We start from the raw sequence: 57671 nt of genomic DNA, 5'->3' as shown, positions 1-57671 counted from the left end.
ATCGGTAAAATCGAAGGGGTTCAACCTGGATCAGTTATTGCGTTGCGTGCCGATATAGATGCGTTGCCAATTCATGAAACTACAGGCTTGCCATTTGCATCACAAAACGATGGTGTTATGCATGCTTGTGGTCATGATAGCCACATGGCAATCTTGCTTGGTGCAGCAGCGATTTTACAGTCTATTAAAGATCAATTGCACGGCACTGTAAAGCTTGTATTCCAGCCTTCCGAAGAGGAAGCGTTATTCCCAGGAGCACAAGGTATTGTAGATAGCGGTATCCTTGATGACGTAGATGAAATATATGGACTTCATGTATGGCCACAATTACCCGTTGGCACTGTAGGTCTAAAAAAAGGTAATTTGATGGCTGCATCAGACCACTTCCTTGTACATATTAAGGGCAAATCAACCCATGGTGCGGAGCCTCACAATGGGGTTGATGCTATTGTGGCCGCAGCGAACTGGATTGTAAATGTGGAGTCCATGGTCGCTCGTGAAACTAACCCGATGGAAAATCTTGTATGCACAATTGGAGTGATTAATGGTGGTGACCGATACAATGTGGGCTGTGGCGATGTGTATCTTGAAGGTACTTGTCGTACCTATGAACCAGAGAAACGTGATTATATTGAGCGACGATTAGGTGAAAGTTTACAGGCCCTCGATGTGTTGTTTAAAACGGAAAGTACTTTGGATTATAAAAGGGGACATGGTGCAACTATCAATAATCCAGAGGCCATTGATTATGCCACATCCATTGTAGAGAAATATCTTGGTAAAGATGCAGTGGTACATCCTGAATTCCCATCAATGGCGGCAGAGGACTTCTCCGCCTATCTAAGTAAAATTAAAGGCGCTTTCCTTTGGTTAGGCACTGGCTTTGAAGGCAATCCGGCTTTGCATAATGCAGCTTTCACCATCGATGAAAGCATCCTCGAACCTGGTATAACAATGATGGCAGCTATTGCCGCCGAATATTTACAAGAAAAGTAGTTAAACACATAGTTTGAAATAAGAGGTTATCATGAAAAGTTTACAACATACATCATTTAAAACAATGCTTCAATATACACCAGAGGAAATTAAATACTTTTTAGATTTAGCAGCTAAATTAAAAGCAGATAAAAAAGCTGGTAAGGAAATTAAAACATTAGAAGGTAAAAACTTTGTTCTAATTTTTGAAAAAGACTCAACACGGACCCGCTGTGCTTTTGAGGTAGGGGCAGCTGACCAAGGTGCTTTTACAACATATCTTGGTCCTACAGGTTCTCAAATGAATAAGAAAGAATCCTTAAAGGACACGGCTCGTGTTCTCGGTTCCATGTATGATGCCATCGAGTTTAGAGGCTTTGACCAAAAGGACGTAGATATATTGGAGGAATACTCTGGTGTGCCGGTTTGGAATGGGCTTACCGATATGGATCATCCTACACAAACATTAGCCAATTTCTTAACACTTCAAGAAAATATCGACAAACCGTTGAATGAAATTTCTTTTGCCTATGTAGGTCATGGTCAATCTAATATGTGCAATGCCTTGATGAGTGGTGCCGTTAAAATGGGGATGGATTTCAGACTTATTGGTCCTAAACAATACTGGCCAGCTGGTCCATTCTACGAAGAGTGCTTAAAAGTGGCTAAAGAAACAGGTGCTACTATTACTTGTACAGATGATGTAGCTGAAGGTGTTAAAGGCTTAGATGTCATTTACACTGGTGTGTGGGTAACGATGGGCGATACTTACGATATGTGGGAGGAACATATCAATACATTTAAACCATTCCAAGTAAATGCAGAAATGATGGCATTGACAGGCAATCCCAATACTAAGTTTTGTCACTGTTTACCTGCGTTCCACAACACAGAAACACAAGTAGGTAAAGATATTTATGAACGGTTTGGCATGAATGGCATTGAGGTAACCGAAGAGGTATTCGAAGGGCCAAACTCATTGGCGTTCCAAGAAGCAGAAAATCGTCTTCACACGATTAAAGCAGTTATGGTTGCTACCTTTGAAGATTATCCATTGAAATAAATTCATCTTCCTAAATGGTGATGTATGGTATAGTTTGTTTTCTATTTATATTGGATAAAGGGCTATATAAATAGGTGTGAGTCACCAATAGGTGAGAATTGAGGTTTATTATGACACCCCATAGAGTATTTATTGTCGGTCATGAAGGCACAACGGGTCTTAGAATTCATGAACGATTATCCGATCGAAAAGATATAGAACTCTTAGCGACTGCTGATGAGGATCGCAAAAATGTAGAGGCCATTAAAGTGGTTGCAAAAAAGGCAGACATCGTATTTCTTTGCTTACCTGATGCGGCATCTAAAGATATTATGGCGGTTATCGGTGACTTGCCGTGCAAGGTAATTGATACATCTACCGCTTTTAGAACTGATTCTGATTGGGCTTATGGTTTTCCAGAACTTGGTATTAATTATAAGACAGCTATTGCTACTAAAAAACATATTGCAAATCCTGGCTGTCATGCGAGTGGTATGATAGCTTGTATAGCGCCTCTTGTAAAAGCAGGGCTCGTGCCAGCGGATTATCCTTTCACTATTACATCCTTAACAGGCTATAGCGGTGGTGGTAAGAAGATGATTGGCCAATATGAAAGTAGTCCTAAGGACTATTTCCTTTGTGCTCCACGTCAATATGGGCTTGGTCAAGAACATAAACATTTATCCGAAGTACAACATGTATGCGGCCTTAGTGAAGCTCCAATTTTTATGCCAATTGTTGATGATTACTACTCTGGAATGGAGGTTACTGTAGGTATTCATAGTCGTTTATGTCATAAACCTGTTTGTATTGATAAGGTACAACAAACGTTAGAATACTTTTACAAAGATAGTACAATCGTTACGGTTGCACCATTTACTGAAAATAGCAATAGCGGTATGTTAAACGCTAATCAATTGAGCAATACGGACAGTATGAAAATCTATGTCACTGGTAACGATGAACGCATCATGGTTCACGCCATTTTCGATAATTTAGGTAAAGGTGCATCGGGTGCCGCCGTTCAATGTATGAATATTGCATTGGGGTTACCAGAGGATACTGGTTTAGTATTAGGTTAGAGAGGAATCTATGAAGAATGTAACAAATGCAATGCGGGCGCATATCTTAACGGCGGCCGTTCCATATATAAAACAATACACAGATCAGTACGTTGTCGTTAAATACGGTGGTAATGCCATGGTGGATAAAGAGTTAAAGAAATCTGTCATGAAGGATTTACTATTACTTCAATTAGTGGGGGTAAAAGTAGTCCTCGTTCATGGTGGTGGTCCAGCTATTAATAGCACCTTAGAGGCGATGCAGATTGAATCACATTTTGCTAATGGATTACGCGTTACCGATGAAGCAACGATGGATGTTGTACAAATGGTGCTAGCCGGCAAGGTGAATAAAGGGCTCGTGGCGGATTTAACAGATCTTGGTGGCAAAGCTGTTGGACTTTGTGGCGTAGATGGCAACATGATTCAAGTTCATAAACAAAACGAAGAACTTGGGTATGTAGGTTATATTGATACCATTGATACGAGTATTATCCATGACGTAATTAGCCGTGGCTATATTCCGGTTATTTCTTCTATCGGCATGGGAGCCGATGGCAAGACCTACAATATTAATGCGGATACGGTAGCCGCGAAAATTGCAGGTGCCCTCAAGGCGGAAACTATGGTGGCTATGACCAATATTGATGGTGTATTGCGAGATGTGCATGATCCAGATTCTTTAATTTCTAAAATTACGATGGCCGAGGCCGCTCAGTTAAAAGTGGATGGTGTCATTGCAGGCGGTATGATTCCAAAGGTAGATTGCTGCTTAGAGGCCATAGAAGCTGGGGCACAAAAGGTATTTATCATCAATGGTGAAATTCCACATGCCATTCTTATCGAGTTATTAACCGATGAAGGCCTTGGCACCATGTTTGTTGCTTAATATAGTAAACATAATACTGGTAATCATCTATTGGGTATCTTTTACATAGATAGACGACGGCATGACCGTACATTTGGAGGATATAATGAGTAATGCAATCGATTTTGAACAACAAGATAAAGAATATATAGCCAATACGTATGGTCGGTTCAACGTATGCTTTGAAAAAGGAAAAGGTTCTCTCTTGTGGGACGTAGATGGTAAAGAGTACATCGACCTTGGTTCTGGTATTGGCGTAACCGCTTTTGGCGTTGATGATGATGAGTGGACTGAGGCTGTTACTAAGCAGTCTCATGCATTGAATCATATTTCTAATTTATACTATTCCTTGCCACAAATTGAGCTAGCGAAACAGCTCTGTGCGAAAACGGGGATGAAAAAGGTATTTTTTTCTAACTCTGGTGCGGAGTCTAACGAATGTGCGATTAAGGCAGCGCGTAAATATAGCCATGACAAATATGGCGAAGGGCGTCATATAATTGTTACCTTAGTCAATAGTTTCCACGGTCGTACTATTACCACCTTGTCTGCGACAGGACAAGATGTATTCCATCAACATTTCTTCCCATTTACGGAAGGCTTTATTCATACCCCAGCCAATGATATTGATGCGGCTTTGAAAGCCCTTGCTAATCCAGCTATTTGTGCCATCATGATGGAACCTATTCAAGGTGAAGGTGGTGTTATGCCATTAGATAAGGAGTTTGTCCAAAGCGTAACAAAATATGCTCATGAACACGATCAACTGGTACTCATCGATGAGGTACAAACTGGTAATGGTCGGACTGGCAGCTTATATGCATACCAACAATTTGGTATCGAACCAGATGTGGTATCTACTGCAAAAGGTTTGGCTGGAGGGCTACCCATGGGTGCCACCTTATTTAATGAAAAGATGCAATATGTATTAAATGCTGGTGCTCATGCTACTACTTTTGGAGGTAATCCAATCTGCGCGGCTGCAGGTAATACCATTATTAGCCGGTTAACTCCTGAACTCCTTGACTCTGTAAAAGCAAAAGGGGAATATGTAAAGGATAACTTAACTGGTAAAACTGGCGTTCTTGGTGTTAGCGGTATGGGCCTCATGCTTGGCATTGAAACTACGGTTGATGCTAAAGCCGTTATAGTTAAATGTCTTGAAAAAGGCGTAGTATGCTTATCTGCTAAAAATAAAGTGCGTCTTTTACCAGCTCTTAATATTCCGCAAGAACAATTAGAAAAAGCTATTGCTATTTTAGCTGACGTGATTGAAGAATTAGCGGCACAGTAAGATTTTGTTTAACTTTCATAAATATTGTTTACTATAGTTATGTAACATTGAACTATGGAAATAAACCGATGATTATATAGACTTTACTCCGTATTCGTGTTACCCTAAAAGAAACAGTCTATATTGGAGGAGTAAATATGAATACAGAATCCTTACGTAATGAAGTATTGGTTCCAGCGGTAGCAAAAACGTTGGACATTGCAGCTAAAGCAAAACCTACAAAAGAAGAAATTATCACAACGGCGAAAATCACCGCTGCTGTGACAGTTGCAACAGCTGTTGTATCCTTAGCGGTACAAGCAGTATTGCGCAACCGATAAGAAACTGAGAAAACGACATGGCGCGCTGCCTGTCGTTTTCTTTTACTTTTACCATGTTATTCCCCTAAATAAGGGGTTTTTCTTGGCGCATGTAGGTTGTGTATTTATAAATTCGGAGACTGTTTAATCGTTATATATTAGCGATGCATATTGAGATGCAATTGATATATTGATATTAGAGGAGGCGATACGATGCATAGTCGCGATTTAATAGAGCAATATAAAGGCTACGTTCAAAATTGGCGTAGATATTTTCATAAACATCCTGAGCTCAGCAATGAAGAGTTTGAAACGACAAAGACACTCGCTAAAGAACTAGAATCAATGGGCGTAGAGGTTCATGTAGATACAGAACGTGGTATCGGTTTAATCGGCATTATCCATGGTTCTAAGCCGGGAAAGGCTATCGCGTTGCGCGCCGACATCGATGCACTGCCTGTTCATGAACATAATGCAGTGGACTATAAATCAGAAGTAGAAGGCAAAATGCACGCTTGCGGACATGATGGACATATGGCTATTTTATTAGGTGCGGCTAAGATGCTAATGTCTATGAAAGACCGTATTGAAGGCGATGTGTATTTAGCATTCCAACCTGCGGAAGAAACTGGAGCAGGGGCTCCGGATTTCATTAAATTTGGCGATTGGTATGATAAGGTAGATGCTATTTTTGGAGGACATGTGTGGATCGATTTGCCAGCGGGACTCATATCTGTCGAAGAGGGTCCTCGTATGGCTGCCAGTAGCCAGATTACTATTAATGTAAAAGGCAAACAAGGTCATGGTGCACAGCCTCATCAAGCGATTGATGCAATTGTGGTGGCTAGTGCCATCGTTATGAACTTACAAACAGTAGTTTCTCGCAATGTGAGTGCCCTTGATTCCGTCGTTGTTACGATTGGCAATATTCATTCTGGCTCAGAATGGAATGTCATCCCTGGGGAAGCTTCCCTAGGCGGTACAGTTCGTTTCTTTGATCCAAACCAAGAACAATATATTATCGATACTATTCGCCGCATTGTAGAACACACTGCAGAGGCCTATGGAGCGACTGCTACATTAGAATATGTAAAAAAAGTGCCCCCTACTATTAATGATCCTGAATCCAGTGAACTGGCAGAACGTGTTGTTATTGATACATTAGGTAAGGACAAGCTTTCTAAGATGCGTAAAGTCATGCCTGGAGAAGATTTTGCCTGGTATTTACAAGATAAACAGGGATGCTTTGCCTTTATTGGTATTCAAAACCCTGATGTAGAAGCTACATACGATCATCATAATAATAGATTTAATATGGATGATACTGTATTATCTGCCGCATCTGCGGTATATGCTGAATATGCAATTCAGTGGTTAAAAGAACATAACTAAAATTCTATGTAAGAGGTACTTATGAATATAGTTATATGTCTCATTATTATTGCTATAACAGGCATATTATTGATGAAGCGCTATCAACCTCAACCTATTTTGATTGGCTTGGGAATTCTCATGATGTTCATCGCTTATGAAGGAAAATGGATTGATGCCATATTAGTTGATGATCAATCTACAGGGGTTCTTATATTTGATGCCATGGATATCGTAAGAATAACGACATCTAATAATATAGTTAATCTGGGCCTTATGATTATGACTTGTGCAGGCTATGCAAAATATATGGAATATATTGGGGCAGGAACGCGACTGGCAGATACTTTTATCCGCCCTTTATATCGTCTTAATCGACCATATATTGTGTTAGCCCTTATGTTTTTACTTAATATGGGATTAGCTATTTGTGTTCCCAATCCTTTGAGTCTTGCTCTCCTCATGATGGTCACAATGTATCCTGTTTTAGTTCGATTAGGTGTAAGTCCTGTAGGGGCGGCTGCAGTTATTGCTACGGGACATCTTATGGATGTAGGACCTGGGGCGGTGTCTACTTTATTGATTGCAAAGGTATTAAATATTCCTGTGCCAAACTATTTTGTAGGCTATCAGTTGAGAATTTATTTCTTAGTTGCTATTGTGACTGCTATAGCGCACTTCTGGTGGCAGAGATATCGAGATCGAATTGATGGCCCTATGGATGTAAATGATCTTGAAAGCATTCCTAAAGCGCCTATTGGTCCCAAGCTATATATGATATTCCCATTATTACCCTTGTGTTTTATCTTAGGCTTTAGCCAGTATGGTTTTTCTGGTGTAAAGATGAATGTTACTCTTGCCATGATGCTTGCCTTTGGCATTGCTCTAATGGCAGAATTAATTCGTCATCGAAATTTGAGAACTGTACTTAAGAGCACCACAGTTTTCTTTGAAGGTATGGGGAATCAGTTCTCTTATGCAGTGACTCTTATTATAGGGGGGCAAATCTTTGCGCAAGGTTTGGTTAGCCTAGGCCTTATTGATTCGTTAGTTAGTGCACTTCAAACACTATCCTTAAACTCTATTGGACTTACCTCTGTTCTTGGAGGGGGGATGCTGGGACTTAGTATGGTTACAGGTAGTAACGTAGCACCATTATTTACGTTAGTTCCACTAGTACCTAATATTGTATCTAATCTTAGCCTAGATCCAATTACAACTATGTTGGGAATGCAAAATGGTGCAAGCTTAGGTTTATTCTTAAGTCCTATTAGTCCTGTAATGGTCGGTGTAGCAGGCGTGGCTCATATTAAATCGGTAGATTTACTTAGACGAACCTCGGTTCCTGTAATCGTAGCACTTATTACGAGCTGTTTAGGAATATGGATATTCTATTAATATCAATGAATAATATAATAAGGAATGTTATTTTGTAGGAATAACTTGTTGAATTAAAAATTTAATCTACTTGAATTAAAAAAGAAAACAGGCTCAATCTTAGTATTTCTAAGACCTAGCCTGTTTTCTTCATATTTATGAGAGGAAAATGGAATGGAAGCTATGTAATGTCATTTACGAGTGCAAGGCATTGAGATATTCTTTTACGGGGTTGATTCCATTTTTAGAACATTGTAAAAAGTGTGCTAAAATGTTTTCCAATGTGACCTCTGAATAGGACTGGAGCTCTCCTGTCATATAAGTTTCTACAGAGGTGTGGGTTTGGCTATTATTGATTGCTTCTATTGGCCTATGCTTTGTATCGAATCCTGGAATTTCCCGTTGTATATCTAATTCCCATTTCATATACAATGTCATAATCGCAGTAACTAATGAATGTTTTACTGTTGAAATGGGAGGTAGTTTATCTTGTATATTCAAGAATTCATCAGGATGTGTATAGGCCATCATATATCCATACTTAAAGGTGATGAGATTTTGACCTTTCATATGAGCTACTTCTAAGTCATGCAAGTAGGATTGCAAGACTGGAGAGGAGTACATAGACCAATAAGCATGGCGAGATATGATGAAGTTAGCCATTTGATCTTGGCATGCAGAACGTTGTCCTACATTTTGTGTCTTCGTAAATAGTGGCCATTCTTTTTGGATTATAGATATGATTAAATCATCTTTCATAATATATCTCCTATTTGACCCACGAGTCCTCTAATTTAAGGTCATCATCTTGAATTTGTTGCATAACTTCTTTAGCTTGATACGTTAAAAAGTCGATAGGACTAGTACTTAATGATTGACGTTGAAGTTCTTGAATAAGTGCATTACATAAAAGATCAATATGTCGTTTTGTATCGGTTAGAGGAGAATCTAAAAGGTCTGGTATTCCATATTTTACAGTATTTCCAAGTATAGGTAGAGCACAGGTATGTCGATAGAGCCATTTATAAAATGGAGCATATGACTTATTTAATAGATGAACTATCAACATATAGTGTTGGGTGAATTTAGTTCGAGCAAGATGAGCTGCTACCGTATCATTACGTTCTATCATACGTAGTAAATTGTATTGTCCTGATTGAGCAAGTTGATTGAGTTCATAAGCGATTTTTCTAATCCTAATATCCTCAGGATAATAAGAGAGCAATCGTTGACGTATAGTTGTAAACGTACCTAAATTATCTACAAATACTTCTCCATTAGTTGCTGTACACAATAGGTCTTGTGGTACACGACGATATTCACTTGGACTTTGTGGGCCTTCTGGATATAGTGTGTAGCGCTTATAAAAGTGTGAAATACTTTCTATTTGTATTTGTCCGTGGGCGTAGTTTGTAAAATAAGATAATAGATTGTCTTTGCTTGATTTATATATATCATCTGGTAAAAAGAGTTGGCACCGTTTTGTAAAATCATGATCTTCTGAAAGCATATCATCGTAGCCAAGACATTCCGATCCTGTTCCCACTAATGCTAAGCAGAGAAATGGACAGATATCTGGCATGTTTAACTCTAAATCTTGTGCCACATAATGGGCTAATTCGCGACCTAATTGGAGCCCAGTTTTACGAGTTGGTTTGGATTTCTGCTGTAATGTTTCAATTAAATCCTTTACATAGTCTAAATTTTGTTGTACCGATTGATAGGCTTGACTATCTATACCATAGTTGTGTTTTACAATCGGTAAAGCTTCACGATATAACTGAAGTGCTTTGTCGTAGTGGTGTTGATTTATTTCATAGTCTGCACGATTATTCAATACTGCTGCATACATAGGATGACTCGTACCTACTTCTCGCTGTAGTATATAAGCTGCTTTATCTAAATATATCTCTGGAGATAGTCCGTTATAGTCTTTGATATGTTTGCTAATTTCATATAAATTATTATAACTAATAGCAAGAGGTACTTGGTATTCTGTAGTTTCTAGCAGTTCTACCGCTTCTAATTGTAGTTTATGAGCAATGTCATAATTATTAGTGTTTTGGTATAGAAGTGCTAAGTTGTTTAGTAATCCAATATATGCGTAAGATGTATCCTCTAGAGATTGAAATATTTCTTTTGCTTTTAATAGATATGATTCTGCTTCGTAATATAATTTTTTTTCTCTATATGTATTACCAAGATTTATTAAAATTGTGGCATATGTTTGCTGGGAATAGGACTTATTTTTTTGGAGAATCTTAAGTGATTCCTCAATAGCAGTAATCGCTTCGTCATATCGGCCAACATTACGTAAAGAGCCACCATATTCATTTAAAATTTCAATAAGTTTTTTGTCATTCTTTTCTTGACGACACAAGTGAATTGCTTTTTCTAGATATTCAATCATACCTTGTTCATTACCTTGTCGCCATAAAGCATGAGCTTGTTGTAATAAGAATTGTATAGACTCCATAGAACCTCCTATAAGAGTGAAAGCAATTCTGGGGATGGATCTGAAATTGTTGCGTGACTCACAATATCTTTTGGATATAATTGAGGCAATTGGCTTTCAATTGTTTTTAAATCAGTATAGGATGCTGCAATGGAAATAATACTTTTACCACATAGTCCGATACCGATTTGTATATGTAATAAATCTACTTGATGATGCCAAGCTAAATAATTTGCTAAATGAAAAGCGGATACAGATGTAGTACATTCATAAATTCCCAAGTGAGTTACCTTGGGAATTATTTTTTTGTGTTGAAATACTGAAAGTACATCAGGATGAATGCCGGTGACAACCCGATATTGAATACAATCCTTGTGTTTTAATGTACATTCGATTTGTTTTACTATATCCGTATCTGCACCGAGTAAGAAAAATGCTTTACCAGGGCAAATACGATACTGTTTGACCAAAGAAATAGGATAATCTTTTAATAACTGATCTAACAGTGAATATCCTATAGCAATACGATTTGTTTCCCAAAGACAAAGATCTGTTTGCGATGCCATGGTAATCACCTCCTACCTATAATCATTTTCAGTATAAATAGAAAAAATAAATAGAACAATAGAGAAAAGCTTGAAGGTTCGATTATTACCTAAAATAGGTTTGTATATTACCACTCTGTAATATTTATTTATATACATTATATGTGTTACATGGAAAATAGTATTCTAGGAAAAAAGAGGTTTGAAATTTACAACAAAGATGACAAGAAAATCTTATGAGTATGCACGAATATTATGATAGGATTTTCTTAAGAAGTATGCTAGGTATTCTGAATTTGCATGAGGTGACACAGAAAACAGATGAATAGCATGATGGAGTATTTTACGTTGTTAGGAGGTTAGAAAATGCTAGAACGAGGATTTAGTAAACCCACAGAACGAATTGAGAAATTAAGACAAGTAATTATTGATGCAGTACCACAGGTAGAATCAGAACGTGCCGTTTTAATTACACAATCCTATAAGGAAACGGAAGGTCAACCTACTATTATTCGTCGTGCAAAGGCAGTTGAGAAAATCTTTAATGAGTTACCAATTACAATTCGAGATAATGAATTAGTAGTTGGGTCCATTACAGTTAATCCAAGATCTACTGAGATATGCCCAGAATTCTCTTATGATTGGGTAGAAAAAGAATTCCATACTATGCATAACCGTATGGCTGACCCATTTGAAATTTCTGAAAAGGTGCAACATGAATTACATGATGCATTTTTATACTGGGATGGAAAGACAACGAGTGCTTTAGCTGATTCCTATATGGAACCAGATACAAAAGCTTGTATTTCTAATGGAGTATTTACAGTTGGCAACTATTTCTACGGAGGCGTAGGTCACGTAAATGTAGATTATGGTAAAATCTTGAAAAAAGGTTTCCGTGGTATATTGGAAGAAACAATAACAGCTTTAAATGCGTTGGATGAAGATGATCCAAGTAGTATTAAGAAAAAACAATTCTATAATGCCGTTATTATTTCTTATAATGCAGCTATCCGGTTTGCACACCGTTATGCAGAAAAAGCTCGTGAATTAGCTTTAAAAACTTCTTGCCCAACTCGTAAAGCAGAATTAGAACAAATCGCAGCCAATTGTGATCGCGTTCCCGAATTTGGTGCTCGTAATTTCTGGGAAGCATGTCAATCTTTTTGGTTTATTCAAATTATGGTACAAATTGAATCAAATGGTCATTCAATTTCACCAGGCCGTTTTGACCAATATATGTATCCATACTTGAAAGACGATTCAATTGACCGTGTTAAAGCACAAGAACTGGTAGATTGTATTTGGGTTAAGTTAAATGATATTAATAAAACACGTGATGAAGTTTCCGCACAAGCATTTGCTGGCTACGCAGTATTCCAAAACCTTTGCGTAGGTGGTCAAGATGAAGAAGGTAAGGATGCTACAAATGAAGTATCCTACATGTGTATGGAAGCCGTAGCACATGTACGTTTGCCTGCACCATCGTTTTCAGTTCGTGTACATCAAAATTCTCCAATGGAATTTTTATATCGAGCATGTGAAGTTTCCCGTTTAGGATATGGTGTACCAGCATTCTATAATGACGAAGTTATTATTCTAGCATTAGTATCTCGTGGTGTAGCCTTAAAGGATGCGCGAGATTACTGCATTATCGGCTGCGTAGAACCGCAAGCGGGCCATCGTACAGAAGGTTGGCATGATGCTGCATTCTTCAATATTGCTAAAGTTCTTGAAATTACACTTAATAATGGTCGTTGTAAAGGAAAACAATTGGGACCAAAAACTGGTGAGCTAGAAGAGTTAGATAGCATGGAAAAAATTCTTGCAGCTTATCAAAAACAAATGGAATACTTTGTTCGCCATTTAGCTAAAGCTGATAATGCAGTTGACTATGCACATATGGAACGTGCTCCTTTACCATTTATGTCAGCTATGATTGATGATTGTATCAAACGCGGTAAATCTTGCCAAGAAGGCGGTGCAATCTATAACTTTACAGGACCTCAAGCATTTGGTATTGCTGATGCTGGTGACTCTTTATATGCTATTCAAAAGAATGTATTTGAAGATAAACGTATTACATTAAAAGATTTACGTGGTGCTTTGGAAGCTAACTTTGGGTATAGTGATGCAGCAGCACCTATTTGTACTCCATCTATTTCTGAAGCTACTTTAGATGAAGCTCAAATTTATGAAGCTGTCAAGAAAATCTTATCTTCTACAGGATCCATTGATATTGCTACATTAGAATCTCATTTAAAACAAGGGGCAGGCACAAGCTGTGGCTGTAAATCTCAATCTGATCCAAGTAAATATGCGACAATTCACAATATCTTAAAGAACACAGATTCCTTTGGTAATGATATTGAAGAAGTTGATGAACTTGCATATCGTTGCGGCAAAATCTACTGTAATGAAGTTGATAAGTATATGAACCCTCGTGGCGGTCAATTCCAAGCTGGTATTTACCCAGTATCTGCAAACGTTTTATTTGGTAAAGACGTAGCAGCCTTACCAGATGGTCGCTTAGCAACAGAACCATTGGCAGATGGTGTATCACCTCGACAAGGTAATGATGTTAATGGCCCAACAGCGGCATCTAACTCTGTTGCAAAATTAGACCATGCACAAGCATCGAATGGTACATTATATAATCAAAAATTCACTCCTGCAGCCGTTAGTGGCGAACAAGGCTTGAAAAACTTCGTATCCATTATTAAGAGTTTCTTTGATAAAAAAGGTAGTCATGTTCAATTTAACGTAGTTGATAAACAAACATTAATTAATGCACAGGAACATCCTGAAGATAACCAAGATTTGATTGTTCGTGTAGCAGGTTATAGTGCTCACTTCGTTACATTGGCAAAAGAAGTACAAGATGACATCATTAATCGTACAGAACATAATATGTAGGTGCATATATTAAAGGATAAGTTTGTATGGAATCAGTAGATTATAGTGTACAAGGCACTGTATTTGATATTCAACGCTTTTCCATTCATGATGGGCCGGGAATTAGGACAATCGTTTTTCTAAAAGGCTGTCCATTGCGGTGTAAATGGTGTTCTAACCCAGAATCGCAACAATATTATCCTGAGGTATTGTATCGAAAACAACTTTGTATTGGATGTAAGGCATGTCAAGCGGTATGTCCAAAACAGGCTATTGCTGATAGCAATCCTTATTGGGTCGATCGTACGCTCTGTGATAATTGTGCAGAGTGTACGATAGTCTGTCCTACAAGTGCACTTTCTATGAAAGGTAAGTTGATGACTGTAGAGGAAGTAGTGAAAGAGCTTCGTAAAGATGCGACACAATATTTTCGTTCTAATGGTGGTATCACCTTATCTGGTGGAGAGGCTTTAACACAACCTTTATTTGCTAAAGAAATCTTTAAAGCTTGTAAAGCACAAGGTTGGCATACGGCAATAGAAACAGAAGGATACTATGATACAAAGATTGTAGAAGAAATTATGCCGTATATTGATTTAGTTCTATTGGATATAAAAAGCGTCAATCCAGAACAACATAAAAAGTTTACTGGTGTTGATAATGCAAAAATAAGAGAATCGGCAAAGGTTATACAATCGATAGCGAATACAACAGTGCGTGTTCCTACTATACCTGGGTTTAATGCAAGTGAAGATGATATACGAGGTATTGCGGAGTTTGTAAAAGAGAGTATGCCAAACGTGCATGAAGTACATTTGTTGCCATATCATAATTATGGTCAAGGAAAGTATGAACTCTTAGGACGAGAATATGAATTAGAAAAAACACCCAAAATTCCAGAAGAAGAAATGGAAAGGTACAAAAAAATTGTAGAATCAAAAGGTTTAACCTGTATTATTGGTGGCTAGGAGGTACTATGGATACAGCATTATTAGAAAAAGTGATGGGGCAGGTATCGGAAGAACTTGGTATTAAAAATCCTAAAGAAACAACAAAAACGTCTATAGGAGTAACTGAATTTGTCGGTACTGCAATAGGAGATACAATCGGTCTTGTAATAGCAAGTGTAGATCCATTATTAACAGAAACAATGGGACTGGGTGAATTTAAGTCTATCGGAATTATCGGTGGACGTATTGGTGCCGGTCCTCAGATTATGGCTGTAGATGATGCAATTAAAGCAACAAATACAGAAATTATTACAGTAGAGTTACCTAGAGATACTAAAGGTGGGGCTGGTCACGGTTCTCTTATCTATATTGGTGCGCATGATGTATCTGATGCACGTCGTGCAGTGGAAATTGCTTTAGAATCATTACCAAAGTATTTCGGTGATGTATATAGCAATGATGCAGGTCACCTCGAGTTCCAATATACAGCACGTGCTAGTTATTGTTTAGAATCTGTATTTAATACACCATTAGGAAAGTCTTTTGGTATGGTATGTGCAGGGCCTGCTGCTATTGGTACGGTTCTCGCCGATACAGCAGTTAAATCTGCAAATGTAGAAGTAGTATCATATTCATCTCCTAAAGCAGGAACAAGTTACTCAAATGAAGTTATTCTAACCTTCTCAGGGGATTCTGGAGCTGTAAGACAAGCTGTTAGAGCAGCTCGTGAGGTGGGAATAAAATTACTTGGTACATTAGGTGATGAACCTAAATCAAGTACTACTCCATATATTTAATAAACAGTTAGTAGAACATAGGAGGATATTATGATTTCAGATGCATTAGGAATGGTAGAAACAAAAGGTTTAGTTGGTGCCATTGAAGCAGCGGATGCTATGGTAAAAGCAGCAAATGTAAATTTAGTTGGTTATGAAAAAATTGGTTCTGGATTGGTAACTGTTATGGTTCGTGGTGACGTTGGTGCAGTTAAAGCTGCAGTAGATGCTGGTGCAGTAGCAGCACGTGCAGTAGGAGAAGTTGTTTCCTTACATGTTATTCCACGTCCTCATACTGATACAGAACGTATTCTTCCAACTCTTAAGGCATAAATATAGTGTGGCATATGAGGCTATATCCTTATATGCCACTACTTTAGAGGAGGCACTATGGAAGATAAAGACCTAACTAGGATCTTAGAAGACATGGTGGCACGTATTTTAGCAGAACAAAATGCAACAAAAAAGTTGCGTAAACTATATGTTGCTTTTGATGATATATGGCATCATGAAAACTATTCGTTAGCTAGCCAATTAATATCATATAAAGAACGACCTGTTTATGCACTTGTTGCTAAGCCTTGTGATTCTGAAATGGAGCGTAGAGTTAAGGAAGTATATCCTTTCCTTATGCTACATTCTTATGATGCAGAGCCGAATTTTACAGAGAATGATTGCGTGGTATTACCGTATATCCCACGAAATGACGTCATTCATATTGCATTGGGGTATAGTCAATCATATTTGTCAGAAGTTGTTAAAAGGGCTTTTGCACAAGGTGCAAGCGTATATGTTCTGCCTACGTCGATAGAGCCTTTATCAGGAAAAGAGCCAATTTCCTATCAAGAGATGGTACGTTCCTACTATAAACGTATATTTGAGTTAGGGATACAATACATAGACCATATTCGTTATATAAATTGAGTTTTATGAGATAGGAGTCAGCATGTATTTAGCAAAAGTTATTGGTAATGTAGTCGCTACTAAAAAGAGTGATACCCTTCTAGGATATAAATTAATGATTATACAACCGGTAGATGCATCGCTTTCACCAGCTCATAGAGAACAAGTGGCAGCCGATTTTGTAGGAGCTGGTGTAGGCGAATATGTACTAGTCGGTACAGGGTCTTCAGTACGGGTAGAAGAAAATCGAAAAGGTGCAACTATTGACTTGGCAATTATAGGTATTGTAGATTCTGTTGATATTTAACAAGGAGGTAAATATGGAAACCCAATGGGGGGTATTTTCCTCGGTTACACAAGTTGTAAGTGCCGCTAAAGAAGCATTTCATATGTATAGAAAAGTGAGTTTACGAGAAAGAAAACAGCTGATTCAAGCTATTCGAGAAGGCTTACGTGATTATACCCGTGAGTTTGCTACTCTTGCATGTACAGAAACAGGTATGGGAAAAGCAGAAGATAAGATTATTAAAATTAAACTTGCACTAGAGGAAACCCCAGGGCCTGAAGATTTACAAACTAATACGACACAAGGTGAAGGTGGTATGGTTTTTACAGAGCCGTTTCCATATGGTGTTGTATGTGCCATTCATCCTAGTACAAATCCATGCGAAACGCTTATTAATAACACGATAAGTATTTTATCAGCGGGTAATGTGGCAATACACTGTCCCCATCCTAGAGCGATGGGTGTATCAAAATATATAACTAAAATTATCAATCAAATTATAATGGATAAATTTGGTATATGTAATCTTGTTACAACAGTGGATTCTTGCTCATTAGCCTATATTAAAGAAATTATGAACCATCCTGATGTTGAATTAATACTTTCAACAGGTGGCTCTGATGCAGCAAGAAGTGCATTATCATGTGGGAAAAAAATAATTTCTGCAGGCCCAGCAAACCCAACATTTATTGTAGATGAAACTGCTGATATTGAAAAAGCCGCATATTGTATACATAAAGGTGCATCTTTTGATTATAATATAACTTGTATATCAGAAAAAAATGTAGTTGTTGTTCAAGATATATTACCTAAATTTAAAGAGGCTTTAGAACGTCTTAATGTGTACTATGTGGATTCTATTGGTGAAATGTTAAAGCTATCAAAGATTTTGTTAAATGAAGATTTGGAAGTAAATCGGTTATATGGTGGGAAATCTGCAGATACTATTTTAAAGGACGCAGGAATTTTAACTGATTGTTCTTATGATTTAATTGCTGTTGAAACGGTACGCATTCATCCATTTGTTACAAAGGAACTACTTGCTCCATTGATTGCCATTGTAAAAGCTAGAGATTTTGAATGTGCATTACAAATTGCTATTGAGGCTGAGCAAGGTTGCCATCATACAGCAGGTATACATTCTAGTAATTCTGAACGTTTAAGACGTGCAGCTAAGGAGTTTGAAACGGCCATTTTTGTGAAGAATGGTTGTTCTCTAGATGGCATCGGTATTTGTGGTGTAGGGTCGACGTCATTTACAATTGCAAATATTACAGGTGAAGGCGCTGTGACGGCAAAAGATTTGGTTCGTAAACGAAGATGCGTGTGTGTTGAAACATTAAGCTCATATGCATAAGCTTATGAAAGTTGGTTATGATAAATAATATTTGCATGATTTTTATGATTATCGTCGAATACTATATGTAGAGATATTTTGCATATCGTATGAGAAAGGTAGTAAAAACCAATGCCACGAAATCAATTCGAAGAACGTCAACAAGAGCAGTCCTGTTTAGATATCATGACAGTAATTGGATATGATCTACTTGAAGAGATACAGCAATCGGTTGCAGATGTAACTGGAATTGCTTTTGTTACAGTAGATTATAAAGGTGATGTATTAACTAAGACTACACATTTTTGTAAGTATTGTAAGAAAGTACGGAATAATCCAACATCATTGTTATTGTGTAAATTGTCAGATGCATCTGGAGCTATTATTGCTGCTACTAATAAGGAGGTAAGCATTTATATTTGTCCTTGTGGTCTTCTAGAAATTGCCATTCCTATTATTGTAGATGGTCAGTATTTAGGCGGCTTTATTGGAGGTCAAATTTTATGTGATGATGCGCCAGATACAATTGTTCGGTTAAGTAAAAATATGGTCCCTGGAGGACAAGATTTAATTGAACATGATGTATTGAAATCTACCTCTGAAGAGTTGGAAGATATCAAACGATATAGTTACAGTGAGGTTCTTTCCATTGCAAAGCTAGTAGAATTTATTATTAATCAACTAACAAATCATGAAATCGTATCAAATCGTAATAAGCAAAAAAATTTAAAACGTATTGATATATTGGAGTTAAAATTACAAGAGACAGAGGATAAGCTATATAGTTTACAAACTGAGTTAATGCAATGTAAACGGTATATTGATATTGTACGTAACTGCAAATTATTGGACATAATAGATAGTTTATCGATTTTAGAAGATGCTACCACAACTGAAGCTGCTATTTTGGATTATACACATACATTAGCTCTTCAGAATGATAGTTGGGCTGAAGCTACTATCAAAGAAGAGTGTTCGCGAATAGAAACTATGATAAATTTGCTCAATTATCGTGAAGATTGTCATGTGTCCTGGAAGATTAATGTAGATGAATCGATGTGGCATTGTATGGTACCAGCCTATAGTATATGGCAATATGTGCAACATATTATAGAGGTGGTTCAACAAGATGGGCATAGTGAAATTTCTATTATGTTACACACCATGGTTCAAGAAAATCGAGCCTCTATTATTTTAGACGATGATAAGCTTGAACTTGAATCGAGTGATTTAAAGTTACTACAAGATTTGATTCAGGAAAAGGATTCTATATCTTATGAAGCTATGTTAGAACAAAACATAGCTTCCGTAGTTAAGTCTATTATTGAGTTACAGAGGATGTTTATAACAAAATATGGCATATCTGCAAACATAGATTGTCATTATAAATCTTGTGGTGGCATGCAAGTAATACTTTCATATCCGTTAGAGTGAATAAGGAGCTAAGTTATGATCAAGATTCTTTTGGTGGATACTGATCAATTGCATATGAAAGCCCTACGAAAAAGAATTGCTATGCATATGGATGCAGATGTGGTTTGTATAAGTACATATAAAGAAATATTGGAGTTAGGCAAACATACTGAGTTTACGGTCGCTTATGTTGCAATAGATATATATAACCAAAAAGCAAGTGATATCATTCGATATTTATATTATACATACCCAGAATGTCGTGTAGTGATAATGATTAATAAAAAGATTGAATCAATTGTTGCCATGACGATGAAATATGAGGGGATTGGATACCTTTATAAACCTTTTTCTTGGGAGGATTTTATTAAATGGATTCCAAAGGATAAAGGTATGATAAAGCATAATATATGTGAAGATAGTTCCGTATATTTGGACGAAGTGTATAATGCATTTCTTAAAAGTGATTTTCTTCTAACCTTAGAAAAGATGCATCAGCTATGTGAACATATATATAAAGGCTGTGATAAACATGCATTTATTAATATGCTGTATTCAATTGTTGATGAAATTCAAACGAATTTAGTGGATTATTCAAGCTCTGTTAAAACCGTATTTAATCTTCAACTACCCCATGCATATCTCACAACTAGCTATCCAGAAGGTCTAAATGTATGGATATTTAAAACTGTCGATTTTCTATTTATGGAAATGTATAAAGGAAAACAAGATATTTTATATACAATTCTTTGCTATATACATAATCATATTCAAGAGGATATATCATTAAAAGATATAGTGATTGCTTGTAATGTTAGTCAAGGGTATGTTAGTCGTATATTTAAAAATAAATTGAATATGACTATTATGCAATATATACATAAAAAGAAAATAAATTTGGCTAAAGAATATCTATTAGGTACAGAAAAAAGTGGAACTAATATAGCTAATATTCTAGGATATAGTGATATCAGTTATTTTTGTAAAATTTTTAAAAAATATGAACATAGAACGATCTCTCAATATAGAGAGCAGTTAGTTAATGGATAGATGAATACTTATGAAACAGTCTGAATATATACATCGAGTGACAGAACGAGTGATGACGAGATTAACAGAAATCAATCGCTGTAGTGTTCCGATTGGCGTCTCAAATCGTCATGTTCATGTGTCTAAAGAAGCATATCAAGTATTATTTGGACAGGATAATCTGACTAAAAAAGTAGATTTGAAACAACCTGGTCAATATGCTGCTAATGAAACAGTAACATTGATAGGACCGAAAGGAAGTATTGAAAAAGTACGGATTTTGGGACCATTTAGAGAAGAAACACAAGTGGAGATTTCTCTTACGGATTCATTTGTGTTGGGGGTGTCCGGAGTTATTCGTGAATCAGGAGATTTAAACGGTACGCCAGGCATTACTTTGATGGGTCCAAAAGGTGTGTTCACAATTTCTCAAGGCGTCATTGTTGCTCATAGACATATTCATATGCACCCAAGTGATGCGAGTCGAATGGGTGTATTTGATAAAGAACGAGTATCAGTAACTATTTATGGAGAACGAGAATTGATATTTTCTAATGTAATTGTTCGTGTATCCCCTAAGTTTGCTCTGGAAATGCATATAGATGTAGATGAAGCGAATGCAGGGTATATTAAGAACAATGATGTAGGACTTGTATCGAAAACATAGAGGAGATACACATGAAAGTAGACATGATTGAAAATATAGTAAAACAAGTTGTAAAGGATTTACAACAAGAAGGCATTACCTTAGATGCATCTGCTTATGAGTATGGTGTTTTTGATACTATGGAGGCGGCTATCAATGCTAGTGAAATAGCACAAAGGAAATTATTATCATATTCTTTACAAGAACGTAATGCTTTTGTAGATGCGATTCGCGATACAGTATTACAAAAAGATCATTTAGAAATGATTTCACTAATGGCTGTAGAAGAGACTGGTATTGGTAGATATAGTGATAAATTGATTAAGAATCGAGTGGCTGCAGTGAAAACACCTGGTAAGGAAGTGTTGGAAACAAGAGCCATGACGGGTCATGATGGATTAACGCTTGAAGAGTTTTGTCCATTTGGTGTTATAGGTGCTATTACACCTACTACTAATCCTACAGAAACGATTATTAATAACTCTATATCTATGCTTGTAGGAGGTAATACAGTAGTATTTAGTCCTCATCCAAGAGCTAAAAAAGTATCTACGATTTTGGTGCAAATGATAAATAAGGCTTTAGAAGCTGTAGGAGCACCAAATAATTTAGTGACTATGGTTAGAGAACCATCCATCGAAAATACACAAATTATGATGGAACATCCTAAAGTTCGATTGCTTGTGGCAACTGGTGGACCAGGTATTGTAAAACAAGTACTTTCATCTGGTAAAAAAGCAATTGGCGCAGGTGCTGGGAACCCTCCTGTTGTTGTAGATGAAACCGCACATATAGAACAGGCGGCAAAGGATATTATAAATGGTGCAAGTTTTGATAACAATGTTCCATGTATTGCAGAAAAAGAAGTGTTTGTTGTTGAAGAAGTAGCAGATCAACTAGTGTACTATATGAAGAAAAATGGTGCCTATGAAATAACTGATATGTCTACGCTTGATAGTTTAGTAAAAAAAGTGACTAAAGATGATGGCAAACCAAATCCAGACTACGTAGGTAAACCTGCAAAAGATTTACTTGCATTAGTGGGGATTGCTGTAGATGACAGTATTCATTTGATTATTGCGAGAACATCAGAACATCATCACTTAGTAACAGAGGAAATGATGATGCCAATTTTACCAATTGTATCTGTTCCAAATGTAGATATTGCTATTGAATGTGCACATCGAGCAGAGTTAGGTAATCGTCATACAGCAATCATGCACTCGCAAAACCTTGAAAAATTATCAAAAATGGCGCGTTTATTAGAAACTACAATTTTTGTTAAGAATGCACCATCTTATGCCGGTATTGGTGTAGGCGGTGAAGGACATACAACATTCACAATTGCAGGACCAACAGGTGAAGGAATTACCTGTGCACGCTCATTCTGTCGAATTAGACGCTGCGTATTAAGTGAAGTGTTTAGCTTAAGATAAGAGAGGTTTATATGAATGAATCATTAGGACTATTAGAAGTAAAAGGCTTATTAGGAGCTATTACAATGGCAGATGTGATGGTAAAAGCATCAAATGTACATGTAGTTAATATTGATAGAGCTAATGGTTTTGGTTGGTTTACCATCAAAATAATAGGAGATGTAGGTGCTGTACAATCAGCTATACAAGCTGGCAGTTCAATAGCTAAAGAAATGAATTGTTTTATTGGCTGTAAAGTAATACCACGGGTATCACAAAGTGTAGTTGATGTATTCCTGAAAGATAATCAGGTTAAAGAAACTATAGAACCGCATCAAAATGATGGTACAGTAAGTACTGAGGTTATTGACGTGGATGAAGCTGCTTCAATTTTAGTAGAATCAATCATTGATAAATCAAGCGAATCACTTGATTTAGGAAATACTTTACAAAATGAAGATATTGAGATTAATGAATCAAAAGATGATGCGTCATTAGTTGAAATTACTGAAAATGTAACAGAAGTACAACAACCTAGAAAATCAACTAAATCAGGAAAATCTAAAAAGAAAAGTAATTCTAAAAAATAAGGAGGTTTATTATGAATAATGCATTAGGAATGGTAGAAACAAAAGGATTGGTAGCCGCAATAGAAGCTGCAGATGCAATGGTAAAAGCATCGAATGTAGAATTAACTGGATATGAAAAAATTGGATCTGGATTGGTGACTGTTATGGTTCGTGGTGACGTTGGAGCCGTTAAGGCAGCTGTTGAAGCTGGTGCTGTAGCAGCTGGTAATGTAGGATTAGTTATTTCAACACATGTAATTCCACGTCCACACAATGATATAGAATCATTATTAGCAAAATAAACTAGCCCGTAACAAGGAGGCTAGACATGGATATTTATGATTCTGTCCAAAAAATTATAGAGACTATGGAGAGAACTTCTTTAACTATAAAAAGGGAAAATCGACTCTTTGGAAATCCAGAAATATCACAAAATCATAAACCTATTACTATTGAATCCGTTGTGGATCAAATTGTAAAAGCGTGTGAAACTGAAGCAAATCGTATTGGTGTACCTGTAGTAGTGGCTATTGTAGATGCTAGTGGCTGTTTAGTTTATCAAAGACGAATGGAACAATCTCTTGGCGTTAGTATAGACTTGGCACCCAATAAGGCTTATACGGCCATTGCATTTAGATGTAGTACGGCGAAACTTGGTGAGAGAATACAGCTAGGGAGTTCTCTTTATGGTATAGAAACTATGGTGCAAAGACCAATAGTTTTATTTGGTGGCGGTGAACCATTAATGTGCGGTGATTACTTAATAGGTGGTTTAGGCATTAGTGGTGGTACCGTGGATGAAGATATGCTCATAGTGAAAGCAGGACTACGAGCTTTTCAAGAATGTATAAAAGGAGCGTAATAATGGAATCATGGACCTTTAAAACGCAAATTTTTACAGAAAGTGTTAATCATTCTACAACAGATTCAAAATTAGATGCATTAGAAAGGCTTCGTCAATTAAATGGAGAGCGAATTTTTATCGTTTGTGATCCTTTTTTAGTAGGAACTCCAGCATTACAAACCGTGATTGATATAATAAGTACTGATAATACTTATATTGTATATTCTGATGTAGTTCCTGATCCGCCTATTGACTCTATTATAAAAGGGGTCTCGGTATTAAAAAAAGCGGAATCTACAATACTTATTGTAATTGGCGGTGGATCTGCTATAGATATGGCAAAGGGTATTAATTACTTTTGTAAAACCTTATACCATGTAGGGGTTAGAAAATTTATTGCTATACCAACCACTAGTGGTACTGGATCTGAAGTGACCTCATTTGCTGTTATAACAGATACTAAAACTGGTATTAAATATCCTTTAGTAGATGATAGTTTATTACCAGATGAAGCAATATTAACAACATTTTTTGTAAAATCTGCACCCGAAAAGGTGACTGCCTACAGTGGAATGGACGTATTAGTTCATGCACTCGAGGCTTTGGTAGCTAAGGATGCTAATAATTTCACTGATGCGCTAGCTGAAAAAGCAATAGAATTAGTAGTCAACAATTTGCCAATTTGTGTGACTGATGGAAAAAATGAGAGAGCACGAGCTGCGATGCATGAAGCTTCTTGTATGGCTGGCATTGCATTTAATCAAGCAGGATTAGGTATTACACATGCATTGTCTCATCAACTAGGAGGACAATTTCATGTGCCACATGGGTTAGCTAATGCGATGCTATTACCTTATGTAATTATGTATAATGCAGTAAATTCAAAAATTGCTAAATCAAAATATATTTTAATCGCTCAGAAATTATCTTTAACAGATGTAAATGATGATGAAAGTTCGCAATTATCGGCATTAGTGAAATGTGCACAATCATTAGCGCGTCAAGTGGGGTGTGTCATGACTATGAAAGAATTTGGCATCAATGAAATAGACTATAAAAACGCATTTCCTGTATTAGTTCAACAAGCAATGTCTGATCGTACTTATGCAGGTAATCCATACGAAGCAACAAAAGAAGATTTAACACGTATATTGACATGTATTATATGAGGTAACACATATGGATGCTACACAAGTGTATGTTAGTGAATTTATTGGAACGGCTGTCTTAATGGCATTTGGTAGTAGTTGTAATGCAGGGCTATTATTGAAAAATACGCTTACCAGTGCACTTAAGTCAAATTGGATTGGATTGATGTTTGGTTGGGGTTTTGCAGTCACGTTTGCTGTATATACTGCTGTTGGTTTAGGTGGTGTTGGTCATTTGAATCCAGCTATTACCATAGCGTTTGCAGCGGGCGGATTATTTCCTCCTGAATTAGTAGTGGGGACAGTTATAGCACAACTTTTGGGTGGATTTTTAGGTGCGGTTATTACTATGTTACAGTATTATCCACATTTTAAAATAACAAGTCCAGAAGAGGGAAATAGTGTGTGTATTTTTGCCACTGGCCCAGCTATTGATCATCGTGGATGGAATTTACTATCAGAGATTATTGCAACGTTCTTATTTATCTTCTGTGTGCTTTTGTTAGGACCTATGGCAAATGGCTTAGCACCATTAATTATAGGGTTCTTAGTAGCAAGTATTGGTTTCTCTTTCGGAGGAACTACTGGATTTGCATTGAATCCTGCACGTGATTTTCCATCAAGGATGGCTTACGCCATTTTACCAGTTCCAAATAAAGGATCTGCAAATTTAGGCTATGCGTGGGTTCCAATAGTAGGACCTATCATTGGTGGGTTCTTAGCTGTAGGTGCATTTTTATGGATTAGAGTATTTGCAAATCTGTGATTTGAAGGGAGGCTATATACCGTGATAGACAAGCAACGAATCATACAAGAGTCAGTACCAGGAAAGCAGGTTACATTGGCTCATGTATTAGCTAATCCTAAAAGGGATTTATATAGCAAATTAGGCTTGGATAGTGAGGGGCGCAGTGCAATAGGTATTTTAACTATTACGCCAGGAGAAGCCGCTATTATTGCAGCGGATATGGCCTCTAAAGCTGCTAATGTTCATATTGAATTTATTGATAGATTTTCAGGAGCAGTATTAATCTCAGGTGATGTTTCAAGTGTAGAGGTATCTTTAACAAATGTATTACAAGGCTTTTCTGAACTCTTACAATTTAGTGTAGTATCACTTACAAGGAGTTAACAGTGCAAAACCTAAGAAGCACACTTTGGGTTGGAAGTACCTATTGCCACATTGAAAAAGTGGTAAAAAACATATTGGATTTACCGTATTCTCTGCCACGCCCCATGGCAATTTATCGTAAAGAGAATTGTCTTTTAACTCCAGGCGAGTATATTGAAAATCCATGGTATTTTTCTGCTCTATTAGTTTCATCATACGATGTAGAAGTTGTTGTATTTGTATATCTATTAGGCGAACCTTATAATCCATATCCACCGGCTACAGCCGGTGCATTTAATCGTGATGTAATAGGGGTTTTAATCATTCCAAACTCTGTATCAGATAATCTATGGCACCAAATTGAGGAGGCTCAGCATATTTTAGAATTAGCAGGAGCTATGAATATTTGTATTGTTGTAGATAAAATCGGTGATAATATATGTGAAGAAGTATCTAGTATGTGTGATAAGCGTGGATTTATATATGGTTATGATGCACTAAGAAATATACTAGTAGCCCAAAAAAATAATAATATATGAAGTAAATAATTATATTCAAAATACTGGAAACGTATCTATAATAAATGTTGGAGTGCTATTATAATAATGTCGCTCCAACATTATTTTTTTATAAATCTTAAATTATAACGTGAGATTGAACATTATCCAAATCTACAATTAAGCTTTTTAATTTAATTTTAAATTTACAAAACCCTCTTTACATGTTTTGTAAAGAGGGTTATTATATTTCAAGATTAATACATATGTAATTAAAATGGTTTCCTGGAATGGCGCATATTTTAGCGCTTTGCGGATAAAAAGGACCTTTCTTCGCCGGACGGTTCTAGAAGCCAGAAAGGATGTAATGAACGATCAAGTTTCTATTTCAACAGCAAATATTCGTGGTGCTTTTGGGGCATTTTTTATCCCTGGTATGTACACAGCTTTATGGGCTGGTTTTGTGCCATATTTAAAAGCAAAGCTTAGTATTGGTGAAGATGTATTAGGTTCCATGATTTTGTTGCTCGGTGTAGGTTCTTGTTTATCCATGGCTATAGCAGGTAAGCTTGTAGAAAGCTTTGGGTGTAAGAGAGTCGTTTTGTTAGCTAGCTTTATTGGTATGGTATCTCTTGCCATCGTTACTATGTGTCCTACTATTGCTACAACAACAGTAGCCCTGTTCTTTTTTGGTATTGGTGTAGGCCTTAGTGGTGCTTCTGCTAATTTACAAGCTATCCTAACGGAAAAGGTGAGTAAAAAACATTTGATGGGTGCCTATCACGGTGGCTGGAGCTTAGGTGGTTTTGCTGGTGCCGGTGTTTTACTTGTGCTTTTAAAAATCTTATCTTTTTCTGTTAATGAAAGTATTTGGGGGCTACTCATCGTATTATTTATTGCGATGGTCATAGTTAGCCAATTTATGTTGACCTTTGGTAGTGATCCAAACGCAAAGATTACTAAAAAATCTAAAAGCCCATTGTCCTTCCATCCAATCGCTCTTATTTTTGGTTTATTGTCCTTCGTGTCATACTTGGTAGAAGGTGCTGTAGGGGACTGGAGCGCATTATATTTATTTGAAGATAAAGGGATTGTTATTGAAGAGGCTGTTATGGGTGTAATGCTTTTTAATGGTACTATGTGCATAGGCCGTTTGCTTGGTAATAGATTAGGTAAACACTTAACATCTAAGCAAGTTGTTGTTGGTGGCTACTTACTTGGCTCTATTGCGATGGGGCTTATCGTATTCTTACCAGGACATGCCTCCATGTATACTTACTTATTATTGGGTATTTCATTAGCTATGATAGTACCAAACTTATTCTCTGCGATGGGGGAACAAAATGTCATTCCTATGACACAAGCCGTTGCAACATCCACAATGCTCGGTTATATGGGTATTTTGATGGGGCCTGCCTTGATTGGTTTCATTGCGCACGGTACAAGTCTTACAGTAGCATTTATCGTATTGACTACATTGCTCGTTGTAAGTGCAGGTATTGGTAAATACGCATACCATTTAATGAGTAAAGACTGTGGTCTTAGCGAAGAACAAATTTAATAGCTTATAATTAAGGAGCTACGATTCTCGTATCGTAGCTCCTTTTTCATATTTTTATATTTTATGTATTTCACACATTAAAAAGCCACAGGTCTAGAACCTGTGGCTTTTAGAACTATCATCATATATTGATTAGATTATCGATCGCCATTGAAGATAGAGTTTTTAACAAGTACATAGTCTACTTTGCGAATGGCTTGTAGAGTCGTACCACCAGCGTAAGAGATAGCGGATTGTAAATCTTGTTCCATTTCAGTTAATGTATCGAAGATAGAACCTTTGGAGTCGATGAAGATTTTTTTACCTTCTACATTTTTGCGCTCACCTTTTTGGAACTCAGATGCAGAACCAAAATATTCTTTTACAGCTTTACCGTCAACGATTTTTTCTTCCCCTGGGGATTCTTCATGACCAGCAAATAGGGAGCCAATCATAACCATAGTAGCGCCAAAGCGAATGGATTTTGCGATGTCGCCATGGTCTCGAATACCACCGTCTGCGATGATAGGTTTAGTAGCTGCTTTTGCACACCAGCGAACAGCTGCTAATTGCCAGCCACCAGTGCCGAAGCCAGTTTTTAATTTAGTGATACAAACTTTACCAGGACCGATCCCTACTTTCGTAGCATCAGCACCAGCATTTTCTAGTTCACGAACTGCCTCTGGAGTGCCTACATTACCAGCGATAACAAAGGTTTCAGGTAAGTTCTTTTTTATGTATTGGATCATTTCGATGACTGCATTGGAATGACCATGTGCAATATCAATAGTGATATATTCTGGGGTTAAGTTTGCTTTCTTGAATTCATCAACTAAGGCAAATTCTTCAGCTTTTACGCCGATAGAAATAGATGAATATAAGTTAAGGTCGTGCATGCGTTTTACAAAATCCATACGACGTTCTGGTTGGAAACGATGCATGATATAGAAATACCCTTCACGAGCTAATTTTTCAGCCAACTCTTCGTCGATGATAGTTTGCATATTAGCAGGTACTACTGGCAAGCGGAATGTGCGTTTACCTAATTTTACATGTGTATCACATTCGCTACGACTGGAGACAATACATTTATTAGGAATCAATTGCACGTCTTCATAATCAAAGATGTTAGTTGTATTAATCATAGTTTCTATATCTCCTTCGAGTATTACATATTGAACCTGTACCATTATACAAGAGACTCATAAAATTTTCAATACGTTCCGAATATTTTGTTTGGTGTAAGGGAGAAACTGTAGTACAATACAAGTAGATTGTATAAATAATATTTTCATTTATATATATGGTAAAAGGAGGTTGATTAATGTGGAACAGTCTAAAATCCGTATGCTTGCTGAAGCTGGCGTAGCAATTGCCATTGCTCAAGTGTTGTCATTTATTACGATTTTCCATATGCCACAGGGGGGCTCTATTAAGGCGGCAGCATTGGTACCACTCATGATTTATGCGTATCGTTGGGGCGGAACACGAGGTATCTTCGCAGGTGTTGTATATGGTATATTACACTTTATTTTAGGCTTTAAATCATCTGTTCATTATTTAAGTATTATATTAGACTACCTGGTTGCCTACGGTGCTATTGGCGTTTGTGGTTACTTTAAAGATTCTCTTTCTGGTCTTATCACTGGATCCATCGTAGGTATTGTATTGCGTTGGGGAGCATCTGTTACGAGCGGTGCCGTAGTTTTTGCTAGCTATGCTCCGCAAGGGCAGAATCCTTGGGTTTATTCCATGATTTATAATGCATCCTATATGGTGCCAGATGGCCTTTTAAATATTGCAGTTTTACTATTCATCTACCAAGGTGTCAAACGAGGTTTACAACGTCGTGGATAAATTAGGTTTAATTATTTTGGCTGGAGGACTCAGTACTAGAATGGGGCAACCTAAAGCTTTGTTGCCTTGGATTAATGGTGAAAGTCTTATATCTCATGCACTTCGTAAGGGATTAGATGCAGATGTTCAAGATATTCTTATCTCTATCGGTGATGACGAGCAATTAGGACTTGCTATCCAGACTCATATTATAGATACGTTATCGAACGATGAGAAAAATAAGGTTTCTATTGTTCGGGATTCTGTTGGGCGATGCGGACCTTTAGGGGGGCTGTATAGTACTCTAGCTGTTGGTACTAGTTCTGCTTATGCGGTAATGGCAGTAGATATGCCATTCATGGAAATGGATTTGTATTATGATTGGCTCTATCAAGTAGATCATAATGATTGGAATGCCATTGTCCCATATAGTGAAAGTGGTAAGTCTGAGCCGATGGCGGGTATTTATAGGCCATATATTGCGTCCTTAATTCAATCTATTCTTGTTGGCGAAAATGTATCGTTGCATCATGCCCTCGATATTATTGGTCATGTAGAATCTATTGATGCTACTGATTTTAGTTGGGAGCTAAGCAATATTAATCGATTTGAAGACTATCAATGGGCGCGAGCTTTAGCAGAAAATGAATTCCGCCGTGTACCTTTAATTAGTGTGGTCGCATCGAAACGTAAAACAGGTAAGACTACTGTTGTAACGCGCCTTGTGTGTGAGTTACAAAATATCGGTTTATCGGTTGGTGTAGTAAAAAGCGATAAGCATGGCTTTCAGATGGATCATGAAGGAACAGATACAGACCTTGCCTATAAAGCTGGAGCTGATGCGGTTGCAATTGCAGGGCCTACTGAAACAGCGATTCGTATACGTACGAAAGAACAATCCAACTTGTATGAAATATCACAGTTTATGCCTGTAGATATAGTTATACTAGAAACGAGATCCCAAGGGATTGCCCCAATTATAGAGGTTACTCAAGAGGGATATACGGAAGAGCTGATCTCGGACCCAATGGACCGAGTGGCGACGATAGAAATTGGCAAATTGGATCAAGACGTACCTGAATTGGTACGCCACATACAGGAAATGATGAGGAGTTTAAATGGCCGTCGTTACTGTTGAGAAGGCTCTCCAATTATGGGATGAGGCCTTACAAACGCAAGTTCATAAAGTTGAAACGATTGCAGTTAAGGCTGCGAAGGGATACGTACTAGCAGAGGATATTATTGCGCCAACGGATGTACCTGCTTTTTCAAAATCTGCAATGGATGGGTATGCCATCGCCTATGAAGAAGGTCGTAATGAATATATCGTTGACGGCATCATTGGAGCCGGTGTTGTATGGAAACAGCCTGTAAAACCTGGCCATGCAGTACGGATTATGACTGGTGCACCGGTACCAGATACATGTGATACCGTTATCATGCAGGAGCAAGTAGTCGGCACAGGTGAACCGCACACATCGATTACAATTCAAGGTAAATATCGTTGTGGTGATCATATTATTCCACAAGGGGAGGAGTGTAATGCCGGTACTATTGTGATTCCGCACGGTACAGAGGTAACATCTACAGTACAAACCATTTTGACGGGACTTGGCATTATTGAGATCTCTGTTAATGCCATGCCTCGTGTATTAGTTCTTACCTCTGGTCATGAGGTTATTGAACCTGGTGAAAGCTTAACGCCTGGTAAAATTTACAACTCCAATCGAGCTATGATTTGTGGACTCTTAGAGGACTTAGGTTTTCACAAGATAACACATTATCATGTAAGTGATGCTCCAGAGGCGTTAGACTCTGAAATCAATCATGTTTTAAAACTTAGTGAAGAAGCAGATGTTATAATTAGTTCTGGTGGTGTATCGGTAGGTCTTTTTGATACGATGCCTCTTATTTATGAAAAATTGGGGGCAGAATCTATCTATGCCCGTATTCAAATGCGACCGGGTGCAGCAGCCTATGGTGCGGTTACCCCGAAAGGTCAGATTATCTTTGGCTTGTCCGGTAATCCAGGGGCTGCTTTCAATGGATGGCATTTAATCGTAGCGCCTACCTTGAAGCGTTATAAAGGGTTGGCTAATTGGACGACTCCAGTGGTGGCTTGCGTAATGGATACAGAAATCTTCAAACGTAATGTTTTTGATCGCTATGTACAAGGAAAAGTGGTGTTCGGCGGTGGTGTGCCACGGTTTGTGGCTAACCGTCATTTTAATAGTAGTAGCATGTTAGGGCTATATACTGTGAATGCGTTGGCATGTATTCCACGAGGAACTCATGAAGTACATCCTGGTGATACATTTAATGTGTATCTATTAGGCTTGCTGCCTGCAGTTTAGACCCTTTTGATTTTTAGACTCTTACTCTAAGGCATTAGATTTTTTAGAGTTATAGCGTTTTAGAGTTTTAGATACAAATATACTAGTTAAAAAACTATAATATTTATGGCTAACCATAATGTAAAAAAGACGAGGTTTCTTAGGAGGCCTCGTCTTTGCGTTTATTCAAAACATTTCGTTTATCAAAAAATAATTTTAATTTTGTTACCAAAGATACTGAAATTAAATCTCAATTAAATTATAATAAAATTAAGGGAAGGATATTTTTTAGTTATATCAATTGGTTTTGATAAAATTGTTTTAATCTACTTTTTATTTACTTTTACTATTATATAGCTATATAAGGAGTGATTTCTATGAGTAAGACTTTCACAAAAAATATCCCGGTAAACGAAATTTTGCATTTAGGTGAGCACCTAGAGTATAAAGAGGGGCAAGTGATTAGTATTACAATTGCTCAAAATGAGCGACTCAGCATTACACTATTTGCGCTGCCTAAGGGGGAAGAAATCTCTACGCATGTAACAGTAGGCGATGCGATTGTGCAAATCCTCGATGGAGAAGCGCATATCGTTGTTGGTGATACGGAGCATAATGTGAAGACTGGTGAAACCTTGATTATGCCATCGGAAGTGCCTCATAGCCTCGATGCAAGAGAAAGCTTCAAGATGCTGTTGACCGTAGTTAAATAAATATATCATAATAAATGCATCCCTTAGATCAATAAGGGGTGCATTTTATATGTATTGAGAGAGGCTATTTATGAATATAGTTGAACAATATAATTTAACATTGAAAATTGAAGTTATAAAAGAGCAAAGCTCAGAAAGACTATCGCGCTTATGTAAATTAGTAGAGGAAAGTAGTGCTAGTAACTGTGTAGAGTTATTAAAAGCATTTTCTCATATTGTAAATACAGAGCTATATATGGTTACATCTATTGATGAATTAGAATCCTTAAAAACAGGTATGACAGAGCTTGAAAATAAAATTAAAGAATCATTAATTCGAGCTTTTCATAGTATTAGTGATTCTAAAAAATTTAATGAGAAGAGTGACTTACAAGATATTGATTTATATAGTTCTGAGGATTTTAATAAGGTCCTAGAGCGTTCTATTGAGTTATTAACTTTTAACAAAAACATATCTAGTATGCCTCATGCGGTCATTTTAGGTGGTCAAAGTGGGGCTGGGAAAACTACCATTCATCGTGCGAAAATGATAGAGTCCAAAGGGGACTATATTATCATTGATGGAGATACTTATCGTGCTCAGCATCCACACTTTAGAGCACTACAGGAGAAATATGGTGTTGATAGTGTAGATTACACAAAAGTATTTGCTGGTAAGATGGTAGAGGCCATAATTGATAGATTAAGCTCTTTACAATACAATTTAATTATTGAAGGTACATTGCGTTCAGCTGCAGTGCCAATAAAAACAGCTATATTATTAAAGTCTAAAGGTTATACTGTCGACTTTTGTTTGATTGCTACCAAGCCAGAGCTATCTTACTTGACAACACAATTACGATATTTAGAAATGCTAGTAGTGGATCCTTTACAAGCTAGAGCCACACCTAAAGATCATCATGATGGGATTGTTAAATCTTTGGTATCTAATATTAATGAACTTGAACAGAGTGGCTTGTTTGAAAGTGTTCAAGTTTATAAACGGAATTTAGTACAAGTGTATAATTCCAAACAATGTACCGAACCAGTTGGCACTATTGTAGAGAACGTGTTATTTGGTACTTGGACACAGGATGAAACTGATTTGTTAAATGTAGGTAAAGCACAAGAACTGGCGTTAAGAGCGAAATTACCTTAGGGAGCAAAAGTGTAATGGACTATTTTGACTATTCATATAAACATAAATATATAGAGTTTAGCAGTAACATATATAGGGTTAGTACATATCATTACAACTGGCATGCAGAAACAGAGATTTTTATCTTGTTAAAAGGTAGTGTTGAGATGAGTTGCAATGGTGAGGTTTTTACGTTGAAACCTCTTGATGTCGTGATTATCTCTCCTCAAGTGGGGCATGCAACATTAGCCCTCGAAGAGGATGCTATAGCCTTTGTTATTCATGTAGGTAACGAGTTCTATCAACAGTATGATCCGGATTTTGGATCGTACCAATTTGTTTTGCGTTCAGATGATAGTACGCGTCATAACGAATTCTTTACAACCTTACGCCATCATGCTGCTATGACGATGTTGTTGATGACTAAAGGTGAAAGCCCAGTACATCGAATGTGGATAGAACACCATTACTTAGCTTTGGCCGGTGATGTATTTAGAGAATTTAATCCTATAAAAAAGGTTTATGGAAATGCTAGACCTGGCGATATAAAACCGGCATCTTTTGATAAAATGATTGCCTATATTGATGAGCATTATGAGCAGAAAATAGAGTTAGAAGATATTGCTAAAATTGGAGGCTATAATATTGCCTATACATCGCAGTTTTTTAAACGGCAAATGGGGATTTCATTTGTTGAGTATGTCTTGAGGTTAAGAATCCGTGACGCTACTGTTCGCTTAGCTAGTACGGATGAGGCTGTCGCAAGAATTGCAAGCGATTGTGGATTTGCAGATGTGAAAGCCTTTAATGTGGCTTTTAAAAAACACTTTAATATGACCCCCACAGAATATCGTAAGCAAGTCAAAAGCATTGGGCGTAAAACCGTCTTACAAGATTGGAAAGAAATTATTTCTGTAGACAATCAAGATGTTCTTGATGTATTGCATTCATTCTTGTCGTATGAAGATGATTCCCGAGCTAAGAGCGAATTGGAATTTATGAGCAAAAAATTGGAATCTTTGAAAGAAAAGTTAGCCGATGTAGTAAAGGATTTATAATTGGGTTTTATGATAACTATATTTTTATTGTGACTATATTCTTATGATAAGAGTTTGGGAAGCAAATTATTTTGATGAATTTATGACACATATAGAAAGATTAGAATTGGGTAAATTTCTATATCAAGAAACCCTATAAAGTTATTGAAAAAGCACTACTGTTGATAAGTAGTGCTTTTTTATATGTGCTTTCTAGGTGGATTTATATATAAATTCACCCTGAAAATACAATAAATCGAGAGAAATCTATTTTTTCCGTTGATTTTACTATAAAAATTACCTTTTAATTTGGATAGTTATATTCACTAAACTGAGTAGAATATATTTCATCAGGAGTAAAAAATTAGTAAATTATAATTTTGGAGGATATATGAATCAAGTAAAATTTATGGAAAACGTAGGTAAAGTTGCAACTGTTACTGCTGTAGCTATGTATGTATCTTACTTCCCACAAATCATGCATAACCTAGCTCATCCAGGTACTGGCGATTGGATTCAACCACTTGTAGCTGCAATCAACTGTACATTATGGGTAGCGTATGGTTTGTTTAAAGAACATAGAGATATTCCAGTAGCATTAGCCAATGCACCAGGTATCTTCTTTGGCTTAGCAGCAGCTATTACAGCGGTTATGTAATTTTAAGAATAGATATATAATGCTATAGAAACATAAAACTATAAATTATTGACATGTAAAATAAGATTACTGTTGACCGTTGCTAATTATATATATCATAATGAATGCATCCCTTTGATTAATAAGGGGTGCATTTTTTATGTAAATAATTGAGAGGTATTTGTTTGATTTTATGAGGGGTGTTACGTTGTCATGGATTACTTTCACTATACCTATAAACACAATCATATAGATTTCAATAGTGATATATATAAGGTTAGTACATATCATTACAACTGGCATAGTGGTGTAGAAATCTTGATTTTGTTAAAAGGCAGAATCGATATGAGTTGTAATAGTGAGGTTTTTACAATGGAGCCTCTTGATACAATTATTATTTCTCCTCAAGTAGGTCATGCTACGTTGGCGTTGGAAGAAGATACGACAGCTCTTGTTATTCATGTCGGAAAGGATTTCTTTCAGCAGTTTGATCCTAACTTTGGAATGTATCAATTTGTATTACGTTCTGATGAAAGTAATCGGTACAACTCTTTCTTTACCACATTGCGTCATCATGCGGCTATGATGATGTTATTGATGGTGAATGGTGAAAGTCCTACTAATCGATTAGATGTGGAGTATCATTATTTATCTTTAGTTAGCGATATATATAAAGAAATTAATAAGGTTAAATCTATTCATGTACATACAAAGCCTGTCGATATAACAGTAGCCACCTTCGATAAAATGATTGCTTATATAGATGAGAATTATCAGCAAAAAATTGAATTAGAAAATCTTGCAAAAATAGGTGGCTATAATGTGAACTATACATCACAATTTTTTAAACGCCAATTAGGTGTCTCCTTCCTTGAATATGTATTACGATTAAGATTGAGGGAGGCTACAGTTCGTTTAGTTAATTCTAATGATGCAGTTGCACATATTGCAAGTAGCTGTGGTTTTGCGGATATTAAAGCTTTTAATGTAGCTTTTAAAAAACATTTCCATACCACGCCATCTGAATATCGTAAGCAAGCAAACGAAATAGGACGTAAAACAAAATTACATGATTGGAAGGAAATTATATCAACACAAGAACATGATATTATAGAGATACTACAATCTTGTTTACCATATCAAGATGATTCTACTAATAAGATTAGATTAGAAGTGGCTAATCAAAAGTTAAATGACGTTAGAGAACAACTTGAGATGGTTGTAAAAAAATTACAAGATTAACTGGTATTGTTATATACCATTGTAACTGATTATAGTTGCATATTTTTGAGATTAAATTTGAGCGGATATACAATCATTAGGTTTAGGTGATTTTGTATATTTGTTAATCCTATTAAAATATATGGTGAAAGAGCACTACGATCCGATGGTAGTGCTCTTTTTTTGTACAATCATATAGGTGAAATTGTATTTTTTTAATGGGTTAAAAGAGAATAATTAAGGAAATTTTGTATGTGTTTAACAGACTTTTACCATTGAAAATGAACTTGTAAATTGGATAGTTATATCCTAAAAAAAGAGTACAATGAAATCATCGAAAGGAGCTAAGGTTTCGAAACATAAATAATCACGTCTTAAATAATGAAGTCCATTTGGAGGTTTACGATGAGTACGAAGGAACAACAAGTACAAGAAATGACTGATAAGATAGCTAATTTCATTTCTTATATGGCAAAGGTATTGCCTGATGATGTACAAGAAAAGATTCATGAATTAGCACAGGATGAAAAAAATCCTATGGCCAAATCTATTTATGAAACAATGCAACATAATATGGATTTAGCAGCTCAGCTTAATCGTCCTTCTTGTCAAGATACAGGTGTCTTACAATTTTGGGTAAAGGTTGGATCTAATTATCCCTTAATAGGCGAATTAGAAGATATTCTAAGGGAAGCAACTTATAAGGCTACACAAGAGGCTCCATTACGATTGAACTGTGTAGAAACTTTTGATGAGTTTAATACTGGTAAAAATATTGGCCTCACTGCACCTTATATTCACTGGGATATCATTCCTGGTCGCGATGATGTAGAAATCTTCCCTTATATGGCTGGTGGCGGGTGTTCCTTGCCAGGGTCAGGTAAAACATTGATGCCAGGCGAAGGCTATGAAGGTGTTGCTAAGTTTGTTCTTGATTTGATGACAAGCTATGGATTGAATGCGTGTCCTCCACTATTGGTAGGTGTAGGGATTGCTACAACTATTGATACCGCTGCTGGATTATCTAAAAAAGCATTAATGCGCCCTGTATCTTCAAAAGCACCTAATGAAAAAGCGGCTTATATGGAACAATTGTTAGAAGATGGAATTAATAAGATTGGTATTGGGCCTCAAGGTATGGGTGGGGATAAAACTGTACTAGGTGTGAATATTGAACATGGTACACGTCATCCATCTGTTATTTCTTGTGCTGTTAGTGTAGGTTGTTGGAATCATCGCCGCGGCGATCTCGTATTTGACAAGGATGGTAATTGCACAGTTAAATCTCATAAAGGAGTGACATTATAATGGCTAAGAAAATATTAACTACACCAATTCAAAAATCTGATTTAGAAGGCATTAAGCCAGGTGATGTGATTTATTTGACTGGGCATATTACAACCTGTCGTGATATGGGGCATCGTCGTGTGGTAGAAGAAGGTAAAACGTTACCGGTTGATGTTAAAGATGGGGCTATACTTCATGCAGGTCCAATTATTCGTACTATAAGCGATAATGAATTTGAAGTTGTATCTGTAGGACCTACTACATCTATGAGGATGGAAAAATTCGAATATGAATTTGTTAAAAAGACAGGTGTACGTCTCATTGTAGGTAAAGGTGGCATGGGGCCTGAAACAGCACGTGCCTGCAAAGACTTTGGTGCACTACACTGTGTATTCCCTGCAGGTAATGCCGTACTTGCTGCTACAGAAGTCGAAAAAGTAGAATCTGCTAATTGGCGTGAATTAGGTATGTGTGAGACTTTGTGGACTTTTAAGGTTAAAGAATTTGGTCCGCTCATCGTATCTATTGATGCAGACGGTAATAACTACTTTGAAAATAAAAAAGTAGAATACAATGCGAAGAAAGAAGAAGTGTTAGAAGCGATTTATAAACACGTAAACTTCATTAAATAATCTCATTGTGAGCTTAACTTAATAGGGGGATTATACGGATTTTGTACAATCCTCCTTTTTTGTACCCTTTTTTAGGTATATTACACGTATTGGGAGGTATATATGGATACGAGTGTAATGATAACTCTTGGCTTCTTGATATTTGCCATCGTCATGTTTGCGTGGGAGAAAATCCCTTTGTCTATTACCGCTATGGTTGTAGCGGTAGGCCTACACTTAAGTGGGGTATTATCCGCTAGAGAAGCATTCGCAGGTTTTGTGGATCCAAACGTCTTACTATTTATGGGCATGTTTGTTATTGGTGAAGCTTTTTTGGCAACAGGTGTCGCAGTAGGTGTAGGTAATGTAGTTCATAAGTTTGCTAAAACTGAAACCTCTTTGCTTGTTGCTGTTATGATGATTACAGGTATTTTATCTGGTTTCTTATCTAATACTGGTACAGCTGCTGTACTGATTCCTGTAATTATCGGTATTTGTAAAAAGAGTGGTTTTAAACAAACTAAGTTATTGATGCCTCTCGTATTTGCGGCAGCCATGGGTGGTAATATCTCACTTATCGGTGCTCCTGGTAACATGATTGCTCAAGCAGGATTACAACAAGCAGGCTTAGGTTCTTTTAATTTCTTTGATTATGGTTTAGTAGGTTTACCAATCCTTATCGTAGGTACTATATTCTATGCTACAATTGGTAAACGTTTCTTACCAGACGCTCCAAGTCATCAACCAGATGGCGCTTTTGAAGGTAATGATGATTATAGTCATGTGCCATCTTGGAAGAAATGGACTGCTGCGATTATATTGATTCTGACAGTCGTTGCTATGATTTTTGAAAAACAATTAGGTGTAAAACTTTATGTAAGTGCTTGGATAGGTGCGCTTGTTTTAGTAGCTACTAATGTTATTAGCGAAACGGCAGCTGTTAAATCTATCGACATGAAAACAATTATGCTATTTGCTGGTTCTATGGCTCTCGGTGATGCAATGGTAAAAACTGGTACTGGTAGTGTAATTACTGACATTATCGTTAATAGTCTTGGAGCAAGCCCATCTCCAATCGTTGTGTTAGTAGTAATTTTTGTGCTTGGTGTGTTTATGACAAACTTTATGTCTAATACAGCTACTTGTGCGTTATTAGTTCCAATCGGTCTTAGCTTAGCATCTCAGCTTGGATTTGATCCTAAAGCAGTACTTGCAGCTATCGTAATTGCTAGCTCTTTGGCATATGCTACACCAATTGGTATGCCTGCTAATACTATGGTATACAATATAGCTGGTTATAGCTTCATGGATTATGTGAAAGCTGGGGTACCACTTATCATTGTATCTAGTATAGTGGCATTTATATTGTTGCCAATTCTATTCCCGTTCTAATAAGATAAGTATTTGGTATATATTGAAAGCCCTGATGTATATTTACGTCAGGGCCTTTTCTTGCTTACCTGCATATATTGTGCTTGTTTTGTTATATATTAGATAGATTACTAAATTTGTTAGACATAAGTATTAGACATTAGAGAAACTTTCACATATAATAGAGTAATGTAAGTGTACAAATATACATTCACAGTAGACATATATTACAAAACGTATACGTCTATCTAATAGTTGTTATATAGGTTTATGTGGCCATGGTGCCGAGGAGGCTTTATGTTAAGCGATATTGAGATTGCCCAACAGAATAGAATGGAGAAGATTCAGGTTATTGCTGATAAATGTGGTTTAACACCTGATGATATTGAACAATATGGTCATTATAAAGCGAAAATTTCTTTTGATGCCATTCGCCGTTTAGAATCCAAGCCAGATGGTAAGTTGGTGCTAGTCACAGCGATTACGCCAACACCAGCTGGGGAAGGTAAGTCTACAACGAGCATTGGTCTCGTACAAGGCTTACAAAAAATTGGTAAAAATGCTATCGCTACATTACGTGAGCCATCCTTAGGACCTGTTTTTGGGATTAAAGGTGGAGCAGCAGGTGGTGGTTATGCTCAAGTTGTACCTATGGATGACATCAATCTTCACTTTACAGGTGATATGCATGCTATTACAGCGGCTAATAATTTATTATCCGCTATGATCGATAATCACATCCATCAAGGCAATGAATTGCAAATTGACTTGCGTCAATTATCATGGACTCGTGTTCTAGATATGAATGACCGTGCTCTTCGCAATGTGACAGTTGCACTCGGTGGTAAAGTATGTGGGTTCCCTAGAGAAGATCACTTCATGATTACTGTAGCTTCTGAAATCATGGCTATTCTTTGCCTCGCTAAGGATTTAGAAGATTTGAAAGCACGGTTTGGCCGCATTGTTATCGGTTGTAACTTAGCAGGTGATCCTGTTTATGTTCATCAACTTGGTTGCCAAGGGGCAATGGCGCTTCTCATGAAAGATGCTATCAAGCCAAATCTCGTACAAACATTGGAACATACACCAGCTATTGTTCACGGTGGTCCCTTTGCAAATATCGCTCATGGTTGTAACTCCATTGTAGCTACAAAACTAGGACTTAAGCTTGGTGATATCGTAGTTACTGAAGCCGGCTTTGGCGCTGACTTGGGTGCTGAAAAATTCCTTGATATTAAATGCCGATACGGCGATATTTTCCCTGATGCAATCGTTATCGTAGCTACATTACGAGCTCTTAAAATGCATGGTGGTGTACCAAAACAAGAGTTGAATACAGAAAATGTTGAAGCCGTAACTAAAGGTTTCAGCAACTTACAAAAAGCAATTGAAAACATGCGTTATTTCAATGTGCCTGTATTAGTGGCAATCAATAAATTTGCTAGCGATACAGATGCAGAAATTGCTGAGTTGACTCGCCTATGTGATGAGTTTGGCGTGCCTGTAGAGCTTAATGAATGTTGGGAAAAGGGCGGCGAAGGCGGCACTGATATGGCGAAAAAAGTTGTAGAGTTACTTGAAGGCCCTAAGGCAACACCTAAATTCGTATATGAGTTAGAAGATAGTTTAGAGGACAAAGTTAATAAAATCGTTAAAACTATTTATGGTGGCGATGGTGTTATCTTTACGGACAAAGCCAAAAAGCAAATTAAACAATTAGCAGATTGGGGACTTGATCGTTTGCCTGTATGTATGGCGAAAACGCAATACTCCTTATCCGATAATCCAGCTCTTTTAGGCGCACCAACTGGCTTTACAATTACTGTATCCGATATTCGTGTTGCTAATGGGGCAGGCTTTATCGTGTGTCGTACAGGTGACGTAATGGTTATGCCGGGCCTTCCTAAACGTCCTGCTGCTCTTAATATGGATATCGAAGCAGACGGCACAATTAAAGGCTTGTTCTAATAGAAAGTATTTTTACATGAGGCTATGTTATGAAATTAGTAGAACAACGAGTAATAGATTTTGTGGCTGCTACTGCCTCTAAAGAGCCAACGCCAGGTGGTGGTGCTATTGCGGCATTGACTGCCGCAACGGGGGCGGCTTTAGCAGAAATGGTAGCCAACCTAACAGTTGGTAAAAAGGGCTATGAAGCGGTTCAGCCTGAAATGGAGGAGCTTCAAGCTAAAGCAGAAGCGATTCGCAAGCGCATGCTCGAATTATCTCAAGCTGATGCAGATGTATTTAATATCTTTATGAACGCCTTAGGATTGCCAAAGAATACAGATGAAGAAAAGGCTGCGCGTACAGCTGCTATTCAACAAGCATACAAAGATGCGGCTATGGTACCTTTTGAAATTGGAGAATTAGCGAATCAAATATTTGATTTAGCAGAATTAGCCTCTCGTAAGGGGAATCAAAACCTTATTACAGATGGTATTATTGCTGCCATTAATGCGCGTGCTGCGGTGAAATCGGCTTTTTTGAATGTGCGTATTAATTTATCTGGTATTAAAGATGAAAGTTTTGTAGCAGAACTAACATCTAAGATGTATGCCATTGAAAAAGATCTTGATGTTAAAGAGTCGTCTATCATAGGGTTATATGAATAATAAGAGATTATAATATAAATCCAATAATATAACCGAGCAAACTATAAAAGTTCGGGAAATAATATAAAGAGAGCCTATTAATACATATAAAATAATAGACTCTCTTTTTTGTATTGTTAAAATCCGAACGATAGTGTAAAATAAACGGGTGATATTTCGAGATTTTATGTAGGAGACATTATGACAGATCAAAAACAAATGAATACGGTCGATAGCATGCTGCCCATACCACAGCTCTTTGCCTTTGGTTTACAGCATGTACTTGCTATGTATGCTGGAGCTGTTGCGGTACCGATTATTGTGGCACAGGCGATGAATTTACCGGTGGAGGACTTGATTCGACTTATTACAGCAGACTTGTTTACCTGCGGCATTGCGACCTTAATTCAAACATTAGGCTTCGGTAATATAGGTGGGCGTATCCCTATGATCCAAGGTGTTACCTTTGCATCTGTCGGACCTATGACTATGATTGGGGCACAGCATGGTATGACTGCCATTTACGGTGCCATTATTGTAGCAGGTCTATTTACTTTTATAGTAGCTCCATTCTTTAGCCGTCTAATTCGACTGTTCCCCCCTGTTGTAACGGGAACCATAATTACTCTTATTGGGATTAACTTAATGCCAGTTGCCATTAATTGGATGGGGGGCGGCGTAGGAAATCCAGAATTTGGAAGCTATACAAACATAGGACTTGGGTTTCTTACGTTCTTAATTGTTGTATTTGTATACAAGTTTGCTAAAGGTTTCTTAAGTAATCTTTCTGTATTAATAGGCTTGATCGCAGGCACAGCAATTGCCTTTGCAATGGGGGTTGCTAATTTTGATGAAGTTGGTCGATCTCAATGGGTTGCTTTCATTGAACCATTCTATTTTGGTTTGCCAACCTTTGACTGGGCTTCTGTACTATCTATGATTATCGTCATGCTCGTTGTCATGGTAGAGACGACAGGTGATAGTATTGCTATTGGTGAAATTGTGGATAAGCCAATAGGTCGAAAAGAATTGGCTTCTGTTATTCGTGCCGATGGTATTTCTACTTTAATAGGGGGAATTCTTAATAGTTTCCCATATACAGCCTTTGCTCAAAATGTAGGACTTATTGCGGTTACAGGTGTTAAAAGTCGCTTTGTAGTAGCTGCATCTGGAGTAATCTTAATTTTGTTAGGTTTATTCCCTAAATTAGCCGCTATTGTTGCTAGTATACCAAATGCAGTACTCGGTGGTGCTGGCATTGCTATGTTTGGCATGATTGTTGCTAGCGGTATTCGCTCTCTTGGCAAGGTTAGCTTTGATGGTAATCATAACTTGATGCTTGTGGCGATTAGTATTGGTGTGGCTATGATCCCTATTGCGGCGCCGAACTTTTATGCTAATTTCCCTGATTGGGCACAAATTATATTAAAATCTGGCATTACCTTTGGTAGTATTACGGCAATCTTGCTTAACTTATTACTCAATGGTGTTAATCATGGCGATGAAATTCAAGAAATGGGTCGTCGCTAAATAATACATACGAGAACTCTATTCCTATAGAATAGAGTTCTTTTTAGTGATTAAATTCACAGGGAAAATGTATGAATACTATGCTATAATATATAGATAATTGTAGAACTATTTTGTGATACTTTCATAAAATAGGAATACAGTCTGGATTTACAATTAAGTGTTTATAAAAAGTTATGTATATGGAATGTTCCCATAAGAAGGGAAGGGGCACGTGGCAGACGGAAAGATTATTGCTATCTCCATTAGTGAGAAAAAAGGGCAAAAAAAACATAATATTGAATCCGCCAATCTCATTGTAGATCATGGGATGGAGGGAGATGCTCATGCAGGAAATTGGCATCGCCAAATCAGCTTGCTTGGTATTGCGAGTATTGATCACATGAGGGCACAAGGTGCAGATGTTAAACCTGGTGATTTCGCTGAAAACATTACAGTAGAAGGCATGGTTCTTTATGAATTAGCTGTAGGGACTCACTTACAAGTAGGTGATGATGTGATTCTTGAAATTACTCAAATTGGCAAAGAGTGTCATCAAGGTTGTGAAATTATGAAACAAGTTGGTTCGTGCATTATGCCTACACAAGGTATCTTTGGTAAGGTTCTTAAAACTGGTACGATTCATGTAGGTGATGAAGTATCTATTATTAAATAATTTCGTATTAGTAAATGAGGTGTGTTATGAAAGACGCATGGGGTCGTACAATTGAATATGTACGTCTGTCGTTGACAGATGCGTGTAATTTTTGTTGTCCCTACTGCCGACCTGCAGAAATTACTCCTCAAAGTCAAACACAACTATTATCTGTTGATGAATGGATGAATATATTAGGGGCCTTCCATCATATTGGTGTGAAGGCAGTACGCCTCACAGGCGGTGAGCCTTTGCTCTATCCACATATCGAAGAGTTACTAGGTCGCATTAAAGAATCAGGTTGGTTTGAAGATATCTCTATGACTACCAATGGTAGTTTATTAGCTTCACGAGCGCAACGGTTAAAAAAAATTGGCTTGAATCGTGTGAATATTAGTTTGGACTCTCTTGAAACTGAAGCTTTTGCTACCTGTGTTGGCAAAGCGGGACAGTTGGAGTCTGTTCTCGACGGTATACGTAGTGCTATTAATGCTAACTTTAAATCCGTTAAGATTAATACGGTTTTATCTCGTTATTGGTCCGATGATGAAGTTAAATCTTTATTACAATATGTTGAAAAATGGCCTGTTGTTTGGCGGTTTATTGAATACATGCCGTTCCAAGGTGATGCCTTTCATGGGCCTACCTTTGATGAATGGAAGGAACAATTAGAACGCGTTAGTGGCGGATCTCTCACAGAGGTTCATTCTGTTTATGGCTTTGGTCCTGCTACATATTTGGCACTACCTAGTGGTAAGGCTGTAGGCTTTATTTTTTCTATGTCTCATAGTTATTGTGATACCTGTAATCGTGTGCGCCTTACATCTGATGGTCAAATGCGATTGTGTTTGTTGCGAGATGATGAGGCTGACCTTGTATCGCTCGTGCGCAATGGTGCCTCAGAAGAGGCTTTAGCTAAGCATATCGAACGTGCTTTGCAACGAAAACAAGAACGACATGATGGTATAGGCATGGAGCAACCAGAACGACCAATGTGGCGAATCGGAGGGTAGTATGGGATTTTTTGATTTTTTAAAACCAAGATCAAAGGAAAATATTGAATCATGCTGGCCTGGAGGCAAGATGCTTCAAGTCCATATAGAATACGATACACAAGAGTCTGTTTTTACCTATTTTGGTCGTTATGGTTTACAGTTTAGCGTTCCTAAGTCTAATTTAACGAATGTTATTGTTAAAGAAGTAAGCCGCACTCATAGTGTGCTTCAACTATATAGTGGTGAAGATTGCGTAGGGACTAGTGACTTACTCCCTACTGAGGCCTGTAATATTATGAAGGATTGGGTATTACAATATTAATAATATGAATGTTGATATTTTATAGGAGTGTAATAAATTTTCTTTACATTCCTATAAAATAAGCATATAATTATTCATGTCATGGACCACTAGCTCAGCTGGCAGAGCACCTGACTCTTAATCAGGGTGTCCAGGGTTCGAACCCCTGGTGGTCCACCAGAGTAAAGAACTCACATTTTGTGTGAGTTCTTTTTTTGTGTAATTATTTTTCTTTTAGTTTTTTACATATCTTTTTAGCCTTTATATAGTTATTTACATGGTTAGAATATGTTGTGGTTTAATCCTATTTTTCTCAAACGAGTAGTCATTGATTCAATTAAGTTTATAAATTTTAACATTAATGGAATATAGTATTGATACAATATAATATATTTTATAGACAGTAAAACTATAATAGCTTATGATGGTTTTATAATAGTTTTTCTCATTAGGAGGTACCAAATGGCAGTAGATGTTTCTAGAACACAAGATGTGTATAAAGATGCTGGCCAAAGTGTCAACTTCACTACTTTGTTATTAAACCGTAAAGATCATGAGGCAGAACTTGAAGTGATTCAAGATATGGCAGATCGTATTCAAGCCATTAAACGTTCTGTTAGTATTCGCGCTAATGGGGAAGGTTTGGGCATTGCCTTTGGCTTTAGCCGTAAGGCATGGGATTATTTGTTCCCTAATGCACCGGTACCAAAAGAGTTAGAAGACTTCCAAGGCATAAAAGGTGATAAACAAGATGTACCAGCTGTAGCAGCTGACTTATTTTTGCATGTCCGCTCTAATGATGAATCTGTTACGTATACTGTAGTAGATCAAATTATGGAGTTCTTACGCCCTATTACATCTGTTGTAGATGAAACCCATGGCTTCCACTACGAACAAGGTCGTGCGATTATTGATTTCGTTGATGGTACGGAAAACCCTGTTGGCCAAGAGGCTGTAGAGTGGGGCGTTATTGGTGATGAAGATCCTGAATTCACTAACGGCTCTTATGCATTTGCTCAAAAATATGAACATGATCTTGATGCATGGCGTGCACTTCCTACAGAAATGCAAGAAAAATTCATTGGACGTCGTAAATTTAGCGATATTGAATTAGAGGATGATGAAAAAGATCCGGCAGCTCACAATGTAGTGGCTCAAGATAATCGTGATGACGAAGAACACAAAATCGTTCGTATGAATGTTCCATTTGCTCAACCAGGACATGGCGTACGTGGTACATATTTCATCGGTTATGCTCGTTACTGGGATGTAACTAAAACAATGCTTACCAATATGTTTACGCAAAACGATAAATTGCTTGATTACTCCAAACCTATTACTGGCATGTTATTCTTCATCCCATCTCTTGATACATTGGATGCTATTGCGGAAGGTGAACTATAACCGAATTCTGATTAATATTGGAAAGCTGTATATTCACTTAATTAGTTAGTAATATTTGGTTTTATCTATCAGATTAAAATTTATTATATAATTCTATAGAAAGCGCCCCAAGTGGGCGCTTTTATGCTATAATAAATCTATTAAACTCGTAAAAATCCATTGTAGTTATGAATGAGGTATTCCATGAATTATACTAGCACCCGAGGTACCGTTGCGGTAAATGAAACATATGCATTGTTGCACGGCTTAGCAGAGGATGGTGGCCTATATGTACCATCTTTATTTCCTACAAACTGCTTAACTTACAATGATGTGAAAGATAAAAACTACCAAGAAGTAGCAGCCGTTGTTTTAGCAAAGTTGTTTCCATGCTTTTCAGAAGCTCATTTAAATGAAATGATTAATTCTGCTTACTGCGATGCTAATTTCAGCACCCGCGATATTGCACCATTACACTCTTTATTGGAAAAGGTTTCCGTATTGGAACTATTCCATGGCCGCACACAAGCTTTCAAAGATATGGCATTATCCTTATTTCCATACCTTTTAGTAGCTGCTAAGGAGGCTGAGGGTGAGAAAAAAGAGGTTCTTATCTTAACGGCTACTTCTGGTGATACTGGTAAAGCAGCTCTTGAGGGCTTCAAGGATGTACCGGGAACTCATATTCAAGTATTCTACCCGACTGATGGCGTTAGTCCTATGCAAGCGGAACAAATGCAAAAACAAGAAGGGGAGAATGTTAATGTTACGGCTATTCATGGCAATTTTGACGATGCTCAACAATTCTTGAAACGCCTCTTTGTTGATAAAGCGACTGCTGAAGAGGTTGCTGAAAAAGGAGTTATGTTCTCCAGTGCGAACTCTATCAATATTGGTCGTTTAGCTCCACAAGTAGTTTACTATGTAAATGCCTATGCTGAACTGGTTGCACAAGGTGCAATCCATGAAGACGAAGCTTTCAACGTTGTAGTTCCAACAGGTAACTTCGGTAATATCTTGGCTGCTTACTATGCTAAAAAAATGGGGATTCCTATCGGCAAATTGATTTGTGCATCTAATCAAAATAACGTACTTACTGACTTCTTTGAAAACGGTACCTACGATATGAACCGCCCATTCTATACGACGATTTCTCCATCTATGGATATTCTTGAATCCTCTAACTTTGAACGATTCTTATATTATATTTCTGGTGAAGATAGCGAACGTACAGTAGGATGGATGAAAGATCTTAAAACAACAGGCAAATTAACTGTTAATGAAGAAGAGTTCAAACGTGTTAAGACTGATTTTGCTGGTGCCTACGTTGATGATGAAGAAACAAAAGCAATCATTGAACAAGTATACAATTCTTACGGTTATGTAATGGATCCTCATACGGCGGTTGCTATGGGGGCGTATATGAAGGAGTTGGAGAAGCATCCTGAAGATGGCGCTCGTCATACAGTGATTGCATCTACAGCACATCCGTTTAAATTTCCTACACCAATCTGTGAGGCATTGGATATCAAGGTGGGCGAGACTCCTTATGAAAGCTTAGATAATATCTCTGCTGTAACGGGTGTTGCCTTCCCTAAACAATTGGAAGCCTTACAATCCAAACCATTGCGCTTTACAAAAGCAATCGACAAAGAGAATATGAAACAAGAAATCTTAGATTTTGTAGATACATTCTCTAAATAATACAATGCCGCCTTTCCTTAGAAGGGCGGCATATCTATATGTTTTTTATTGAGTAATCATTTTTTATTGATTAACCAATTAAATTCATTTTCTCATTAAATTAACATTCATCATATATGATATGGAATTTTGTTAGTATGTATTGATGTATTCATTATTTATAGAAATATGGGTTTATAATTATATAGAGAAATATAATTATAGGAGGGGCTATGGCTAAAAAGGGCCTTATATATGCACTGTTATCTGCACTTTTGTTTAGTACGATGAATGTATTTGTAAAACTGTTAGGGACAAATATTCCACCTGGGGAGATCGCTTTTGCCCGTGGGTTCTTTGGGACTGTTGCGGTGCTCATTATCATGTATGTGAAGGGCATCCGTTTTTCAAAAGAGAATCGGGGGCTCCTCGTCATGCGTGGCTTATACGGCGGTTTTGGTATGGTATGTAATTTCATAGCATTGGTACACATAAAATTATCTGATGCAACAATTCTATTTCAGACGACAGGAATATTTGTTTTTATCTTTAGTGCTCTGTTTCTGAAGGAATCGATACCTAAAGGGGCTGGCAAATGGCTTGGAGTCATTTTGATTGCTGTCTTAGTAATGGTAAATCCTTTTAGTTATGAATCATTTTCTTGGTATGCATTGGTAGCAATTTTAGGTGCTGCTTTAGCTGCGGCGGCCTATACGACGATACGAACTATTAGTAAACGCGGACAACATAGTAATTTTGAAATCATGGCCTATTTCATGATTACTGGCATGATTGCGGGCCTCGTCACTACTGATAAGCTCGTTATGCCTCAAGGTACAGATTGGCTCATTATCTTCGCTATCGGTGGTATTAGTGTAGTGGCTCAGTTTTTCTTGACTGGCGCCTTTGTTACGACCAATGCTGTAGTGGCTCAATTCTTGCAATACGTTGGCGTATTTATTAGTTCCTTCTATGGGTTCTTGATCTTTGGTGAAAGCTTATCCATAGCAACAGTAGGAGCTGGTATTGCTATGTTTATATCCTCTGTCATGTTGGCGCGTCTTAAAGAACAGAGTGGTCCATTAAGAGAGGGCAAGGTTATAGAGGATAAAATTAAATAAATGTCGAATATATACAGTATCAGACTGTATATGACAGTGGGGGTGCTGATTACATTCGTGATTGGCACCTTTTTACATAAAAGATAAAATACAGGGGTATTAGTTAGTGATTTATTGTAATGAAATATACTAGAGCTTTTTCATTTTGAAAGTAGCTACAGACGGAGGAGCTATGTATATAAAATGGATGCATATTGAAAACTATAGGAACTTAGCCGATGTAACGCTAAGCTTTCACAATGATATTAATTACTTTGTCGGTGAAAATGCGGTAGGTAAGTCTAATTTTTTAGATCTCTTAGAAATTATCATGGAGTGCCATGGTTTTATTGAAAGTGATTTTACGGATGTAAATAAGCCTATTCGCATTGATTTTGAAATATCTCTAGGTGAGTTAAATTATAAAAGCATGTATACTGCTGATGAGGGACCTACCTACCGTTTACGACTTGAACAAGTTGTACAAGAGGTATATCCACGATTATACAGAGTCACTGATGCAGGGATTGAGCCTATGCCGTTGTCTATGATTCGTCATGCTTTATATGTGTGTCATCGCGATACCTCAGAGCAGGAACTGTTTTCTATACCGTCCTCTATATATGTAGAATTAGGACAGCTATTACAAGCTTATGTGTCTCGATTAGAAATGCCTACTGATGATTTTCAGCGTGAAATTGTTAGTTTACGTAAGGATTTAGATCCTTACTGTATGCTCAATATTCAACATCTTGTAGAGGTATTGTCTACATCCTCCGCTATGGAACGTAAGTATTCTGCTGATAATGTACGATTGATTATGGCTGTGGCTCTCAAGATTTTGGCTCAAATTTATATGAAAGTGAGTAGTGCAACTACAAATTTAGAATCTTTACTTGTATATGATGCAAAGGGATACAAGTTTTTACCAATCTTTATAAGTGTGGATGAGCCAGAGCTACATTTAAGTCCGTATTTGCAACGCGCTGTGCTCAATTATTACCGTCAAATTGCAACTAATGAAAATGAAGAGTTTTTAGCGTTGTTGCGAGATGTATTTAAAATTGATGGATTGTTAGGACAACTTTTTGTAGTTACACATAGTACAGATGCGCTTGTTGATGATTATCGGCACATTATTCGCCTTTATCGGGATGAAAATAATATGGTCTGTGCAGCCTGTGGGGTTACGTTTAACTTCCCTAAAGAGGTAGAGAAGCATTTGATTATGCATTTTCCAGAGGCTAAGGAGGCGCTCTACGCTCGGTGTATTATCATTGTAGAAGGAGAGACAGAATACGGTAGCTTTGCAGGTTTTGGTAAACGATTGGGTGTAGATTTTGATTACTTTGGCATCTGTCTTATCAATGCCCGAGGAGAGTCTTCTATTAGTAAATTACAAAAATTGTTTAATAGATTCTCTATTCCTACAGTAGCGCTCTATGATCGCGATGTAGAGGGAAAATATGCAAAAGCACATAGCAATATATTTTACACACAGGAAATTTGTTTTGAAATGGATTTTGTATCATATTTGCTTGCGATGCACAAGCGTTCCATAATGGATGCCATCATCAAGGACATTATTGATGACGCTCGTCCGATGGTAACAAAGGATATGGCGCGGCGTGGTTATGCTAAATTAGGTATTACTAAAAGCCAAATTGTACAACGATGTTTACCAAATATTTCGGATCGTAAGTTGGATGATTTACATATCTATTACTTCTCTTGGTTTTATGCTAATAAAGGAGTAATTGTAGGGCGACGTATTAGTCAATTTTTAGATGCTTCCATGATACCACCTGCATTTATTGCAGTAATAGAGCGTGCTAAACTTCTTTCGCTAGGCTTAGGTTAATGGAGTAATACATTACTACTTCTAATTAATAGAGTCTGACCAAAGTTTTGTTAGACTCTATTTTTTCGAAGGTAACATAGCGTTTTAGAGTGTAGGCATAGGAAATATGGTGTAAAAAATACGCATAATAAGCGATTTATTACAATAATAGATAGAATTATGAAAAACTACATTAACTAAATTTTAAAAACTACATCGAAATTTCTTGACATCTTTTTATCTTTATTTTATGATTAGTACTGTTATTAATGCATTCTCAATTAAACGTATCTAGGAGTATGAAAATGAAAGACTTTTTAAACGACTTTAAAGCATTTGCTTTCAAAGGCAATATGATGGACCTAGCTATTGGTATGATTATTGGTGCTGCTTTCACAGCATTGGTTAATTCTGTTGTAAACAACCTATTCATGCCTGTTCTCAGTGTATTCACAGGTGGTATTGATTTTAGTAATTTGTATTTGCCATTGAGCACAGGTTCTAAAGATGCATTCATGGCTGGCGCTGATATTGCTACAGCTCGTGCAGCTGGATCTGTATTGCCATATGGTACATTTATTACTGATTTGATTCAATTCTTGATTTTGGCATTTGTTGTATTCTTGATGGTTCGTGGCTTGGCTAAAATGATGAAATCCGCGAAAGAAGAGGAAGTTGCAGAAGCACCTACAACGAAAGAATGTCAATTCTGTAAATCTGAAATCAATATTAATGCAGTTAAATGTCCTAACTGTACTGCAGATTTGAACTAGTTCAAATTTAAATTATACATAAAAGGAGTGAGGTTTTGGCCTTACTCCTTTTTGTTGTATTACGTTAGCTTTCTAGTATAAAATATAATTATAATATATAGAATTTTTTAGGGAGGGATATACATGGAAAAGAAACCTCTAGTAGTAGTAAATGGACTGGTTCGCAAAGATGCGATTGCATATTTAAAAGAGCATGTAGATGTGCGCCAATGGACTGAAAAAACAGTGATGCCTCGTGAGGTACTGAAGGAATGGCTCGTTGATGCAGATGGTTTATGGTGTGTACGACCTTTAGATGTAGATGCTGATCTTGTAAAGAATGCGCCAAATTTAAAGGTTATAGCACAAGCGGCCGTAGGCTATGATAATGTAAACATTGATGAACTAACAGCGGCAGGCATTCCTTATGGCAATACACCAGGTGTTCTCAATGAAACGGTAGCAGAACTTGCATTTACCTTGATTGCCACGGCTAGTCGTCGTATTATAGAAAATGCTAACTTTGTAAAAGACGGTCGTTGGGCTCAAAGACCTTCTAATATTAAAGGTTTTGATTTAAGTCGTCGCACTCTTGGTATCATTGGCATGGGGGCTATCGGCGTGTCTATTTCTCGCCGCGCCCGTGCCTTTGGTATGACTGTTGTATATCATAATCGTAATCAACGCTTGGATGATAAGATTCATAAGACTACTTATATGGAGCTAGATGACCTTTTAGCTACTAGTGATGTAGTTTGTGTAATGGCTCCATTAACAGATGAAACCTATCATATGTGTGATGAAGCATTCTTCAAGAAGATGAAAAATACCGCTTTATTTGTAAATGTAGGTCGTGGTCCTATCGTTGATACAGAGGCACTCATTAATGCCTTAAATACAGGTGAAATTGATTATGCGGCACTCGATGTGACGGATCCAGAACCATTACCAGTGGATCATCCATTATTAGATGTAGAAAATTGCCTCATTGTACCACATATTGGCTCTTACACAGATAGGACTCGTTATGACATGTCTATTTTGACAGCAGATAATATTATTGCCGGCGTTCATAAGAAACCGTTAAAAACATGTGTGAACGAAGACGTGAACTACAAGAAACCTCAAATGGATGTAGAGTCTGCGCTAGAAGAGCTTAAAAAGGCTGGCGTTGATTTAACCGATTTCGACTAACAGTGCAAGACATTAAAAGATATGCGGTTTTATACAAAGTATGGTAAAATAAAAGAATATTTTTCCTATGGAGGTAAGAACGTTGGAACATAAAGACATTGAAAAAGATGTAGCTCCTGAAGAAGTTGTATCTGTTAACTTTATTGAAGCTATTATCAACAAAGATAACGAAACTGGCAAATACGGTGGGCGTGTATTGACTCGTTTTCCACCAGAACCAAATGGTTACTTGCATATTGGACATGCTAAATCTATTTGCCTAAACTTTGGTATTGGTAAACAATACAATGGTTTAACAAATCTTCGCTTTGATGATACAAATCCTGTAAAAGAAGATGTCGAATATGTAAACTCCATCATGGAAGACGTTAAATGGCTTGGATTTGAATGGAATGAACAACCACGCTATGCATCTGATTATTTTGGCCAAATGTATGAGTATGCTAAGAAATTAATCACGCTTGGCAAAGCTTATGTAGATGATCAAACTGCAGATGAAATTAAACAAAATCGTGGCGATTTCTCTACTCCTGGTGTCAATAGTCCATACCGTGATCGTAGTGTAGAAGAAAATTTGATGCTCTTCGAAGAAATGAAAGCTGGTAAATATAAAGATGGGGAAAAGGTATTGCGTGCAAAAATCGATATGGCGCATCCTAATATCGTAATGCGTGACCCTGTTATTTATCGTATTGTAAATACAGAGCATCATAATACGGGTAATGAGTGGAAAATTTATCCTATGTATGATTTTGCCCATCCTATTGAAGATGCTATTGAACGCATTACGCATTCTATTTGTACATTAGAATTTGAAGTTCACCGACCATTATATGATTGGGTGTTAGAGGAATGGGATGATACTGAAATTCCACAACAAATTGAGTTTGCTCGCTTGAATGTAACTAAAATGGTTATGTCCAAACGTAAATTGCGTGCTCTTGTTGAAGCTGGACTTGTATCTGGTTGGGATGATCCTCGTATGCCGACAATCTCAGGTTTACGCCGCCGTGGTTATACACCGGAATCTATTCGTGATTTCTGTGAGCGCATTGGTGTAGCGAAGGCAGATAGCGTTGTAGATATTGCTTTGCTTGAGTTCTGTATTCGAGAGGACTTGAAACTTAAAGCTAAGCGTCCTATGGTTGTTGTGGATCCTGTAAAGGTTATTATTACAAATTATCCAGAAGGCAAAACAGAACTTTGTACAGTTGAAAATAATCCTGAAAATGAAGAACTTGGTAATCGTGAAGTTGTATTTGGCCGTGAAATCTATATCGAACGCAGTGACTTTATGGAAGAACCAGTTAAGAAATTTTTCCGCTTAGCACCAGGCAAAGAAGTACGCTTGAAAGGAGCTTATTTCATTACATGCACTGATGTTATTAAAGATGAAAATGGTAATATTACAGAAATTCACTGTACATATGACCCTGAAACTAAGAGCGGTAGCGGTTGTACACGTAAGGTTAAGGGCACATTACATTGGGTTGAAGCGTCTACTGCAGTAGATATTGAATCCCGTTTATATGATTACCTGCTTAAAGAAGATTCTGATGGCAAAGATTTCTTAGGTGATTTCAATCATGAGTCTTTACAAGTATTCAAGAGTAAAGGTGAGGCAAGTCTTGCTACAACTGTACCAGGGGATCATTTCCAATTCTTGCGTCAAGGTTACTTTGTAACTGATAAAGACAGTACTTCAGACCACATTGTGATGAACCGTATTGTTGGTTTACGTGATAGTTGGGCTAAGGCACAAAAGAAATAATATAACGCTTATTTTATATTACTATAATGTTAAAGAACCGCTCCTTGGTGGGCGGTTCTTTAACACTGGGTTATTACTATAAATACTTTAATGACAATAGATGTCTAGAATAGCCTAAGCCATTGTTTGGCTTTAATCTCTAGATGTTGTATTGTTAGCTTATTATATTAAAGCTTTGATGAGGAAAAATATGAAGAAATTAGTATTACTTGCTACGGCAGCGGCTGTGTTGGCATCTGTGCCAGCTACGGGTTCTGCAGCAAATATCAAGTCCATTTTAAATAGAAGTCAAACTGTAACATATCAAGGTGTTAAATTGCCTGAAGGTGTTACTATGTATCAAAATAACCCTAAAGCATTATTTGCAGGGGAAGGGAAAAAAGACGTTAAATCTGTACTTCTTGAAGCAGGTGTATCTTCTGCAGATGTATATACATTAAATATTAAAACAGAAAACGAAATGCGATATGCTGTTTATGCTAATGTTGTATTAGGTAAACAATTATCTGGTCGTATGAGTGAAGCAAAACATATGAATACAGATTCTTCTTCAATTGGTGCATTGGCCGCTGCTATTAACAAGGGTGAGAGCCCTGCGCTTGGCACTTTTACGGTAATAAATCCATTAGTAAAACAAGGCAATGCCTATGAAGGTACATTGAAATATAAAAGTGTAGCTAATAATAATTCTTATAATGAGATATTACATATTAGTATTTCTGAAGATAAATATACAGGACCAAATGCTCATTTAATCGCTGTTGATGAAGCTAATGATAGTGTTGTATTCCCTAAAGTTAAAGGTTTATTACATACCAAATAATAAATAATTATTGAAAATATATATCAATTATTCTTGACAATTTTTCTCATCAAGAGTACTATGAGCCTATAGGAATTATTCTCATTAGAGGTAATTCTAACGATGTGCAACAGGCAGGTATTATTATGATGAATTCAATTGACCATATCATTGGATATCATTGTGCACCGGCAATTCGAGGTGTTAAGCTATCGAACTTGGTTTCTATTCCACGGGACATGAATGAACAAATCCAATTTGTATTGATAGAGTATAATAAAGCG

The 57671-nt window shown here is 37.1% G+C and carries 56 protein-coding genes, 1 tRNA gene and 1 pseudogene (1 of these 58 running past the window's edge); 54 read left to right on the top strand and 4 right to left on the bottom strand.

Annotated features, from left to right (window positions below):
• From KHY58_RS07220 to dcuC, 8 genes are all read left to right on the top strand, one after another.
• Positions 1-996: the 3' portion of a M20 metallopeptidase family protein gene (locus tag KHY58_RS07220; protein WP_278472724.1), read on the top strand. 189 nt of this gene lie to the left of the window's left edge; the window shows 996 of its 1185 coding nt (coding positions 190-1185); the start codon falls outside the window, past its left edge; its stop codon occupies positions 994-996.
• A 31-nt stretch (positions 997-1027) separates the two neighbouring features.
• A complete protein-coding gene (argF, locus tag KHY58_RS07215) occupies positions 1028-2038 on the top strand; it encodes an ornithine carbamoyltransferase (protein WP_278472722.1) in 1011 nt (336 codons plus the stop codon).
• 110 nt (positions 2039-2148) lie between these two features.
• Positions 2149-3099, top strand: coding sequence for an N-acetyl-gamma-glutamyl-phosphate reductase (gene argC / locus KHY58_RS07210; RefSeq protein ID WP_278472721.1), 951 nt, complete (start codon positions 2149-2151; stop codon positions 3097-3099).
• Between the two features lie 10 nt (positions 3100-3109).
• On the top strand, positions 3110-3967 hold the full coding sequence (argB, locus tag KHY58_RS07205; RefSeq protein ID WP_278472719.1) for an acetylglutamate kinase: 858 nt from the start codon (positions 3110-3112) through the stop codon (positions 3965-3967).
• An 85-nt stretch (positions 3968-4052) separates the two neighbouring features.
• Entirely contained in the window at positions 4053-5240 is a 1188-nt protein-coding gene (locus KHY58_RS07200; protein WP_278472716.1) for an aspartate aminotransferase family protein, read from the top strand.
• Between the two features lie 137 nt (positions 5241-5377).
• Positions 5378-5560 (top strand): hypothetical protein, encoded by a 183-nt coding sequence (locus KHY58_RS07195; RefSeq protein WP_004696604.1) that lies wholly within the window; start codon positions 5378-5380, stop codon positions 5558-5560.
• A 192-nt stretch (positions 5561-5752) separates the two neighbouring features.
• Positions 5753-6931, top strand: a complete 1179-nt coding sequence (locus tag KHY58_RS07190; protein ID WP_278472715.1) for a M20 metallopeptidase family protein — start codon at positions 5753-5755, stop codon at positions 6929-6931.
• A gap of 21 nt (positions 6932-6952) precedes the next feature.
• Positions 6953-8308, top strand: coding sequence for a C4-dicarboxylate transporter DcuC (gene dcuC / locus KHY58_RS07185; protein WP_278472713.1), 1356 nt, complete (start codon positions 6953-6955; stop codon positions 8306-8308).
• Positions 8309-8482: 174 nt separating this feature from the next.
• Here the strand turns inward: dcuC and KHY58_RS07180 are convergent, their stop codons facing one another.
• From KHY58_RS07180 to KHY58_RS07170, 3 genes are read right to left on the bottom strand one after another with little or no spacing between them, the layout of a single operon-like run.
• Entirely contained in the window at positions 8483-9046 is a 564-nt protein-coding gene (locus tag KHY58_RS07180; protein WP_118091397.1) for a DUF4125 family protein, read from the bottom strand.
• Between the two features lie 10 nt (positions 9047-9056).
• The gene (locus KHY58_RS07175; RefSeq protein WP_118091396.1) at positions 9057-10763 is read right to left on the bottom strand and encodes a DUF4037 domain-containing protein; all 1707 of its coding nucleotides are present in this window, start codon (positions 10761-10763) and stop codon (positions 9057-9059) included.
• A gap of 8 nt (positions 10764-10771) precedes the next feature.
• Positions 10772-11308 carry a hypothetical protein gene (locus tag KHY58_RS07170; protein ID WP_118091395.1) on the bottom strand — a complete coding sequence of 179 codons (537 nt, stop codon included), beginning with the start codon at positions 11306-11308 and terminating at the stop codon, positions 10772-10774.
• Between the two features lie 345 nt (positions 11309-11653).
• Here KHY58_RS07170 and KHY58_RS07165 point away from each other — a divergent pair, with 345 nt between their 5' ends.
• The 19 genes from KHY58_RS07165 to KHY58_RS07075 all read left to right on the top strand — a co-directional run bounded on the left by KHY58_RS07165 (position 11654) and on the right by KHY58_RS07075 (position 28666).
• Positions 11654-14203: a glycyl radical protein gene (locus KHY58_RS07165; protein ID WP_278472709.1), complete on the top strand. Its 2550-nt coding sequence runs from the start codon at positions 11654-11656 to the stop codon at positions 14201-14203.
• A gap of 26 nt (positions 14204-14229) precedes the next feature.
• Positions 14230-15150 carry a glycyl-radical enzyme activating protein gene (locus KHY58_RS07160; protein WP_118091393.1) on the top strand — a complete coding sequence of 307 codons (921 nt, stop codon included), beginning with the start codon at positions 14230-14232 and terminating at the stop codon, positions 15148-15150.
• 8 nt (positions 15151-15158) lie between these two features.
• Positions 15159-15929: a propanediol utilization microcompartment protein PduB gene (gene pduB / locus KHY58_RS07155; RefSeq protein ID WP_038123786.1), complete on the top strand. Its 771-nt coding sequence runs from the start codon at positions 15159-15161 to the stop codon at positions 15927-15929.
• A gap of 30 nt (positions 15930-15959) precedes the next feature.
• Positions 15960-16241: a propanediol utilization microcompartment protein PduA gene (gene pduA / locus KHY58_RS07150; protein WP_038123785.1), complete on the top strand. Its 282-nt coding sequence runs from the start codon at positions 15960-15962 to the stop codon at positions 16239-16241.
• Positions 16242-16298: 57 nt separating this feature from the next.
• Positions 16299-16832: a hypothetical protein gene (locus KHY58_RS07145; protein WP_118091392.1), complete on the top strand. Its 534-nt coding sequence runs from the start codon at positions 16299-16301 to the stop codon at positions 16830-16832.
• Between the two features lie 22 nt (positions 16833-16854).
• On the top strand, positions 16855-17118 hold the full coding sequence (locus KHY58_RS07140; RefSeq protein WP_038123770.1) for a EutN/CcmL family microcompartment protein: 264 nt from the start codon (positions 16855-16857) through the stop codon (positions 17116-17118).
• Positions 17119-17131: 13 nt separating this feature from the next.
• Positions 17132-18454 (top strand): aldehyde dehydrogenase, encoded by a 1323-nt coding sequence (locus KHY58_RS07135; RefSeq protein ID WP_278472703.1) that lies wholly within the window; start codon positions 17132-17134, stop codon positions 18452-18454.
• Positions 18455-18565: 111 nt separating this feature from the next.
• On the top strand, positions 18566-19867 hold the full coding sequence (locus KHY58_RS07130) for a PocR ligand-binding domain-containing protein (protein WP_118091390.1): 1302 nt from the start codon (positions 18566-18568) through the stop codon (positions 19865-19867).
• A gap of 15 nt (positions 19868-19882) precedes the next feature.
• The gene (locus tag KHY58_RS07125; protein ID WP_118091389.1) at positions 19883-20896 is read left to right on the top strand and encodes an AraC family transcriptional regulator; all 1014 of its coding nucleotides are present in this window, start codon (positions 19883-19885) and stop codon (positions 20894-20896) included.
• Positions 20897-20906: 10 nt separating this feature from the next.
• Positions 20907-21542, top strand: coding sequence for a phosphate propanoyltransferase (locus KHY58_RS07120; protein ID WP_118091388.1), 636 nt, complete (start codon positions 20907-20909; stop codon positions 21540-21542).
• An 11-nt stretch (positions 21543-21553) separates the two neighbouring features.
• The gene (locus KHY58_RS07115) at positions 21554-22957 is read left to right on the top strand and encodes an aldehyde dehydrogenase family protein (protein ID WP_118091387.1); all 1404 of its coding nucleotides are present in this window, start codon (positions 21554-21556) and stop codon (positions 22955-22957) included.
• An 11-nt stretch (positions 22958-22968) separates the two neighbouring features.
• A complete protein-coding gene (locus tag KHY58_RS07110; RefSeq protein ID WP_118091386.1) occupies positions 22969-23526 on the top strand; it encodes a BMC domain-containing protein in 558 nt (185 codons plus the stop codon).
• 8 nt (positions 23527-23534) lie between these two features.
• Positions 23535-23807, top strand: coding sequence for a BMC domain-containing protein (locus KHY58_RS07105; protein WP_278472771.1), 273 nt, complete (start codon positions 23535-23537; stop codon positions 23805-23807).
• 26 nt (positions 23808-23833) lie between these two features.
• On the top strand, positions 23834-24367 hold the full coding sequence (locus tag KHY58_RS07100) for a GlcG/HbpS family heme-binding protein (RefSeq protein ID WP_278472699.1): 534 nt from the start codon (positions 23834-23836) through the stop codon (positions 24365-24367).
• A gap of 2 nt (positions 24368-24369) precedes the next feature.
• The gene (locus tag KHY58_RS07095) at positions 24370-25518 is read left to right on the top strand and encodes a 1-propanol dehydrogenase PduQ (RefSeq protein ID WP_118091384.1); all 1149 of its coding nucleotides are present in this window, start codon (positions 24370-24372) and stop codon (positions 25516-25518) included.
• A 10-nt stretch (positions 25519-25528) separates the two neighbouring features.
• Positions 25529-26263, top strand: a complete 735-nt coding sequence (locus KHY58_RS07090; RefSeq protein WP_038123754.1) for an MIP/aquaporin family protein — start codon at positions 25529-25531, stop codon at positions 26261-26263.
• Positions 26264-26284: 21 nt separating this feature from the next.
• Positions 26285-26629 carry an ethanolamine utilization microcompartment protein EutS gene (gene eutS / locus KHY58_RS07085; RefSeq protein WP_038123752.1) on the top strand — a complete coding sequence of 115 codons (345 nt, stop codon included), beginning with the start codon at positions 26285-26287 and terminating at the stop codon, positions 26627-26629.
• 2 nt (positions 26630-26631) lie between these two features.
• Positions 26632-27147, top strand: coding sequence for a EutP/PduV family microcompartment system protein (locus tag KHY58_RS07080; protein ID WP_118091383.1), 516 nt, complete (start codon positions 26632-26634; stop codon positions 27145-27147).
• 325 nt (positions 27148-27472) lie between these two features.
• On the top strand, positions 27473-28666 hold the full coding sequence (locus KHY58_RS07075; protein WP_008601510.1) for an MFS transporter: 1194 nt from the start codon (positions 27473-27475) through the stop codon (positions 28664-28666).
• Between the two features lie 137 nt (positions 28667-28803).
• Here the strand turns inward: KHY58_RS07075 and KHY58_RS07070 are convergent, their stop codons facing one another.
• The gene (locus tag KHY58_RS07070; protein ID WP_278472693.1) at positions 28804-29790 is read right to left on the bottom strand and encodes a GMP reductase; all 987 of its coding nucleotides are present in this window, start codon (positions 29788-29790) and stop codon (positions 28804-28806) included.
• A 181-nt stretch (positions 29791-29971) separates the two neighbouring features.
• Between KHY58_RS07070 and thiT the strand changes: the two genes are divergently transcribed.
• The 27 genes and pseudogenes from thiT to KHY58_RS10015 form a co-directional block, all read left to right on the top strand.
• A complete protein-coding gene (gene thiT, locus KHY58_RS07065) occupies positions 29972-30502 on the top strand; it encodes an energy-coupled thiamine transporter ThiT (protein ID WP_039965064.1) in 531 nt (176 codons plus the stop codon).
• Positions 30495-31619 carry a molybdopterin-guanine dinucleotide biosynthesis protein MobB gene (locus KHY58_RS07060; protein WP_278472686.1) on the top strand — a complete coding sequence of 375 codons (1125 nt, stop codon included), beginning with the start codon at positions 30495-30497 and terminating at the stop codon, positions 31617-31619. Before thiT ends, KHY58_RS07060 begins: the two co-directional genes overlap by 8 nt.
• A complete protein-coding gene (locus tag KHY58_RS07055) occupies positions 31600-32835 on the top strand; it encodes a molybdopterin molybdotransferase MoeA (RefSeq protein WP_278472684.1) in 1236 nt (411 codons plus the stop codon). Before KHY58_RS07060 ends, KHY58_RS07055 begins: the two co-directional genes overlap by 20 nt.
• Positions 32836-33191: 356 nt before the next feature.
• Positions 33192-33527 carry a cupin domain-containing protein gene (locus KHY58_RS07050; protein WP_128113931.1) on the top strand — a complete coding sequence of 112 codons (336 nt, stop codon included), beginning with the start codon at positions 33192-33194 and terminating at the stop codon, positions 33525-33527.
• A gap of 70 nt (positions 33528-33597) precedes the next feature.
• Positions 33598-34665 (top strand): zeta toxin family protein, encoded by a 1068-nt coding sequence (locus KHY58_RS07045; protein ID WP_278472680.1) that lies wholly within the window; start codon positions 33598-33600, stop codon positions 34663-34665.
• Between the two features lie 14 nt (positions 34666-34679).
• Positions 34680-35702 carry an AraC family transcriptional regulator gene (locus KHY58_RS07040; protein WP_278472677.1) on the top strand — a complete coding sequence of 341 codons (1023 nt, stop codon included), beginning with the start codon at positions 34680-34682 and terminating at the stop codon, positions 35700-35702.
• Positions 35703-36072: 370 nt separating this feature from the next.
• Positions 36073-36339 (top strand): SemiSWEET family transporter, encoded by a 267-nt coding sequence (locus tag KHY58_RS07035; protein WP_004698672.1) that lies wholly within the window; start codon positions 36073-36075, stop codon positions 36337-36339.
• 192 nt (positions 36340-36531) lie between these two features.
• Complete coding sequence (locus KHY58_RS07030; protein WP_278469948.1) at positions 36532-37560, top strand: AraC family transcriptional regulator; 1029 nt, start codon at positions 36532-36534, stop codon at positions 37558-37560.
• Between the two features lie 384 nt (positions 37561-37944).
• Positions 37945-38847 carry a L(+)-tartrate dehydratase subunit alpha gene (gene ttdA, locus KHY58_RS07025; RefSeq protein WP_215675457.1) on the top strand — a complete coding sequence of 301 codons (903 nt, stop codon included), beginning with the start codon at positions 37945-37947 and terminating at the stop codon, positions 38845-38847.
• Complete coding sequence (gene ttdB / locus KHY58_RS07020) at positions 38847-39458, top strand: L(+)-tartrate dehydratase subunit beta (protein WP_215675459.1); 612 nt, start codon at positions 38847-38849, stop codon at positions 39456-39458. The genes ttdA and ttdB overlap by 1 nt, the downstream gene beginning before the upstream one ends.
• Positions 39459-39560: 102 nt before the next feature.
• Positions 39561-40829 (top strand): SLC13 family permease, encoded by a 1269-nt coding sequence (locus KHY58_RS07015; RefSeq protein ID WP_278472675.1) that lies wholly within the window; start codon positions 39561-39563, stop codon positions 40827-40829.
• Between the two features lie 276 nt (positions 40830-41105).
• The gene (locus tag KHY58_RS07010) at positions 41106-42776 is read left to right on the top strand and encodes a formate--tetrahydrofolate ligase (RefSeq protein ID WP_278472672.1); all 1671 of its coding nucleotides are present in this window, start codon (positions 41106-41108) and stop codon (positions 42774-42776) included.
• Positions 42777-42805: 29 nt separating this feature from the next.
• The gene (locus tag KHY58_RS07005) at positions 42806-43423 is read left to right on the top strand and encodes a cyclodeaminase/cyclohydrolase family protein (protein ID WP_205112529.1); all 618 of its coding nucleotides are present in this window, start codon (positions 42806-42808) and stop codon (positions 43421-43423) included.
• 180 nt (positions 43424-43603) lie between these two features.
• Positions 43604-44932, top strand: coding sequence for a nucleobase:cation symporter-2 family protein (locus KHY58_RS07000; protein WP_012864632.1), 1329 nt, complete (start codon positions 43604-43606; stop codon positions 44930-44932).
• Between the two features lie 214 nt (positions 44933-45146).
• Positions 45147-45587 carry an MOSC domain-containing protein gene (locus KHY58_RS06995; protein ID WP_105086684.1) on the top strand — a complete coding sequence of 147 codons (441 nt, stop codon included), beginning with the start codon at positions 45147-45149 and terminating at the stop codon, positions 45585-45587.
• 26 nt (positions 45588-45613) lie between these two features.
• Positions 45614-46579 carry a GTP 3',8-cyclase MoaA gene (moaA, locus tag KHY58_RS06990; protein ID WP_278472667.1) on the top strand — a complete coding sequence of 322 codons (966 nt, stop codon included), beginning with the start codon at positions 45614-45616 and terminating at the stop codon, positions 46577-46579.
• 1 nt (position 46580) lies between these two features.
• Positions 46581-46883 carry a hypothetical protein gene (locus KHY58_RS06985; protein WP_278472665.1) on the top strand — a complete coding sequence of 101 codons (303 nt, stop codon included), beginning with the start codon at positions 46581-46583 and terminating at the stop codon, positions 46881-46883.
• A gap of 83 nt (positions 46884-46966) precedes the next feature.
• A tRNA-Lys gene (locus KHY58_RS06980) sits at positions 46967-47042 on the top strand.
• A gap of 282 nt (positions 47043-47324) precedes the next feature.
• On the top strand, positions 47325-48266 hold the full coding sequence (locus tag KHY58_RS06975) for a Dyp-type peroxidase (protein ID WP_008601474.1): 942 nt from the start codon (positions 47325-47327) through the stop codon (positions 48264-48266).
• A gap of 183 nt (positions 48267-48449) precedes the next feature.
• Entirely contained in the window at positions 48450-49949 is a 1500-nt protein-coding gene (thrC, locus tag KHY58_RS06970) for a threonine synthase (protein ID WP_012864628.1), read from the top strand.
• A gap of 212 nt (positions 49950-50161) precedes the next feature.
• A complete protein-coding gene (locus KHY58_RS06965; RefSeq protein WP_195394633.1) occupies positions 50162-51049 on the top strand; it encodes a DMT family transporter in 888 nt (295 codons plus the stop codon).
• A 172-nt stretch (positions 51050-51221) separates the two neighbouring features.
• Positions 51222-52889 carry an ATP-dependent nuclease gene (locus KHY58_RS06960; protein WP_278472663.1) on the top strand — a complete coding sequence of 556 codons (1668 nt, stop codon included), beginning with the start codon at positions 51222-51224 and terminating at the stop codon, positions 52887-52889.
• Positions 52890-53173: 284 nt separating this feature from the next.
• A complete protein-coding gene (gene mscL, locus KHY58_RS06955; RefSeq protein WP_004696554.1) occupies positions 53174-53641 on the top strand; it encodes a large conductance mechanosensitive channel protein MscL in 468 nt (155 codons plus the stop codon).
• 123 nt (positions 53642-53764) lie between these two features.
• The gene (locus KHY58_RS06950; RefSeq protein ID WP_278472658.1) at positions 53765-54814 is read left to right on the top strand and encodes a 2-hydroxyacid dehydrogenase; all 1050 of its coding nucleotides are present in this window, start codon (positions 53765-53767) and stop codon (positions 54812-54814) included.
• 82 nt (positions 54815-54896) lie between these two features.
• The gene (locus KHY58_RS06945; protein ID WP_278472655.1) at positions 54897-56585 is read left to right on the top strand and encodes a glutamine--tRNA ligase/YqeY domain fusion protein; all 1689 of its coding nucleotides are present in this window, start codon (positions 54897-54899) and stop codon (positions 56583-56585) included.
• Between the two features lie 190 nt (positions 56586-56775).
• Complete coding sequence (locus tag KHY58_RS06940) at positions 56776-57408, top strand: hypothetical protein (RefSeq protein ID WP_221740907.1); 633 nt, start codon at positions 56776-56778, stop codon at positions 57406-57408.
• A gap of 104 nt (positions 57409-57512) precedes the next feature.
• Positions 57513-57671: pseudogene (locus KHY58_RS10015) on the top strand (DUF3793 domain-containing protein); the annotation flags it as partial.

Origin of the sequence: Veillonella parvula (genome assembly GCF_018366295.1) — a bacterium.
In the GTDB taxonomy this organism is placed as follows: Bacteria; Bacillota; Negativicutes; order Veillonellales; family Veillonellaceae; genus Veillonella; species Veillonella parvula_P.
This window is presented reverse-complemented; position numbering and strand designations above follow the sequence as displayed.

Excerpts from the sequence above, each read along its gene's own strand:
- argF (WP_278472722.1), top strand. The coding sequence starts at position 1,028 with ATGAAAAGTTTACAACATACATCATTTAAAACAATGCTTCAATATACA.
- argC (WP_278472721.1), top strand. The coding sequence starts at position 2,149 with ATGACACCCCATAGAGTATTTATTGTCGGTCATGAAGGCACAACGGGT.
- argB (WP_278472719.1), top strand. The coding sequence starts at position 3,110 with ATGAAGAATGTAACAAATGCAATGCGGGCGCATATCTTAACGGCGGCC.
- KHY58_RS07200 (WP_278472716.1), top strand. The coding sequence starts at position 4,053 with ATGAGTAATGCAATCGATTTTGAACAACAAGATAAAGAATATATAGCC.
- KHY58_RS07195 (WP_004696604.1), top strand. The coding sequence starts at position 5,378 with ATGAATACAGAATCCTTACGTAATGAAGTATTGGTTCCAGCGGTAGCA.
- KHY58_RS07190 (WP_278472715.1), top strand. The coding sequence starts at position 5,753 with ATGCATAGTCGCGATTTAATAGAGCAATATAAAGGCTACGTTCAAAAT.
- dcuC (WP_278472713.1), top strand. The coding sequence starts at position 6,953 with ATGAATATAGTTATATGTCTCATTATTATTGCTATAACAGGCATATTA.
- KHY58_RS07180 (WP_118091397.1), bottom strand. The coding sequence starts at position 9,046 with ATGAAAGATGATTTAATCATATCTATAATCCAAAAAGAATGGCCACTA.
- KHY58_RS07175 (WP_118091396.1), bottom strand. The coding sequence starts at position 10,763 with ATGGAGTCTATACAATTCTTATTACAACAAGCTCATGCTTTATGGCGA.
- KHY58_RS07170 (WP_118091395.1), bottom strand. The coding sequence starts at position 11,308 with ATGGCATCGCAAACAGATCTTTGTCTTTGGGAAACAAATCGTATTGCT.
- KHY58_RS07165 (WP_278472709.1), top strand. The coding sequence starts at position 11,654 with ATGCTAGAACGAGGATTTAGTAAACCCACAGAACGAATTGAGAAATTA.
- KHY58_RS07160 (WP_118091393.1), top strand. The coding sequence starts at position 14,230 with ATGGAATCAGTAGATTATAGTGTACAAGGCACTGTATTTGATATTCAA.
- pduB (WP_038123786.1), top strand. The coding sequence starts at position 15,159 with ATGGATACAGCATTATTAGAAAAAGTGATGGGGCAGGTATCGGAAGAA.
- pduA (WP_038123785.1), top strand. The coding sequence starts at position 15,960 with ATGATTTCAGATGCATTAGGAATGGTAGAAACAAAAGGTTTAGTTGGT.
- KHY58_RS07145 (WP_118091392.1), top strand. The coding sequence starts at position 16,299 with ATGGAAGATAAAGACCTAACTAGGATCTTAGAAGACATGGTGGCACGT.
- KHY58_RS07140 (WP_038123770.1), top strand. The coding sequence starts at position 16,855 with ATGTATTTAGCAAAAGTTATTGGTAATGTAGTCGCTACTAAAAAGAGT.
- KHY58_RS07135 (WP_278472703.1), top strand. The coding sequence starts at position 17,132 with ATGGAAACCCAATGGGGGGTATTTTCCTCGGTTACACAAGTTGTAAGT.
- KHY58_RS07130 (WP_118091390.1), top strand. The coding sequence starts at position 18,566 with ATGCCACGAAATCAATTCGAAGAACGTCAACAAGAGCAGTCCTGTTTA.
- KHY58_RS07125 (WP_118091389.1), top strand. The coding sequence starts at position 19,883 with ATGATCAAGATTCTTTTGGTGGATACTGATCAATTGCATATGAAAGCC.
- KHY58_RS07120 (WP_118091388.1), top strand. The coding sequence starts at position 20,907 with ATGAAACAGTCTGAATATATACATCGAGTGACAGAACGAGTGATGACG.
- KHY58_RS07115 (WP_118091387.1), top strand. The coding sequence starts at position 21,554 with ATGAAAGTAGACATGATTGAAAATATAGTAAAACAAGTTGTAAAGGAT.
- KHY58_RS07110 (WP_118091386.1), top strand. The coding sequence starts at position 22,969 with ATGAATGAATCATTAGGACTATTAGAAGTAAAAGGCTTATTAGGAGCT.
- KHY58_RS07100 (WP_278472699.1), top strand. The coding sequence starts at position 23,834 with ATGGATATTTATGATTCTGTCCAAAAAATTATAGAGACTATGGAGAGA.
- KHY58_RS07095 (WP_118091384.1), top strand. The coding sequence starts at position 24,370 with ATGGAATCATGGACCTTTAAAACGCAAATTTTTACAGAAAGTGTTAAT.
- KHY58_RS07090 (WP_038123754.1), top strand. The coding sequence starts at position 25,529 with ATGGATGCTACACAAGTGTATGTTAGTGAATTTATTGGAACGGCTGTC.
- KHY58_RS07075 (WP_008601510.1), top strand. The coding sequence starts at position 27,473 with ATGAACGATCAAGTTTCTATTTCAACAGCAAATATTCGTGGTGCTTTT.
- KHY58_RS07070 (WP_278472693.1), bottom strand. The coding sequence starts at position 29,790 with ATGATTAATACAACTAACATCTTTGATTATGAAGACGTGCAATTGATT.
- KHY58_RS07055 (WP_278472684.1), top strand. The coding sequence starts at position 31,600 with ATGGCCGTCGTTACTGTTGAGAAGGCTCTCCAATTATGGGATGAGGCC.
- KHY58_RS07050 (WP_128113931.1), top strand. The coding sequence starts at position 33,192 with ATGAGTAAGACTTTCACAAAAAATATCCCGGTAAACGAAATTTTGCAT.
- KHY58_RS07045 (WP_278472680.1), top strand. The coding sequence starts at position 33,598 with ATGAATATAGTTGAACAATATAATTTAACATTGAAAATTGAAGTTATA.
- KHY58_RS07040 (WP_278472677.1), top strand. The coding sequence starts at position 34,680 with ATGGACTATTTTGACTATTCATATAAACATAAATATATAGAGTTTAGC.
- KHY58_RS07035 (WP_004698672.1), top strand. The coding sequence starts at position 36,073 with ATGAATCAAGTAAAATTTATGGAAAACGTAGGTAAAGTTGCAACTGTT.
- KHY58_RS07030 (WP_278469948.1), top strand. The coding sequence starts at position 36,532 with ATGGATTACTTTCACTATACCTATAAACACAATCATATAGATTTCAAT.
- ttdA (WP_215675457.1), top strand. The coding sequence starts at position 37,945 with ATGAGTACGAAGGAACAACAAGTACAAGAAATGACTGATAAGATAGCT.
- ttdB (WP_215675459.1), top strand. The coding sequence starts at position 38,847 with ATGGCTAAGAAAATATTAACTACACCAATTCAAAAATCTGATTTAGAA.
- KHY58_RS07015 (WP_278472675.1), top strand. The coding sequence starts at position 39,561 with ATGGATACGAGTGTAATGATAACTCTTGGCTTCTTGATATTTGCCATC.
- KHY58_RS07010 (WP_278472672.1), top strand. The coding sequence starts at position 41,106 with ATGTTAAGCGATATTGAGATTGCCCAACAGAATAGAATGGAGAAGATT.
- KHY58_RS07005 (WP_205112529.1), top strand. The coding sequence starts at position 42,806 with ATGAAATTAGTAGAACAACGAGTAATAGATTTTGTGGCTGCTACTGCC.
- KHY58_RS07000 (WP_012864632.1), top strand. The coding sequence starts at position 43,604 with ATGACAGATCAAAAACAAATGAATACGGTCGATAGCATGCTGCCCATA.
- moaA (WP_278472667.1), top strand. The coding sequence starts at position 45,614 with ATGAAAGACGCATGGGGTCGTACAATTGAATATGTACGTCTGTCGTTG.
- KHY58_RS06985 (WP_278472665.1), top strand. The coding sequence starts at position 46,581 with ATGGGATTTTTTGATTTTTTAAAACCAAGATCAAAGGAAAATATTGAA.
- KHY58_RS06975 (WP_008601474.1), top strand. The coding sequence starts at position 47,325 with ATGGCAGTAGATGTTTCTAGAACACAAGATGTGTATAAAGATGCTGGC.
- thrC (WP_012864628.1), top strand. The coding sequence starts at position 48,450 with ATGAATTATACTAGCACCCGAGGTACCGTTGCGGTAAATGAAACATAT.
- KHY58_RS06965 (WP_195394633.1), top strand. The coding sequence starts at position 50,162 with ATGGCTAAAAAGGGCCTTATATATGCACTGTTATCTGCACTTTTGTTT.
- KHY58_RS06960 (WP_278472663.1), top strand. The coding sequence starts at position 51,222 with ATGTATATAAAATGGATGCATATTGAAAACTATAGGAACTTAGCCGAT.
- mscL (WP_004696554.1), top strand. The coding sequence starts at position 53,174 with ATGAAAGACTTTTTAAACGACTTTAAAGCATTTGCTTTCAAAGGCAAT.
- KHY58_RS06950 (WP_278472658.1), top strand. The coding sequence starts at position 53,765 with ATGGAAAAGAAACCTCTAGTAGTAGTAAATGGACTGGTTCGCAAAGAT.
- KHY58_RS06940 (WP_221740907.1), top strand. The coding sequence starts at position 56,776 with ATGAAGAAATTAGTATTACTTGCTACGGCAGCGGCTGTGTTGGCATCT.